The organism is Pseudomonas sp. A6, assembly GCF_052367875.1.
In the GTDB taxonomy this organism is placed as follows: Bacteria; Pseudomonadota; Gammaproteobacteria; order Pseudomonadales; family Pseudomonadaceae; genus Pseudomonas; species Pseudomonas citronellolis.
On sequence record NZ_CP198970.1, the window covers coordinates 6,971,429 to 7,026,624 of the forward strand.

Annotated in this window: 53 protein-coding genes and 2 pseudogenes (2 of these 55 running past the window's edge); 29 read left to right on the plus strand and 26 right to left on the minus strand. The window is 66.7% G+C overall.

Annotated elements, in window-relative coordinates; all coding sequences use genetic code 11:
* The 7 genes from ACTWJ5_RS30630 to ACTWJ5_RS30660 form a co-directional block, all read left to right on the plus strand.
* Positions 1 to 748, plus strand: partial view of a putative bifunctional diguanylate cyclase/phosphodiesterase gene (locus tag ACTWJ5_RS30630; RefSeq protein ID WP_444437139.1) — the 3' end only. Its footprint begins 1,529 nt before the window's first position; 748 of the gene's 2,277 nt are visible here — the last part of the coding sequence; the start codon falls outside the window, past its left edge; it ends in the stop codon at positions 746 to 748.
* A gap of 129 nt (positions 749 to 877) precedes the next feature.
* Positions 878 to 1,060 (plus strand): sulfur starvation response protein OscA, encoded by a 183-nt coding sequence (gene oscA / locus ACTWJ5_RS30635; protein ID WP_009614015.1) that lies wholly within the window; start codon positions 878 to 880, stop codon positions 1,058 to 1,060.
* 88 nt (positions 1,061 to 1,148) lie between these two features.
* Positions 1,149 to 2,147: a sulfate ABC transporter substrate-binding protein gene (locus ACTWJ5_RS30640; RefSeq protein WP_074983137.1), complete on the plus strand. Its 999-nt coding sequence runs from the start codon at positions 1,149 to 1,151 to the stop codon at positions 2,145 to 2,147.
* A gap of 89 nt (positions 2,148 to 2,236) precedes the next feature.
* The gene (gene cysT / locus ACTWJ5_RS30645) at positions 2,237 to 3,055 is read left to right on the plus strand and encodes a sulfate ABC transporter permease subunit CysT (protein WP_074983139.1); all 819 of its coding nucleotides are present in this window, start codon (positions 2,237 to 2,239) and stop codon (positions 3,053 to 3,055) included.
* A gap of 10 nt (positions 3,056 to 3,065) precedes the next feature.
* Positions 3,066 to 3,938: a sulfate ABC transporter permease subunit CysW gene (gene cysW / locus ACTWJ5_RS30650; protein WP_058070856.1), complete on the plus strand. Its 873-nt coding sequence runs from the start codon at positions 3,066 to 3,068 to the stop codon at positions 3,936 to 3,938.
* Positions 3,939 to 3,941: 3 nt separating this feature from the next.
* Positions 3,942 to 4,931 carry a sulfate/molybdate ABC transporter ATP-binding protein gene (locus ACTWJ5_RS30655; RefSeq protein ID WP_116425155.1) on the plus strand — a complete coding sequence of 330 codons (990 nt, stop codon included), beginning with the start codon at positions 3,942 to 3,944 and terminating at the stop codon, positions 4,929 to 4,931.
* Positions 4,932 to 5,022: 91 nt separating this feature from the next.
* Positions 5,023 to 5,772: a sulfite exporter TauE/SafE family protein gene (locus tag ACTWJ5_RS30660; RefSeq protein WP_444437140.1), complete on the plus strand. Its 750-nt coding sequence runs from the start codon at positions 5,023 to 5,025 to the stop codon at positions 5,770 to 5,772.
* 433 nt (positions 5,773 to 6,205) lie between these two features.
* Here ACTWJ5_RS30660 and ACTWJ5_RS30665 read toward each other — a convergent pair whose 3' ends face one another.
* Positions 6,206 to 6,778, minus strand: a complete 573-nt coding sequence (locus ACTWJ5_RS30665; RefSeq protein WP_444437141.1) for a TetR/AcrR family transcriptional regulator — start codon at positions 6,776 to 6,778, stop codon at positions 6,206 to 6,208.
* A 97-nt stretch (positions 6,779 to 6,875) separates the two neighbouring features.
* On the opposite strand from ACTWJ5_RS30665, the gene ACTWJ5_RS30670 reads away from it, so the two are divergent.
* Complete coding sequence (locus ACTWJ5_RS30670; protein WP_444437142.1) at positions 6,876 to 7,619, plus strand: SDR family oxidoreductase; 744 nt, start codon at positions 6,876 to 6,878, stop codon at positions 7,617 to 7,619.
* A gap of 29 nt (positions 7,620 to 7,648) precedes the next feature.
* Positions 7,649 to 8,239, plus strand: coding sequence for a 2-hydroxychromene-2-carboxylate isomerase (locus ACTWJ5_RS30675; protein WP_444437143.1), 591 nt, complete (start codon positions 7,649 to 7,651; stop codon positions 8,237 to 8,239).
* A gap of 36 nt (positions 8,240 to 8,275) precedes the next feature.
* On the opposite strand, the gene ACTWJ5_RS30680 is transcribed toward ACTWJ5_RS30675, so the two are convergent.
* The gene (locus tag ACTWJ5_RS30680) at positions 8,276 to 8,680 is read right to left on the minus strand and encodes a hypothetical protein (protein ID WP_444437144.1); all 405 of its coding nucleotides are present in this window, start codon (positions 8,678 to 8,680) and stop codon (positions 8,276 to 8,278) included.
* A 129-nt stretch (positions 8,681 to 8,809) separates the two neighbouring features.
* Here ACTWJ5_RS30680 and ACTWJ5_RS30685 point away from each other — a divergent pair, with 129 nt between their 5' ends.
* Positions 8,810 to 9,598, plus strand: coding sequence for an MmyB family transcriptional regulator (locus tag ACTWJ5_RS30685; RefSeq protein WP_301501526.1), 789 nt, complete (start codon positions 8,810 to 8,812; stop codon positions 9,596 to 9,598).
* 6 nt (positions 9,599 to 9,604) lie between these two features.
* Here ACTWJ5_RS30685 and ACTWJ5_RS30690 read toward each other — a convergent pair whose 3' ends face one another.
* A complete protein-coding gene (locus ACTWJ5_RS30690; RefSeq protein ID WP_074983154.1) occupies positions 9,605 to 10,129 on the minus strand; it encodes an Mpo1 family 2-hydroxy fatty acid dioxygenase in 525 nt (174 codons plus the stop codon).
* 79 nt (positions 10,130 to 10,208) lie between these two features.
* Here ACTWJ5_RS30690 and ACTWJ5_RS30695 point away from each other — a divergent pair, with 79 nt between their 5' ends.
* Both ACTWJ5_RS30695 and ACTWJ5_RS30700 read left to right on the plus strand, forming a co-directional pair.
* Entirely contained in the window at positions 10,209 to 10,904 is a 696-nt protein-coding gene (locus ACTWJ5_RS30695) for a Crp/Fnr family transcriptional regulator (protein ID WP_043315039.1), read from the plus strand.
* Positions 10,905 to 11,128: 224 nt separating this feature from the next.
* Positions 11,129 to 11,893, plus strand: coding sequence for a hypothetical protein (locus tag ACTWJ5_RS30700; protein ID WP_043315038.1), 765 nt, complete (start codon positions 11,129 to 11,131; stop codon positions 11,891 to 11,893).
* Here the strand turns inward: ACTWJ5_RS30700 and ppk2 are convergent.
* Positions 11,868 to 12,799: pseudogene (ppk2, locus tag ACTWJ5_RS30705) on the minus strand (polyphosphate kinase 2). The gene ACTWJ5_RS30700 and the pseudogene ppk2 sit on opposite strands and share 26 nt — an antisense overlap.
* A 226-nt stretch (positions 12,800 to 13,025) precedes the next feature.
* Positions 13,026 to 14,012, minus strand: a complete 987-nt coding sequence (locus tag ACTWJ5_RS30710) for a magnesium transporter CorA family protein (RefSeq protein WP_444437145.1) — start codon at positions 14,010 to 14,012, stop codon at positions 13,026 to 13,028.
* An 89-nt stretch (positions 14,013 to 14,101) separates the two neighbouring features.
* Here ACTWJ5_RS30710 and ACTWJ5_RS30715 point away from each other — a divergent pair, with 89 nt between their 5' ends.
* The 3 genes from ACTWJ5_RS30715 to ACTWJ5_RS30725 all read left to right on the plus strand — a co-directional run bounded on the left by ACTWJ5_RS30715 (position 14,102) and on the right by ACTWJ5_RS30725 (position 17,645).
* Complete coding sequence (locus ACTWJ5_RS30715) at positions 14,102 to 14,374, plus strand: hypothetical protein (RefSeq protein WP_444437146.1); 273 nt, start codon at positions 14,102 to 14,104, stop codon at positions 14,372 to 14,374.
* 61 nt (positions 14,375 to 14,435) lie between these two features.
* Positions 14,436 to 14,669, plus strand: a complete 234-nt coding sequence (locus tag ACTWJ5_RS30720) for a TIGR02647 family protein (RefSeq protein WP_249918425.1) — start codon at positions 14,436 to 14,438, stop codon at positions 14,667 to 14,669.
* Between the two features lie 132 nt (positions 14,670 to 14,801).
* On the plus strand, positions 14,802 to 17,645 hold the full coding sequence (locus ACTWJ5_RS30725; protein ID WP_444437147.1) for a class I adenylate cyclase: 2,844 nt from the start codon (positions 14,802 to 14,804) through the stop codon (positions 17,643 to 17,645).
* A 39-nt stretch (positions 17,646 to 17,684) separates the two neighbouring features.
* Here ACTWJ5_RS30725 and rnk read toward each other — a convergent pair whose 3' ends face one another.
* From rnk to ACTWJ5_RS30745, 4 genes are all read right to left on the minus strand, one after another.
* The gene (rnk, locus tag ACTWJ5_RS30730) at positions 17,685 to 18,092 is read right to left on the minus strand and encodes a nucleoside diphosphate kinase regulator (RefSeq protein WP_444437148.1); all 408 of its coding nucleotides are present in this window, start codon (positions 18,090 to 18,092) and stop codon (positions 17,685 to 17,687) included.
* 108 nt (positions 18,093 to 18,200) lie between these two features.
* Entirely contained in the window at positions 18,201 to 18,401 is a 201-nt protein-coding gene (locus ACTWJ5_RS30735; RefSeq protein ID WP_249918423.1) for a DUF1289 domain-containing protein, read from the minus strand.
* Complete coding sequence (cyaY, locus tag ACTWJ5_RS30740; protein WP_064584849.1) at positions 18,379 to 18,714, minus strand: iron donor protein CyaY; 336 nt, start codon at positions 18,712 to 18,714, stop codon at positions 18,379 to 18,381. Before cyaY ends, ACTWJ5_RS30735 begins: the two co-directional genes overlap by 23 nt.
* A gap of 9 nt (positions 18,715 to 18,723) precedes the next feature.
* Positions 18,724 to 19,773, minus strand: coding sequence for an AraC family transcriptional regulator (locus tag ACTWJ5_RS30745; RefSeq protein WP_009614050.1), 1,050 nt, complete (start codon positions 19,771 to 19,773; stop codon positions 18,724 to 18,726).
* A 374-nt stretch (positions 19,774 to 20,147) separates the two neighbouring features.
* Between ACTWJ5_RS30745 and lptM the strand changes: the two genes are divergently transcribed.
* From lptM to ACTWJ5_RS30775, 6 genes are all read left to right on the plus strand, one after another.
* Positions 20,148 to 20,288: an LPS translocon maturation chaperone LptM gene (gene lptM / locus ACTWJ5_RS30750; RefSeq protein WP_009614052.1), complete on the plus strand. Its 141-nt coding sequence runs from the start codon at positions 20,148 to 20,150 to the stop codon at positions 20,286 to 20,288.
* A gap of 11 nt (positions 20,289 to 20,299) precedes the next feature.
* On the plus strand, positions 20,300 to 21,547 hold the full coding sequence (gene lysA, locus ACTWJ5_RS30755) for a diaminopimelate decarboxylase (RefSeq protein ID WP_249918422.1): 1,248 nt from the start codon (positions 20,300 to 20,302) through the stop codon (positions 21,545 to 21,547).
* Between the two features lie 10 nt (positions 21,548 to 21,557).
* The gene (gene dapF / locus ACTWJ5_RS30760) at positions 21,558 to 22,388 is read left to right on the plus strand and encodes a diaminopimelate epimerase (RefSeq protein ID WP_074983172.1); all 831 of its coding nucleotides are present in this window, start codon (positions 21,558 to 21,560) and stop codon (positions 22,386 to 22,388) included.
* 25 nt (positions 22,389 to 22,413) lie between these two features.
* Entirely contained in the window at positions 22,414 to 23,115 is a 702-nt protein-coding gene (locus tag ACTWJ5_RS30765) for a DUF484 family protein (protein WP_074983174.1), read from the plus strand.
* 82 nt (positions 23,116 to 23,197) lie between these two features.
* Positions 23,198 to 24,118: a tyrosine recombinase XerC gene (gene xerC / locus ACTWJ5_RS30770; RefSeq protein ID WP_074983176.1), complete on the plus strand. Its 921-nt coding sequence runs from the start codon at positions 23,198 to 23,200 to the stop codon at positions 24,116 to 24,118.
* Positions 24,115 to 24,807 carry an HAD family hydrolase gene (locus tag ACTWJ5_RS30775; protein ID WP_261747362.1) on the plus strand — a complete coding sequence of 231 codons (693 nt, stop codon included), beginning with the start codon at positions 24,115 to 24,117 and terminating at the stop codon, positions 24,805 to 24,807. Before xerC ends, ACTWJ5_RS30775 begins: the two co-directional genes overlap by 4 nt.
* A gap of 905 nt (positions 24,808 to 25,712) precedes the next feature.
* Here the strand turns inward: ACTWJ5_RS30775 and sutA are convergent.
* From sutA to glnK, 4 genes are all read right to left on the minus strand, one after another.
* On the minus strand, positions 25,713 to 26,036 hold the full coding sequence (sutA, locus tag ACTWJ5_RS30780; RefSeq protein WP_116425168.1) for a transcriptional regulator SutA: 324 nt from the start codon (positions 26,034 to 26,036) through the stop codon (positions 25,713 to 25,715).
* A 77-nt stretch (positions 26,037 to 26,113) separates the two neighbouring features.
* Positions 26,114 to 26,539, minus strand: coding sequence for a secondary thiamine-phosphate synthase enzyme YjbQ (locus ACTWJ5_RS30785; protein WP_253392411.1), 426 nt, complete (start codon positions 26,537 to 26,539; stop codon positions 26,114 to 26,116).
* Positions 26,540 to 26,640: 101 nt separating this feature from the next.
* Complete coding sequence (locus ACTWJ5_RS30790) at positions 26,641 to 27,975, minus strand: ammonium transporter (RefSeq protein WP_074983180.1); 1,335 nt, start codon at positions 27,973 to 27,975, stop codon at positions 26,641 to 26,643.
* Between the two features lie 35 nt (positions 27,976 to 28,010).
* A complete protein-coding gene (glnK, locus tag ACTWJ5_RS30795) occupies positions 28,011 to 28,349 on the minus strand; it encodes a P-II family nitrogen regulator (protein ID WP_003457590.1) in 339 nt (112 codons plus the stop codon).
* Between the two features lie 544 nt (positions 28,350 to 28,893).
* Between glnK and ACTWJ5_RS30800 the strand changes: the two genes are divergently transcribed.
* The 3 genes from ACTWJ5_RS30800 to ACTWJ5_RS30810 all read left to right on the plus strand — a co-directional run bounded on the left by ACTWJ5_RS30800 (position 28,894) and on the right by ACTWJ5_RS30810 (position 32,930).
* A complete protein-coding gene (locus ACTWJ5_RS30800) occupies positions 28,894 to 30,924 on the plus strand; it encodes an acyltransferase family protein (RefSeq protein ID WP_444437149.1) in 2,031 nt (676 codons plus the stop codon).
* Positions 30,925 to 31,016: 92 nt separating this feature from the next.
* Positions 31,017 to 31,283, plus strand: coding sequence for an accessory factor UbiK family protein (locus tag ACTWJ5_RS30805; RefSeq protein ID WP_074983184.1), 267 nt, complete (start codon positions 31,017 to 31,019; stop codon positions 31,281 to 31,283).
* Between the two features lie 186 nt (positions 31,284 to 31,469).
* Positions 31,470 to 32,930, plus strand: coding sequence for a YifB family Mg chelatase-like AAA ATPase (locus tag ACTWJ5_RS30810; RefSeq protein WP_444437150.1), 1,461 nt, complete (start codon positions 31,470 to 31,472; stop codon positions 32,928 to 32,930).
* A 3-nt stretch (positions 32,931 to 32,933) separates the two neighbouring features.
* On the opposite strand, the gene ACTWJ5_RS30815 is transcribed toward ACTWJ5_RS30810, so the two are convergent.
* Positions 32,934 to 33,164, minus strand: coding sequence for a DUF1127 domain-containing protein (locus ACTWJ5_RS30815; RefSeq protein ID WP_058488049.1), 231 nt, complete (start codon positions 33,162 to 33,164; stop codon positions 32,934 to 32,936).
* A gap of 174 nt (positions 33,165 to 33,338) precedes the next feature.
* Between ACTWJ5_RS30815 and ACTWJ5_RS30820 the strand changes: the two genes are divergently transcribed.
* Together ACTWJ5_RS30820 and ACTWJ5_RS30825 are read left to right on the plus strand one after the other, a co-directional pair.
* Positions 33,339 to 34,790, plus strand: coding sequence for an aminotransferase-like domain-containing protein (locus ACTWJ5_RS30820; protein WP_444437151.1), 1,452 nt, complete (start codon positions 33,339 to 33,341; stop codon positions 34,788 to 34,790).
* 335 nt (positions 34,791 to 35,125) lie between these two features.
* A complete protein-coding gene (locus ACTWJ5_RS30825; RefSeq protein WP_444437152.1) occupies positions 35,126 to 35,938 on the plus strand; it encodes a prolipoprotein diacylglyceryl transferase family protein in 813 nt (270 codons plus the stop codon).
* Positions 35,939 to 35,963: 25 nt separating this feature from the next.
* Here ACTWJ5_RS30825 and ACTWJ5_RS30830 read toward each other — a convergent pair whose 3' ends face one another.
* The 7 genes from ACTWJ5_RS30830 to ACTWJ5_RS30860 form a co-directional block, all read right to left on the minus strand.
* Positions 35,964 to 37,139, minus strand: coding sequence for an acyltransferase family protein (locus ACTWJ5_RS30830; RefSeq protein WP_444437153.1), 1,176 nt, complete (start codon positions 37,137 to 37,139; stop codon positions 35,964 to 35,966).
* 183 nt (positions 37,140 to 37,322) lie between these two features.
* On the minus strand, positions 37,323 to 37,625 hold the full coding sequence (locus ACTWJ5_RS30835) for a hypothetical protein (RefSeq protein WP_253392437.1): 303 nt from the start codon (positions 37,623 to 37,625) through the stop codon (positions 37,323 to 37,325).
* A 595-nt stretch (positions 37,626 to 38,220) separates the two neighbouring features.
* Positions 38,221 to 39,171: an RHS repeat domain-containing protein gene (locus ACTWJ5_RS30840; RefSeq protein WP_444437154.1), complete on the minus strand. Its 951-nt coding sequence runs from the start codon at positions 39,169 to 39,171 to the stop codon at positions 38,221 to 38,223.
* 22 nt (positions 39,172 to 39,193) lie between these two features.
* Positions 39,194 to 40,660: a hypothetical protein gene (locus ACTWJ5_RS30845; RefSeq protein ID WP_253392440.1), complete on the minus strand. Its 1,467-nt coding sequence runs from the start codon at positions 40,658 to 40,660 to the stop codon at positions 39,194 to 39,196.
* 174 nt (positions 40,661 to 40,834) lie between these two features.
* Entirely contained in the window at positions 40,835 to 41,887 is a 1,053-nt protein-coding gene (locus ACTWJ5_RS30850; protein ID WP_058488046.1) for a hypothetical protein, read from the minus strand.
* Positions 41,888 to 42,094: 207 nt separating this feature from the next.
* The gene (locus ACTWJ5_RS30855) at positions 42,095 to 43,147 is read right to left on the minus strand and encodes a haloacid dehalogenase-like hydrolase (RefSeq protein WP_444437155.1); all 1,053 of its coding nucleotides are present in this window, start codon (positions 43,145 to 43,147) and stop codon (positions 42,095 to 42,097) included.
* Between the two features lie 179 nt (positions 43,148 to 43,326).
* The gene (locus tag ACTWJ5_RS30860; RefSeq protein WP_253392449.1) at positions 43,327 to 44,247 is read right to left on the minus strand and encodes a LysR substrate-binding domain-containing protein; all 921 of its coding nucleotides are present in this window, start codon (positions 44,245 to 44,247) and stop codon (positions 43,327 to 43,329) included.
* 137 nt (positions 44,248 to 44,384) lie between these two features.
* Here ACTWJ5_RS30860 and ACTWJ5_RS30865 point away from each other — a divergent pair.
* Positions 44,385 to 45,853: pseudogene (locus ACTWJ5_RS30865) on the plus strand (NorM family multidrug efflux MATE transporter).
* Here the strand turns inward: ACTWJ5_RS30865 and ACTWJ5_RS30870 are convergent.
* Complete coding sequence (locus ACTWJ5_RS30870) at positions 45,754 to 47,475, minus strand: putative bifunctional diguanylate cyclase/phosphodiesterase (protein ID WP_444437156.1); 1,722 nt, start codon at positions 47,473 to 47,475, stop codon at positions 45,754 to 45,756. The pseudogene ACTWJ5_RS30865 and the gene ACTWJ5_RS30870 overlap by 100 nt on opposite strands.
* Positions 47,476 to 47,707: 232 nt before the next feature.
* On the opposite strand from ACTWJ5_RS30870, the gene rep reads away from it, so the two are divergent.
* Together rep and ACTWJ5_RS30880 are read left to right on the plus strand one after the other, a co-directional pair.
* A complete protein-coding gene (gene rep, locus ACTWJ5_RS30875) occupies positions 47,708 to 49,717 on the plus strand; it encodes a DNA helicase Rep (protein WP_444437157.1) in 2,010 nt (669 codons plus the stop codon).
* Positions 49,718 to 50,034: 317 nt separating this feature from the next.
* Positions 50,035 to 50,607 carry a xanthine phosphoribosyltransferase gene (locus ACTWJ5_RS30880; protein ID WP_249918408.1) on the plus strand — a complete coding sequence of 191 codons (573 nt, stop codon included), beginning with the start codon at positions 50,035 to 50,037 and terminating at the stop codon, positions 50,605 to 50,607.
* A gap of 134 nt (positions 50,608 to 50,741) precedes the next feature.
* On the opposite strand, the gene ACTWJ5_RS30885 is transcribed toward ACTWJ5_RS30880, so the two are convergent.
* From ACTWJ5_RS30885 to alr, 4 genes are all read right to left on the minus strand, one after another.
* A complete protein-coding gene (locus tag ACTWJ5_RS30885) occupies positions 50,742 to 52,580 on the minus strand; it encodes an acetyl-CoA hydrolase/transferase C-terminal domain-containing protein (RefSeq protein ID WP_444439690.1) in 1,839 nt (612 codons plus the stop codon).
* Positions 52,581 to 53,712: 1,132 nt separating this feature from the next.
* Positions 53,713 to 54,138: a c-type cytochrome gene (locus ACTWJ5_RS30890; RefSeq protein WP_074983207.1), complete on the minus strand. Its 426-nt coding sequence runs from the start codon at positions 54,136 to 54,138 to the stop codon at positions 53,713 to 53,715.
* 158 nt (positions 54,139 to 54,296) lie between these two features.
* A complete protein-coding gene (locus tag ACTWJ5_RS30895; protein ID WP_009614094.1) occupies positions 54,297 to 54,845 on the minus strand; it encodes a cupin domain-containing protein in 549 nt (182 codons plus the stop codon).
* Between the two features lie 168 nt (positions 54,846 to 55,013).
* Positions 55,014 to 55,196: the final stretch of an alanine racemase gene (alr, locus tag ACTWJ5_RS30900; protein WP_444437158.1), read on the minus strand. The gene runs 897 nt beyond the window's last position; 183 of the gene's 1,080 nt are visible here — the last part of the coding sequence; the start codon falls outside the window, past its right edge — the gene reads right to left on this strand; the stop codon is at positions 55,014 to 55,016.

Consider the following 55,196-nt stretch of genomic DNA (forward strand, 5'->3'; position numbering starts at 1 on the left):
GGCGCTGGAACACGACGAGCTGCGCGTGTACTACCAGCCGGTGCACGACCTGGCCAGCGGCCAGGTGGTCGGGGTGGAGTCGCTGGTGCGCTGGCAGCACCCGCAGCGCGGCCTGGTGCCGCCCTGCGAATTCATCCCGGTGGCCGAGGAATGCGGGCTGATCGCCGCCATCGACGCCTGGGTGCTGGACCAGGCCTGCCGGCAGATGCGCCAGTGGCTGGACGACGGCGTGGCGCTGGATTTCGTCGCGGTGAACCTGTCCAGCCGCCTGTTCGGCCGCGACGGCCTGGAACAGCGCGTGGCCCGCGCCCTGCAGGAAAGCGGCCTGCAGCCGCGGCACCTGGAGCTGGAAGTGACCGAGAGCGCCATCATGCAGAACATCGACCAGTCGGTGGCCCTGCTGCAGCGCCTGCGGGCGCTGGGCGTGCAACTGGCGATCGACGACTTCGGCACCGGCTATTCCTCGCTGATGCGCCTGAAACGCATGCCGGTGCAGAAGCTGAAGATCGACCAGGGCTTCGTCGCCGGCCTGCCCGGCGATGCCGAGGACGCCGCCATCGCCCGCGCCATCATCGCCCTGGCCCGCAGCATGGGCCTGAGCGTGGTGGCCGAGGGCATCGAGCGCCCGGACCAGGCGGCCTTCCTCCTCGACCACGCCTGCGACTTCGGCCAGGGCTACTGGTACGGCCGTCCGCAGCCGGCCGACGAGCTGCCCTGGACCCGGGCGACGGCGACCGAATCGAATTAAAACCTGGTGGAATATAAAAATTCTTAAATAGTATTTTTAAGAATATTCGACTCCTGCCTAAGATGCGCTCACACCGCACGCGCCGCCCATCCGGGACGGCCCGGCGAAGCCCACCAAGGAGCCCAGATCATGAGCGCAACCCTCCGTAGCCTGGAAGGCCAGGACGAAGCCAACATCCTGCGTGAAGTGCAGAGCGCCCTGCGCGGTCTGCGTTTCGGCGCCGTCGAGATCACCGTGCACAACGGCCAGGTGGTGCAGATCGAGCGCAAGGAGAAGTTCCGCCTGCAGCAGCCCGCCAGCCGCCAGAGCTGACCCCGGGGCCCATGCGCCCCACCGCGACGCCCCCGATAAGAACACGCCAACAAGCACAACACTGAAGATTCGTATCCAGGAGCTGCACATGTCCATCCGCCGTTTCGCCCTGGCCGCCCTGGCCAGCGCCTTGATCGCCGGCCCCGCGGCCGCGGCCACCCAACTGCTGAACGTCTCCTACGACCCGACCCGCGAGCTGTACCAGGCCTACAACGCGGCCTTCATCAAGCACTGGAAGGCCCAGGGCGGCGACGACCTGACCGTGCAGCAATCCCACGGCGGCTCCGGCAAGCAGGCCCGCGCGGTCATCGACGGCCTGAAGGCCGACGTGGTGACCCTGGCCCTGGCCGGCGACATCGACGAACTGCACAAGCTCGGCAACCTGCTGCCGGCCGACTGGCAGGCGCGCCTGCCGGACAACAGCACTCCCTACACCTCGACCATCGTGTTCCTGGTGCGCAAGGGTAACCCCAAGGGCATCAAGGACTGGGCCGACCTGACCAAGCCGGGCGTCGAGGTCATCACCCCGAACCCGAAGACCTCCGGCGGCGCCCGCTGGAACTTCCTGGCCGCCTGGGCCTGGGCGAAGAAGCAGTACGGTAGCGACGACAAGGCCCAGGACTACGTCAAGGACCTGTACAAGCACGTGCCCGTGCTGGACACCGGCGCCCGCGGCTCGACCATCACCTTCGTCAACAACAACATCGGCGACGTGCTGCTGGCCTGGGAGAACGAAGCCTTCCTGGCCAAGAAGGAACAGGGCGGCGAGAACTTCGAAATCGTCGTACCCTCGCTGTCCATCCTGGCCGAGCCGCCGGTGGCGGTGGTCGACAAGACCGTCGACAAGAAGGGCACCCGCAAGGTCGCCGAGGAATACCTGAAGTACCTGTACAGCGAGGAAGGCCAGCGCATCGCCGCGCAGAACTTCTACCGCCCGCGCAACGCCAAGGTCGCCGCCGAGTTCGCCAACCAGTTCCCGAAACTGGACCTGGTGACCATCGACAAGGACTTCGGCGGCTGGAAGGTCGCGCAGCCGAAGTTCTTCAACGACGGTGGCATCTTCGACAAGATCTACCAGGCGCAGTGAACCGCGCAGCCACAAGCGGCGAGCCATAAGCTGCAAACAGCTCGCTTGCCGCTTGTGGCTTTCGGCTTGTAGCTAACCGAGAGGTTTCAATGTCACGACGCATCTCCCCGGTCATACCCGGCTTCGGGCTGACTCTGGGCTACACCCTGGTGTATCTCAGCCTGTTGGTGCTGATTCCGCTGGGGGCCCTGTTCCTCAAGACCACCGAGCTCACCTGGGAACAGTTCTGGACCATCATCACCGCCCCGCGCGTGCTCGCCGCGCTCAAGCTGAGCTTCGGCACCGCGCTGATCGCCGCCCTGATCAACGGCGTGATCGGCACCCTGCTGGCCTGGGTGCTGGTGCGCTACCGGTTCCCCGGGCGCAAGATCATCGACGCCATGATCGACCTGCCCTTCGCCCTGCCCACCGCCGTGGCCGGCATCGCCCTGACCGCGCTCTACGCCCCCAACGGCATGATCGGCCGCTTCGCCACCGAGCTGGGCTTCAAGATCGCCTACACCCCGCTGGGCATCACCCTGGCGCTGACCTTCGTGGTCCTGCCCTTCGTGGTGCGCACGGTGCAGCCGGTGCTGGCGGACATCCCCCGCGAGGTCGAGGAAGCCGCCGCCTGCCTGGGCGCCAAGCCGCTGCAGGTGTTCCGCCACGTGCTGCTGCCGGCGCTGCTGCCGGCCTGGCTGACCGGTTTCGCCCTGGCCTTCGCCCGCGGCGTCGGCGAGTACGGCTCGGTGATCTTCATCGCCGGCAACATGCCGATGAAGACCGAGATCCTGCCGTTGCTGATCATGGTCAAGCTGGACCAGTACGACTACACCGGCGCCACCGCCATCGGCGTGCTGATGCTGGTGGTGGCCTTCGTCCTGCTGCTGCTGATCAACCTGCTGCAACGCCGCATCGAGACCCCGTAAGGAGCGCGCCATGAGTTCCGCAACGCTTTCCACCGCACAAGCGGCGAACGCCGCCCGGCGTGGCAACCCCTGGGGCCGCCGGGCGCTCATCGGCCTGGCCTGGCTGGCCTTCGCCCTGTTCCTGCTGATGCCGCTGTTCGTGGTCCTGAGCGAGGCGCTGAAGCAGGGCTTCGGCACCTTCCTCGAGGCTATCGTCGAGCCCGACGCCTTGGCCGCGCTGAAACTCACGCTGATTGCCGTGGGCATCTCGGTGCCGCTGAACCTGGTGTTCGGCGTGGCCGCCGCCTGGTGCGTGACCAAGTTCGAGTTCCCCGGCAAGAGCATCCTGGTGACGCTGATCGACCTGCCGTTCTCGGTCTCGCCGGTGATCGCCGGCCTGATCTACGTGCTGCTGTTCGGCGCCCAGGGCTACTTCGGGCCGTGGCTCAGCGACCACGACATCCAGATCGTCTTCGCCGTGCCCGGCATCGTCCTGGCCACCATCTTCGTCACCTTCCCCTTCGTCGCCCGCGAACTGATCCCGCTGATGCAGGAACAGGGCACCCAGGAGGAAGAGGCCGCGCGCCTGCTCGGCGCCAACGGCTGGCAGATGTTCTGGCACGTGACCCTGCCGAACATCAAATGGGGCCTGATCTACGGCGTGGTGCTGTGCACCGCGCGGGCGATGGGCGAGTTCGGCGCGGTGTCGGTGGTTTCCGGGCACATCCGCGGCGTCACCAACACCCTGCCGCTGCACGTCGAGATCCTCTACAACGAATACAATCACGTCGCCGCTTTCAGCGTCGCCACCCTGCTGCTGCTGATGGCCCTGGTCATCCTGCTGCTCAAGCAGTGGAGCGAGTCGCGCCTGTCCCGATTGAAAGTCAAAGCTGACGAGGAATAAGCCATGAGTATCGAAATCCGTAACGTCAGCAAGAACTTCAACGCCTTCAAGGCGCTCGACGACATCAACCTGGACATCCACAGCGGCGAGCTGGTGGCCCTGCTCGGCCCCTCCGGCTGCGGCAAGACCACCCTGCTGCGGATCATCGCCGGCCTGGAGACGCCGGACGCCGGCAACATCGTGTTCCACGGCGAGGACGTCTCGCAGCACGACGTGCGCGACCGCAACGTCGGCTTCGTGTTCCAGCACTACGCGCTGTTCCGCCACATGACGGTGTTCGACAACGTCGCCTTCGGCCTGCGCATGAAGGCCAAGAAGGAACGCCCGAGCGAGGCGCGCATCGCCGAGAAGGTCCACGAACTGCTGAACATGGTGCAGTTGGACTGGCTCGCCGACCGCTACCCGGAACAGCTCTCCGGCGGCCAGCGCCAGCGCATCGCCCTGGCCCGCGCGCTGGCGGTGGAGCCGAAGATCCTGCTGCTGGACGAACCCTTCGGCGCCCTCGACGCCAAGGTGCGCAAGGAGCTGCGCCGCTGGCTGGCGCGCCTGCACGAGGAGATCAACCTCACCAGCGTGTTCGTCACCCACGACCAGGAAGAGGCGATGGAAGTCGCCGACCGCATCGTGGTGATGAACAAGGGCGTGATCGAGCAGATCGGCTCGCCGGGCGAGGTCTACGAGAACCCGGCCAGCGACTTCGTCTACCACTTCCTCGGCGACTCCAACCGCCTGCACCTGGGCAACGACGAGCACGTGCTGTTCCGCCCGCACGAGGTCTCGCTGTCGCGCCAGGCGGTGGAAGCGCACCGCGCGGCGGAAGTCCGCGACATCCGCCCGCTGGGCGCGATCACCCGGGTGACGCTGAAGGTGGACGGCCAGGACGAGCTGATCGAGGCCGAGGTGGTCAAGGACCACGACAGCCTGGTCGGCCTGGCCCGCGGCGAGACGTTGTACTTCAAGCCCAAGGCCTACCAGCAGGTGGCCAATATCTGAGCCGCCACCCGTCGAAGAAGAACCCCGCCGCGGCGGGGTTTTTCGTTTGCGGGTATCCTGCCCAGCTCCACCGCCTAGGCAAGGCCCGCCCATGTTCGACTCGTTGCCCGCGCACCTGGACCTGATCGTCCTCACCTTCCTCCTCGCCGGCCTGGTCAAGGGCGTGGTCGGCCTCGGCCTGCCGACGGTGGCGGTCGGCCTGCTCGGGTTGGTGATGCCGCCGATGCAGGCGGCGGCCATCCTGGTGGTGCCCTCCACCGTCACCAACGTCTGGCAACTGGCCGCCGGGCCGCGTTTCCTCGGGCTGCTCAGGCGGATGTGGGGCATGCTCGCCGGCATCGTCGCCGGCACCCTGGCGGTAGGTTGGTGGCTGGGCGGCGAGCACTGGCCGGCGGCCACGCCGCTGCTGGGCGTGGCGCTGGTCCTCTACGCGCTGCTCGGGCTGTCGGCGAAGCGCTTCCAGGTGGCGCCGGCACACGAGCCCTGGCTGTCGCCGCTGATCGGCCTGGCCACCGGCGCCGTCACCGCGGTCACCGGCGTCTTCGTGATCCCCGCGGTGCCCTACCTGCAGGCCCTGGGCCTGGAGAAGGACGACCTGGTGCAGGCCCTCGGGCTGTCCTTCACCGTCTCCACCCTGGCCCTGGCGCTCACCCTCGGGCAGCAGGGCTCGCTGTTGCATGCATCGGTGCTGGGAGTGTCGTTGCTGGCGCTGCTGCCGGCGTTGGCAGGGATGTACCTGGGGCAGTGGCTGCGCAACCGCATCAGCCCGACGGCCTTCCGCCGGTGCTTCTTCGGGGGGTTGTTGTTGCTTGGTGCGGACCTGGCCCTGCGCGGGCTCTGAGGCCCTGAGGCCCTGGGGGCTTTTCGTAGGAGCGAGCTTGCTCGCGAACGGTGTTTCCCTCTGGCTACGGTGCTTTGGATTGACTCCGCTCCCTCTCCCCAGCCCTCTCCCTGAAGGGAGAGGGGGCTAGTCCGTGCCGGCGCAAAGGCCGTGCCTCATGGAGGTATCAGGCTTTATGCGTAGCATCAGGAAGAGCCGAAACATCAGCACACACCAAACAACCCCTCTTGCAGGGAGAGAGAACTAGTCCGTGCCGGCGCGAAGGCCGTGCCTCATGGAGGTATCAGGCTTTATGCGTAGCATCAGGGAGAGCCGAAACATCAGCACACGCCGAACGGCCCCCTCTCCCTTCAGGGAGAGGGCTGGGGAGAGGGGCGGTGTTCCGGTTGGTACCGATGTTTCCGGGAGGCACCGTTCGCGAGCAAGCTCGCTCCTACGAAGACACCCCCTCTTCCAACCGCCGCAGCAGGAACCCCCTGCTCGACTCGATGATCACCCGCTGCGTCTCCTCACTCGCCGTCATCCGCGCCAGCAACAACGCCCCGACGCACTGTGCAAGCATCGCCCACGCATCCTCCGCATTCCCCAACTCCTCCGCCCAGGCCTGCTGCAGCCCGAGCATCGCCGCCTCCACCGTGCCGCGCACCTGCTCGTCGGCGCGGGCGATGTCCGCGCCCAGGGCGGGAATGGCGCAGCCGCCGTCGACGTTCTGCACGTGGGCCAGCGTCAGGTAACGCTGCAGGCAGCGCTCCAGGCGCTCGCGGCCGTGGCTGTCGCCGGCCTTGCCCAGGCGCTCGGCGCTGCGCGTCAGTTCGCGTTCGACGATGGCGGCGAACAGCGCATCCTTGGACGGAAAGTGGTTGTAGAAGGCCCCGCCGCTCAGCCCCACCGCCTTCATCAGCGCGTCCACGCCGACGCTGGCGAAGCCCTCGCGCTTGGCGATGGCGCCGCTGCTCTCCAGCAGGCGCTGGCGGGTTTCTTCCTTGTGACTGGCTGAGTAGCGCATGGCGTGGCTCCGGAAACGGCTTGACGGCTGCCGGAAGCATAACATAACGTTCGTTTACCAAACGATCGTTTACCCATAACGAACAGAGGAAACGAACATGAGCGCTGCCTCCCCCAACGAGAAGAAAGTGGTGCTGGTGATCGGCGCCGGGGACGCCACCGGCGGCGCCATCGCCCGCCGCTTCGCCCGCGAGGGCTACGTCGCCTGCGTCACCCGCCGCTCGGCGGACAAGCTGCAACCGCTGGTCGACGCCATCCGCGCCGAGGGCGGCGAGGCCCATGGCTTCGCCTCGGACGCGCGCAAGGAGGAGCAGGTGGCGGAACTGGTGGAGACCATCGAGCGCGACATCGGCCCCATCGAGGCCTTCGTCTTCAACATCGGCGCCAACGTGCCCTGCAGCATCCTCGACGAGACCGCGCGCAAGTACTTCAAGATCTGGGAAATGGCCTGCTTCTCCGGCTTCCTCACCGGCCAGGCGGTGGCCCGGCGCATGGTCGCGCGCCAGCGGGGCACCCTCCTCTTCACCGGCGCCACCGCCGGCCTGCGCGGCGCCGCTGGGTTCGCCGCCTTCGCCGGAGCCAAGCACGGCATCCGCGCCCTGGCCCAGAGCATGGCCCGCGAGCTGGGGCCCATGGGCCTGCACGTGGCCCACGTGGTGGTGGACGGCGCCATCGACACCGAGTTCATCCGCGACAACTTCCCGGAGAAGTACGCGCAGAAAGACCAGGGCGGCATCCTCGATCCCGAGCACATCGCCGACAACTACTGGTACCTGCACAGCCAGCCGCGCGACGCCTGGACCTTCGAGCTGGACCTGCGGCCCTGGATGGAGCGCTGGTAATCCACAACGACAACAAAGAGGGATCACCCATGAGCAAAAGCGTCGAGTTCTACTTCGACTTCGGCAGCCCCACCTCCTACCTGGCCTACACCCAGCTGCCGAGCATCTGCGCCGAAGCCGGCGCCGAGCTGGTCTACCGCCCGGTGCTGCTGGGCGGGGTGTTCCAGGCCACCGGCAACGTCTCGCCCATCGCCGTCCCGGCCAAGGGCCGCTACACCCTGACCGACATGCAGCGCTTCGCCCGCCGCTACGGTGTGCCGCTGAAGATGAATCCGCACTTCCCGATCAACACCCTGCTGCTGATGCGCGCCGCCACCGGCGTGCAGCTGCGCCAGCCGGAACGCTTCGCGGCGCTGCTGGCCTGCGTGTTCAAGGGCATGTGGGTGGACGCCCTGAACCTGGGCGACGCGGCGGTGCTGGGCCCGCTGCTGGCCGAGGCCGGCTTCGACCCGCAGGCGCTGCTGGCGCTGGCGGCGGACCAGGAAGTGAAGGACGCGCTCAAGGCCAACACCGAGGCGGCCATCAAGCGCGGCATGTTCGGCGCGCCGACCATGTTCGTCGGCGACGAGATGTTCTTCGGCCAGGACCGCCTGGACTTCGTCCGCGAGGCGCTGGCCTGAAGCGAAGGGCGGCCCCGCAAGGCCGCCCCTCGCGCCTCACAGGCCATGGAGCACGGCGGAGCGGCGCAGGCCGAAGAACTCCAGTTCCGCCAGCACCCCGACCACCAGCGCCTGGCCGATGACGAAGGCGCAGCCCAGCACGGTCGGCTGCACCCAGCCGCTGAGCAGCAGGAACAGGCTTTCCAGCACCCACAGCAGGTTGGCGGCGATCACCGCCCAGACGCCGGTGCGCGACAGCAGTTCGCTATTGGCCATCCAGGCCAGCACCAGGGCGAAGGGCAGCAGCACGATGCCGGCCACCATCAGCAGTACGGCGGGCAGGCCGAACAGTTCGCTCAGCGGGTTGGCGGCCAGCGCCAGCAGCAGGCCGGTGGCGCCGCCGGCGAGGGCGTCCAGTTGCAGGGAACGGCGGAGCAGCGGGGACGGTTGCAGCAGAGTCATGGCGAATCCTCCTGAACGAAGCGCCGCCGGTCCGCGGCGCCTGGCCGAAGAATCCGCCGCGGCGGGCACAGCGTCGATTACCTGCCAGGTAATGGCCGGGCCCCGGACGGAGGTCTATCGTTCGTTCCCATGGACAGCCAAACCCTCCCCGTCGGCGCCCTGCTGCGCCAATGGCGCCAGCGCCGCCGCCTCAGCCAGCTCGACCTGGCCTGCGACGCGGACATCTCCACGCGCCACCTGAGCTTCGTCGAGACCGGCCGCGCCCTGCCCAGCCGCGAGATGCTCCTGCACCTGGCCGAACAGCTGGACATCCCGCTGCGCGAGCGCAACCGCCTGCTCGGCGCCGCCGGCTACGCGCCGGTGTATTCCGAGCGGGCGCTGGACGACCCGGCGCTGACCGTGGCGCGGCAGGCCATCGACCAGTTGCTCAAGGCCCACGAGCCGAACCCGGCGATGGTGGTGGACCGCCACTGGAACCTGCTGGCCTCCAACCACGCGGTGAGCGTCTTCCTCATCGGCGTGGCCCCCGAGCTGCTCGCCGCGCCCTGCAACGTGCTGCGCATGAGCCTGCACCCGCGCGGCCTGGCACCGAGCATCCTCAACCTGGGACCGTGGAAGGCGCATGTGATGGCGCGCCTGCAGCGGGACATCGACGCCAGCGGCGACCCGCAGTTGCAGGCCCTGCGCGACGAACTGGCGCTCTACCCGGCGCCGCCCCACGAAGAGCAAGCCAGCGGCGACATGGTGCTGATACCGGTGCAACTGAACACCGAGCTGGGCGTGCTCAGCCTGATCGGCACCATCACGGTGTTCGGCACGCCGGTGGATGTGACGCTCTCGGAGTTGGCGCTGGAAACCTTCTTCCCCGCCGATGCGCGCAGCGCGGAAATCCTGCGCCGGCTCACCGGCGCGGGCTAGGGAAGATCAGACAGCCGCCTTGCGCTCGCGGATGCAGGTCGGCCCGGCGCGCTCTTCCACGGCGCGGCGCACCTCGTCGCGCAGGCCGAGCAGGAAGGCCGCCTCGGCGGCGACGAACAGCGGGCCGACCACCAGCCCCATCAGGTCGTCGACGAAGGCCGGCTTGCGCCCCTCGTACCAGTGGCCGACGAACTGGATGAACCAGCCCACCACGAACAGGCCGATGCCCCAGGCCAGCCAGCTGGCGGTGGAACCCGCGGCCAGCACCGCGCCGGCCCACAGCGACAGCGCCAGGAGCACGCCCATGAGCACGCCGAAGCGCAGGTCCAGGCGCAGGTAGAACGCCAGCGCGGCCAGCGCCAGCAGGGTCGCCGGGGCCAGCAGCAGGCCGCCGGCCTCAAGACCCGGGCGCGACAGCAGCACGGCGATGGACAGGACGATCATCGGGATGCCGATGAAGTGGCTGAGGATGTTGCGCCGGTCGCGGTGGTAGGCCGCGTACTGCGCCAGGTGGTCGACGAGTGTTTTCATTGTTCTGTCGTTCTCGGGCAAGGTACTGGCATCATGGCTTGGACTGCCGTACCACTCTGTCAACTAGCCGACAAAGCCCATGCCCGACACCGCCGACTGCCTGCAACGCATCGCCTCCGGCCGCTGGTTCCAGCACCTGCCCGCCGAACTGCGCGAAGCCCTCGGCCAGGCCGCCATCGTCCGCCGCCTGCCCGCCGGGCAGCGCCTGTTCGCCCGCGGCGACGCCCCCTGCGGGCTGTATTGCGTGGTCGAAGGCAGGATGCGCGTCGGCGCGGTGGGCGCCAGCGGCAAGGAAGCGCTGCTGGCCCTGGTGGAGGCGCCCAACTGGTTCGGCGAGATCTGCCTGTTCGACGGCCAGCCGCGCACCCACGACGCCTACGCCGAAGGCCCCACCACCCTGCTGCAGGTGCCGCTGCCGGCGCTGCACGCGCTGCTCGCCGAAAAGCCGCAGTACTGGCGCGACTTCGCCCTGCTGATGAGCCACAAGCTGCGCCTGGCCTTCACCGTGCTGGAGGAACAGGCCCTGCTGCCGGCCGCCCAGCGCCTGGCCCGGCGCCTGCTGATGCTGGCCGCCAGCTACGGCGAGGCGCAGGCCAGCCAGCGCGAGCTGCACCTGCCCCAGGAACAGCTGGCGGCCATGCTCGGGCTGTCGCGGCAGACCACCAACCACCTGCTCAAGGAGCTGGAAGCCCGCGGCGTGCTGCGCCTGAGCTACGCCGGCATCGAGATTCTCGACGCCCACGGCCTGCGTCTGGCCGCGGGAGAGGAAGCATGACGCCGTCGGCGAATCACTCTTTCGATCGGTTGCAACGGCCGGCGCAGGCGCTAGCCTTTGCTGGCCCGGAGCATCGGGCGGGGCGCCAGGGGGAGCGCGCCCCGGTACGGTGACCCCTCGCAGGTAACCGGCCGGCCAGGCAAGGCCGGCGCTGTTCGCGAAACCACCCACGCCCGCCAAGGCGTGGCCAGGCGGCCAACAAGAACAACAGGGAAACTCCCGCCATGAACCGCAAATACCTCCTGCAGTACCTGTTCGTCTGTATTCTCACCCTCCTCGCCCTGCCCGCCCGGGCCAACCTGCCCAGCGACGAGCAACAGCTGCAGGCCATGCAGGTCGACGCCTGCCGGGCCCTGGGCAGCCTGATGCTGTTGCGCGGCGAAGGCTTCCAGGAGAACCACGCCAACCAGCTGAAGGCCGACCTGGCCGCCCTGGACGCGGCGGTCAAAAGCTACGCCAAGGCCGACGACGGCCTGCGCAAGGCCCACCAGGCGCTGCTCGCGCAGATCCAGGCCGGCACCACCTACGGCCCCAAGGAAGAGGACCTGCCCTGGACCTACCTGCCGGACCTGAGCCGCGCCCTGCGCGACTTCCTCGGCCAGGTCGAGCGCTTCGTGCCGCCGTCCGCGGCCGACGAGCTGCCGCTGTGGCAGGTGCCGGTGCGCATCGAATACCTTTCCGTGCAGTACCTGGCGCGTTCCTACCTGGGCGTGCTGGAGATCGCCCGCGAGGCGCCGCAGAGCTACCTCGGCCAGGACGAGAAGACGCTGCTGCCGCTGATCAGCCGCAGCCTCTCGCGCCTGCCGCCGGGCGCGGCGAGCGGCAAGCTGCAGATGCGCTGGAACTACCTGGAAACCGCCCTGGGCGACATGAACAGCAAGAGCAACGCCCTGGTCAGCGCCTCCGGCCGGCCCTGGGCGCCGATCATCGTCGAACGCCACGCCCGCGAGCTGGCCGGCCAGCTCATGCAGCTGAGCCAGGCGCAGTGAGGCAGGCCCGGCGGCCCCTCAGGCCGCCGGGGCGCTCTCGCTGGCCTCGACCTGGCGCGGCAGCGGCGGCGTGGCATGCGGGCGCGCCAGCTCGTCGCGGTCCAGCTGGGCCGCACGCCCCACCAGCAGCGGGTCGGGGGCGTGGGCGATGGCCAGGTCCTTGCCGGGGTAGTCCAGCGTGTGCAGGAAGTGGCGCAGGCAGTTCAGCCGCGCACGCTTCTTGTCGTCGGACTTGACCACCACCCAGGGCGCGTCGGCGGTGTCGGTGTGGAAGAACATCGCCTCCTTGGCCTGGGTGTAGTCGTCCCAGCGGTCCAGCGACTGGATGTCGATGGGCGACAGCTTCCAGTGCTTGAGCGGGTCGTCGCGGCGCGACACGAAGCGCCGCAGCTGCTCCTCGCGGCTGACCGAGAACCAGTACTTGAACAGCTGGATGCCGTTGCGCACCAGCATGCGCTCCAGTTCCGGCGTCTGCTGCATGAACTCCAGGTACTGGCGCGGCGTGCAGAAGCCCATCACCCGCTCGACGCCGGCGCGGTTGTACCAGGAGCGGTCGAAGAAGACCATTTCGCCCGCGGTGGGCAGGTGCTGGACGTAGCGCTGGAAGTACCACTGGCCGCTTTCCGCGTCGCTGGGCTTTTCCAGGGCGACCACCCGCGCGCCACGCGGGTTCAGGTGCTCCATGAAGCGCTTGATGGTGCCGCCCTTGCCGGCGGCGTCGCGGCCCTCGAAGAGCACCACGATGCGCTGCCCGGTCTCCTTCACCCAGCTCTGCACCTTCAGCAGTTCCACCTGCAGCTGCGCCTTGAGCGCCTCGTATTCCTTGCGCTGCAGGCGTTTGCGGTAGGGGTAGGACGAGGGCAGGCCGGCGGAGCCGGAATCCTCGTTGCTGCCGCGCGGCGCCATGGCCACGGTCAGGGCGACCGGGCCGTGGCTCTGGGCACGGATTTCCTCGCCGCCGCGGGTCGGCGTCGGGGCCTCCAGGGCAGCGAGGACGGGCGGGTTCTTGGCATCGGGCTGCGGCATGGTCTCCTCCTGTGAGACATGGGGCTCGGGCGAGCAATCCCCCCACTCTGCTAGCTGCCGGGTACGGCGATCTTGATCGATATCAAGGCCGCGCGCCCCGGCGACGCTACAGCCAGCCGCGGAACTTGAACCAGAGGTACGGGATGATCGCCGAGACCACCATGGCCACCAGCGCCAGCGGGTAGCCGCTGGCCCAGGCCAGTTCCGGCATGTGCTGGAAGTTCATGCCGTACACGGTGCCCACCAGGGTCGGCGGCAGGAACAGCACGGCGGCGATGGAGAACACCTTGATGATGCTGTTCTGCTCGATGTTGATCAGGCCCAGGGTGGCGTCGAGCAGGAAGGTGATCTCGCCGGACATCTTCGACTGGTACTCGCCCAGCGAACGCACGTCGCGCTCCACCGACTTCATGCCCAGGCGCGCTTCCTCGCTGATCCAGGCGTTGCCATTGCCGCTCTGGCGGAAATAGGCCAGCGGCCGGCTGACGCTGAGCAGGCTCTCGTTGAGCTTGGACAGCAGCGAGTTGGTGCGCCCCAACTGCTTGACGATCTGCTGCAGGTCGGTCTTGGGCACGCGGGAGCGGGGCAGCTCGCCATGGTCGGTGAAGATGTCCCGCGACAGCGTGTCCAACTGGCCCTGCACCGACTCCAGCACGTCGGCGATGCGGTCGACCACCGCGTCCATCAGGCTGACGAACAGCAGGTCGCTGCTGCCCTTGCAGCCGCTGCGCTGTACCCGCGTCTCGAAGGTGCGGAACGACAGCACGTCGGCGTAGCGCACCGTCACCAGCCACTGCGGGGTGAGCACGCAGGTGACCTCGGCGGTGCTCGGCCGGTGCTCGCGGATGCCGCTGACCACCGCGGTGGTCATGTACAACGCGCCCTTGCTCTCGTAGAAGCGCGAGGAATCCTCGATCTCGGCCATTTCCTCGCGGGTCGGCACGTCCACCTCGATGAAGGACTCCAGCAGGCGCTCCTCCTCTTCCGTGGGGTGCAGCAGGTCGATCCACAGCGTGCCCGCCGGCATGGCCGCGCCGACCTCGCCGGTGTGGCGCTGCAGACGGTCGCCGTCGAGGGTGTAATAGGTGATCATGTCGCATCCGCGTCCTTCTGCGGCCATCCAGGTCAGCGCAGGTTGGACAACTTCCCCCGGCTGCACAAGCCCGCACGGAGCCACCCGGCATGAGCGACATCGACGACAGCGAAGAATCCTTCGCGGCAGAGACCCTGATCCAGGCCATCGAGAACCAGATCGAAGGCGGCGAGCCGGCGGCAGCCCGCGCGGTGTTCAACAAGCTGACCCTGGTCGGCTACGAGCGCGAGGAAGCCCTGGAAATGATGGCCATGGTGCTGGCCCACGAGATCCAGGCGATGCTCGCTGAGGACCGCGCCTTCGATGGCGCCTGGTACGAGCAGGCCCTGCGCGCATTGCCGCAGCTGCCCGGCGAGGAATGAGCTTGCCGAGCGCGGGGTGGCTGTGGCTAAACTGGCGCAACATCGCCACCAAGGAGTCGCCATGGCCTTCACCCAAGAGCTGGTAGCGGAACTGGAATTGCTTGCCCTGTTCGATCTCGAGAACACCCAGGCAGGCCTGAAGATCCACCATGACGCGGCCCCGACGGCCATCTCTGCGGCCGGGCGATTGCACGCCAAGGGCCTGATCGACCAGCCCGACGGCGGCTACCTGACCAGCCTGGGGCTGGACGCCGCCGAACACGCCCAGGTGCTGCTGAACATCCTCAAGCCCTGAACCCCGCGGCCGCCATCCATCGGCGGCCCGCCCCATTTCCTTAAGGACAGCCCCGCCGCGGTCGATATACAGTGCAGATCATGCGGTAATGGCACTCAGCCATAACCGCCCGATAGCTGACCGCGGCAGGCCATGACCTTCACCCACGAGATTCGTCCGGACATCGACGACGGCATCGACCGCAAGGTCCTGGCGCGCCTGCGCAAGCGCTTCCTGGCGATCAACCAGGGGCGCCTGGAGCGCGCCACGGCCGCGCTGTCGAGCCGCCAGCAACTGGTGCTGCGCCTGCTGCCGCTGCTGCTGGACGTCAACCACCCGCTGCTGCCCGGCTACGTCTCCGGCGCCACCCCGGCGGGGCTGTGCGGCTTCGTCCCCGACGACGAGCTGCTGGCCGAAGCCCAGCGCCTGACCCGCTCGTTCAGCTACAAGCCGCGCCGCGGCGAGGTCGACCTGCCGATCCACGGGCTGTTCCTGATGGGCAGCCTGGGCACGGTGGCCCAGGAGGAGCGGAGCGACCTCGACCTGTGGGTCTGCCACGCCCCGGGGCTCGCGCCCGGCGCGGTGGCCGAGCTGCAGCGCAAGTGCGAGCTGCTGGAGCGCTGGGCCGCGGGCCAGGGCGCCGAGGTGCACTGCTTCCTCATCGACCCGCGCGGCTTCGTCAGCGGCGCGCGCAACGCCCGGCTGACCTCCGACGACTGCGGCACCAGCCAGCACTACCTGCTGCTCGACGAGTTCTACCGCACCGCCATTTGGCTCGGCGGGCGCACGCCGCTGTGGTGGCTGGTGCCGGAATACGAGGAAGGGCGCTATCGCGACTACGTCGAGCAACTGCTGAGCAAGCGCTTCATCCGCCACGAGGAAGTCCTCGACCTCGGCCACCTGGCGCACATCCCGCCCGGCGAGTTCGTCGGCTCGGGCATGTGGCAGCTGTTCAAGGGCATCACCTCGCCCTACAAGGCGGTGCTCAAGCTGCTGCTCAGCGAGGTCTACGCCAGCGAGCACCCGCAGGTCGCCTGCCTGGCCCTGCGCTTCAAGGCCGAGGTCTACGCCGGGCGCCTGGAACTGGACGAGCTGGACCCGTACATCCTGCTCTACCGGCGCCTGGAGGAATACCTCCTCGCGCGCGGCGAGCAGGAGCGCCTGGAGCTGGTGCGCCGCTGCCTGTACCTGAAGGTAGGCAAGAAACTCAGCCGCCGCCCGCAGCAGGGCCGCAAGAGCTGGCAGCGCCTGCTGATGGAGCGCCTGACCGGCGCCTGGGGCTGGGACGGGCGCGTGCTCGGCCTGCTCGACTCACGCAGCCAGTGGAAGGTGCGCCAGGTCACCCTGGAGCGCCGCGCCCTGGTCAACGAGCTGACCTACAGCTACCGCTTCCTCTCGCGCTTCGCCCGCCAGCAGCAGGCCGCCAGCGGCATCGACCCGCGCGACCTGGGCGTGCTCGGCCGGCGCCTGTACGCCGCCTTCGAACGCAAGGCCGGCAAGGTCGAGCACATCAACCCGGGCATCGCCCCGGACCTGGGCGAAGACCTCCTCACCCTCGCCCGCCTGCCCGCCGGCAACGCCGCCGAGGGCGGTTCCTGGGCGCTGTTCCCGGGCAACCTGACGGGCGCCGAGCTGGCCGACTACGCGCCGCTCAAGCGCGCCCGCGAGCTGATCGAGCTGCTGGCCTGGAGCCACCGCAACGGCGTGATCGATGGCGGCACCCGGCTGTCGCTGCAGCCCGGCGACAGCGACCTGAGCGAACACGAACTGGGCAACCTGCTGCTCGGCCTGCAGCAGGCCATGCCCATGCCCCTGGAAGAAGTGGCCGAAAGCGCCCTGCTGCGCCCCAGCGCCCCGGCCAGCGTGCTGATCCTGGTGAACGTCGGCCTCGACCCGCTGCGCCAGCACAGCCAGGCCAACCTGCACATGACCAGCGGGCGCACCGACTCGCTGGGCTACTCCGGCATGCGCGACAACCTGGTGCTGACCCTCGACCAGGTCACCCTGAACAGCTGGAACGAACTGCTGGTCAGCCGCTACGCCGGCCCCGGCGCGCTGCTCGACTGCCTGCGCGACTACCTCAACGCCCTGCCCGCCGACACCGCGCCGCCGCGCCTGCTGGTGCGCTGCTTCTGCCGCAACCGCGCGGCGGCCATCGCCCAGCGCGTCGAGGAACTGTTCCAGGACGCCTACGCCCAGCTGGCCAGCGGCAACGGCGGGCGCTACCTGCTGCAGATCCGCCAGCAGTACCACCTGCTGCGCCTGCAGCCGGGCCAGGTCAGCCACCAGAGCCTGGCCGACCTGCCGGCCCTGCTCGAACACCTGGGCGAACGCCAGGGCGCCTATAGCCCGCTGCACCTGGACCGCCACGCCCTGGAAGGCGAGGACCTGGCGCTGCTGCTGCCGCTCGGCCGCCCCGGCTGCCTGCAGGTGTTCTACCGCCTGGACGAGGGCCAGGCCACGCTCTACCTGCTGGACGAACGCAACTCCCTGTGGCACGGCCGCCAGGCCTGCGACGACGAGCAGACGCTGCTGGTGCCGCTGCAGCGTTTCCTCCAGGCCATGCTCTACCGGCGCAGCGCGCAACTGCCGCTGGGCGAGGCGCAGCCGGTGCAGGAAATCATTTATTACGAATTGCTACCGGCCGGCCGCGGACGGGCTCGCCTGGTGGAACGCCGCCAGGCGCCGCCCAGCGCGCAGGAGCGGCCCTACTACAACGTCCAGGCGATCGTCGAGCCGGGGGCCGGGCAGCGTTCGCGCATCACCCTGTACTGCAACCACCGCGAGTTTTCCGAACTGGAGTACGGCGCCGGGCTGTTCCAGGCCGTGGCCCGGCACATCCTCGCCCAGCGCCGCGGACAGGAGCGCTACCCCTGCTACATCACCGACCTGGACCTGTCGGCGGTGGCCGCCGAATCGGCGCTGCAGAGCATCCATTACCTGCGCTACAAGCAGCGCCTGGAAAGCGCGCTGAACCAGGCCCTGGCCGAGGCCTGAACCCGGTCCGGGCGGTGCGCAGCAGATCGTGGCGGGCGTTCAGCGGTTGTAGTCGCCGGCGGCTTCTGGCTGATAAGTGATGTCCAGCAGGCTCAGCTTGAGGGTCTTGCCGCCCGGGGCCGGCCAGTCGATGCTCTGGCCGACGGTCAGGCCCAGCAGCGCGGTGCCCACCGGCGCGAGGATGGATACCTTGCCTTCGCCACCGGCGTCTTCCGGGTAGACCAGGGTCAGCAGGTATTCCTTGCCGCTGCCTTCCTCGCGGCAGCGCACGCTGGAATTCATGGTCACCACGCCCGGCGGCACCTCGTCGTGGCCGACCACGTTGGCGCGGGACAGCTCGGCTTCCAGCGCTTCGGCGGCGGGACCGTACTCTTCCAGGCTGTCGAGCAGGCGCTCCAGACGTTGCAGGTCGAGACGGGTAACGGTGATGGACGGTGCGGTGGTCATGATGGCCGGCAGACTCCTTGGCAGTGGATCGAAAAAAGAAAAACCCCGCCCAAGGCGGGGTTTTCAGCGGACACTAACACAGTACCGCGAATAAGCAAGACCACCCGGTCAGGGGCCCGGCCACAGCGGTTTGCGGCGTGCCAGGGCGGCCTCGATTATCTGCCGCCGGCGCATGCCGTCGGCCTCGTTCCATTCGAGAATCTCCGCCAGGCTGCGGCCGCAGCCCAGGCAGACATCGCCCTCGTCCAGGCAACAGCGCCGGCAGCAGGGCGAGGGGACCGGCGCCTCAGAGGCCGGGGAACTCGACATCCGCGCCCGCCTGCTCGAGGGTCGCCCGGTTGAGCAGCGCGCCCAGCGGCTCGCGGGTGCTGTCGCTCAGCCACAGGCTGCCGGACTCGTCGTAGTCGAAGTGGAAACCGCCGGAGCGCGCCGCCACCCACAGCTGGCGCAGCGCCGGCTGGCGGCTGAGGATCAACTGGCTGCCGTTCTCGAAGCGCACGGTGAGCACGCCGCCGGAATTCTCCAGGTCCACGTCCAGGTCACTGTCATCGAAGGCGTCTTCCACCGTGGTCTGCACCTCGTCGACGAGGTCGTGGAAACGGGCTTCGCTCATGCTGCTCATGCATTGTCCTCAGGAATCTGCCAAAGGCTGCAGTGTACGCCGGTATTGCCCGAGACTCTGCCCCGTCCAGCGGCGGAAGGCCCGCGCCAGCGAGCCGGTCTCGCTGAAGCCGACCAGGCTGGCGACATCGGCCAGCTCCAGCGCCGGGTCGCGCAGGTGGTGCAGCACCAGTTGCTGGCGCGTCTCGTCCACCAGGCGGCTGAACGACAGGCCGCTGTCGCGCAGGCGGCGCTGCAGGGTGCGCGGGCTTAGGGCCAGCTCGCCGGCCAGGGCCTCCAGGTCCACGGCCTGCTCCGGCAGGCGCTCGGCCAGGCACTGGCGGGCCCGTTCGAGCACGCCCTCGCCGCGGCGGATGCTTTCCAGCAGGCGCCCGGCGTAGGCGTCGAGGGTGCGCTGGATCTGGCTGTCGGCCTGGCCCAGGGGCAGCGCCAGCAGGCGCCGGGGGAAGACCAGGGCGTTGTCCGCCTGGCCGAACAGCACCGGGCAGCGGAAGATGCGCCGGTGCTCAGTGGTGTCGGCCGGCGCCGGATGGCGGAAGCGCACTTCCACCGGCGCCTGTTCCAAACCGCTGATCCAGTGGCCGAAGCGCAGCCAGCAGGCCAGGGTCTCTTCCGCCAGCTGGCGCTGCTGGCGTGGCAACAAAGGCTCCCAGCTGTGCCGCACCAGCGGCTCGTGGCCGGCGCGCGGCGGCTCGTCGGCCAGCTCGACGCGGCCCAGGCTGCCCACCAGCTCCGCATAGCGCGCCTGGCGGTGCAGGGCGTCGCCGAGGGTCGCGCAGCTCATCAGCAGGTAGCCGAGCACGCCGAAGTGCCCGGGGCGCACGGCCTCGCCCAGGTGCAGGCCGAGGTCGGCGTCGCCGCTCAGCGCCAGGCCCAGCTCCAGCAGGTCGACATAGACGCTGGCGGCGATGCGCGCCTCGCGCTGGTCGAGGATCGACGGCTCGAGCTGGACGCCGGCCAGCAGCCGTTGCGGCGCGACGCCGCGACGCTCGAGGTGGTCCACCAGGCCCTGCACGTAGGCGATGGAAATGGAACCGGCGAGTGGGACGGGGGCTTGCATGGGTCCTCCGTTTTTTCTGTCAGATCCTAGGGGCTGGCGGGGGCTGATCGCAAACCGCGTTGCTGCGAAAAATGTCGTCAGGCTAGGCGCGGGACGCCGGGAATGGTCGCCCCTTGCCAAGTCCCGCAACGACGCATGGCGACATTTTCCGCGCAACCCGAAGGGACGGGACTGTTCCGGCGCGCCGCCGCCCATCCGCGCGACGGGGTCAAGGTAGGTGCCGTACTCGCGCTGGAACAGGCGCCGTCGCGCTGCGAGCAGCCCCCGCCAGCCCCTTTGGAAGGCCCGCCGGGCGGGAGTCCACTCGCATAGGCAAGGCGCCGGGGGGCCGGTATACTCCGGTCCAATTACGCTTTGAATACAAGGATTCCGCCATGAAGCGACTGCTTCTTCCCTTCGTCGCGCTCGCCGTGCTCAGCGCCGCGCTCGCCGGCTGCGGCCAGAAAGGCCCGCTGTACCTGCCGGACGACCAGCAAGCCCAAAGCAAGCACAGCAAGGACCGCTACGGTCTGTAAGGGAGCAGCACATGGAGGCATTCAACGTCCGTGACGGGCAACTGTTCGCGGAAGGCGTGGCGTTGTCGGCGCTAGCCGAGCGCTTCGGCACGCCCACCTACGTCTATTCGCGCGCTCACATCGAGCAGCAGTTCCGTTCCTATACCGACGCCCTGCAGGGCCTGCCGCACCTGGTCTGCTTCGCGGTCAAGGCCAACTCCAACCTGGCCGTGCTGAATGTCCTGGCGCGCCTGGGCTCGGGCTTCGACATCGTCTCGCGCGGCGAGCTGGAACGCGTGCTGGCCGCCGGCGGCGACCCGGCCAAGGTGGTGTTCTCCGGCGTCGGCAAGAGCCGCGACGACATGCACCGCGCCCTGCAAGTGGGCGTGCACTGCTTCAACGTCGAATCCGCCGTGGAGCTGGAGCGCCTGCAGGAAGTGGCCGCGGAACTGGGCGTGAAGGCCCCCGTGTCGCTGCGGGTGAACCCGGACGTGGACGCCCAGACCCACCCCTACATCTCCACCGGGCTGAAAGAGAACAAGTTCGGCGTCGACATCGACGAGGCCGAGGCCATCTACGCCCGCGCCGCCGAGCTGCCGAACCTGGAAGTGAAAGGCGTGGACTGCCACATCGGCTCGCAGCTGACCCAGCTGGAGCCCTTCCTCGACGCCCTCGACCGCCTGCTGGCGCTGGTCGACCGCCTGGCCGCGCGCGGCATCCTGATCCGCCACCTGGACCTGGGCGGCGGCCTGGGCGTGCGCTACCGCGACGAAACCCCGCCGCCGGCCAGCGACTACATCCGCGCCATCCGCGAGCGCCTGGGCAGCCGCGCGCTGACCCTGGTGTTCGAGCCGGGCCGCTACATCGTGGCCAACGCCGGCCTGCTGCTGACCCGCGTGGAGTACCTCAAGCACACCGCGCACAAGGACTTCGCCATCATCGACGCGGCGATGAACGACCTGATCCGCCCGGCGCTGTACCAGGCCTGGATGGACGTCACCGCGGTGCGCGAGCGCAGCGGCGCCAAGCGTACCTACGACCTGGTCGGCCCCATCTGCGAGACCGGCGACTTCCTCGCCAAGGGCCGCGAGCTGGCCCTGGAGGAAGGCGACCTGCTGGCGGTGCGCTCGGCCGGCGCCTATGGTTTCGTCATGAGTTCCAACTACAACACCCGCGGCCGCGCCGCCGAGGTGCTGGTGGATGGCGAGCGGGCCTTCGAGGTGCGCCGCCGCGAGACCGTCCAGGAGCTTTACGCCGGCGAAAGCCTGCTGCCGGAGTGAGGCCGAAACCATGCTACTGCGCTTCACCAAGATGCACGGGCTGGGCAATGACTTCATGGTCCTCGACCTGGTCAGCCAGCACGCCCACGTGCTGCCCCGCCACGTCAAGACCTGGGGCGACCGCAACACCGGCGTCGGCTTCGACCAGCTGCTGATCGTCGAGCCGCCGGGCAGCCCCGAGGTCGACTTCCGCTACCGCATCTTCAACGCCGACGGCAGCGAAGTGGAACAGTGCGGCAACGGCGCGCGCTGCTTCGCCCGCTTCGTGCTGGACAAGCGCCTGACCATGAAGAAGACCATCCGCGTCGAGACCAAGGGCGGCATCATCGAGCTCAGCGTCGCCAACGACGGCCAGGTCACCGTGGACATGGGCGCGCCGCGCCTGGCGCCGGAACAGGTGCCCTTCGTCGCCGACGCCGAAGCCACCAGCTACGCCGTGGAAGTCGACGGGCAGACCGTCGAGCTGGCCGCCGTCTCCATGGGCAACCCCCACGGCGTGCTGCGGGTGGACGACGTCGACAGCGCCCCGGTGCGTACCCTGGGCCCGCAGTTGGAGGTGCACCCGCGTTTCCCGGCCAAGGCCAACATCGGCTTCCTCCAGGTGCTCGACGCCAACCATGCGCGCCTGCGCGTGTGGGAGCGCGGCGTCGGCGAGACCCTGGCCTGCGGCACCGGCGCCTGCGCCGCCGCGGTGGCCGGCATCCGCCAGGGCTGGCTGCGCTCGCCGGTGCAGATCGACCTGCCGGGCGGCCGCCTGAACATCGAGTGGGCAGGCCCCGGCCAGCCGGTTATGATGACCGGGCCCGCCGTGCGGGTGTACGAAGGCCAGGTCCGCCTGTAACCCGAGACGCCAAGCCGAGACGCCCATGACCGAGAACAGCCCGGAACACCGCCCGCCGCTGGATGCCGAACAGGTCGCCGAGTACCTGCGCGAGCATCCTGAATTCTTCGTCGAGCACGACGAGCTGATCCCGGAGATGCGCATCCCCCACGAGAGCGGCAGCGCCGTCTCGCTGGTGGAGCGCCAGGTGCGCCTGCTGCGCGAACGCAACATCGAGATGCGCCATCGCCTGGCGCAACTGATGGACGTGGCCCGCGACAACGACCGGCTGTTCGACAAGACCCGCCGCCTGGTGCTCGACCTGCTCGACGCCACCAGCCTGGAGGAAGTGGTCAGCACCGTGGAAGACAGCCTGCGCCACGAATTCCAGGTGCCCTACGTCAGCTTCATCCTGTTCAGCGACAACAACCTGCCGGTGGGCCGCTCGGTGAGCAGCGCCGAGGCGCACCAGGCCATCGGCGGCCTGCTCTCCGGCGGCAAGACCGTCTGCGGCGTGCTGCGCCCCCACGAGCTGGCCTTCCTGTTCGGCGAAGCCGAGCGCGAGGGCGTCGGCTCGGCGGCGGTGGTCTCGCTGAACTACCAAGGCCTGCACGGCGTGCTGGCCATCGGCAGCCCGGACCCGCAGCACTACAAGAGCTCCCTCGGCACCCTGTTCCTCGGCTACGTGGCCGAGGTCCTGGCCCGCGTCCTGCCGCGCTTCTCCGCGCCGCTGCGGTCGGTACGCTAGCCAGGCAGCGGCAAGCCTCAAGTTTCAAGCCGCAAGCAAGGCAACGCGGTGGAAGCCGGGCTTTTCACTTGGAGCTTGAAGCTTGAAGCTTGTAGCTGACATCGATGCCTTCCTCGAACACCTGCGCAGCGAGCGCCAGGTGTCCGCGCATACCCTCGCCGGCTACCGGCGCGACCTGCTCAAGGTCGTTGCGCTGTGCGAGAAGAACGGCATCGCCGACTGGGCCGACCTGCAGGTGCGCGAGCTGCGCGCGCAGGTCGCCCGCCTGCACGCCCAGGGCCTGGCCAGCCGCAGCCTGGCGCGGCTGCTCTCGGCGGTGCGCGGGCTCTACCAGTACCTGATCCGCGAGGGCCGTTGCCGGCACAACCCCGCCGACGGCCTGGCCGCGCCCAAGGCCGCGCGCAAGCTGCCGCGCACCCTCGACGCCGACCGCGCCGGGCAACTGCTCGACGGCGCCCTGGAGGACGACTTCATCGCCCGCCGCGACCAGGCCATGCTGGAGCTGTTCTATTCCTCCGGCCTGCGCCTGTCCGAGCTGGTCGGCCTGGACCTCGACGGCCTGGACCTGTCCGCCGGGCTGGTGCGGGTACTCGGCAAGGGCAACAAGGTCCGCGAACTGCCGGTGGGGCGCGCCGCGCGCAAGGCCATCGAGGACTGGCTGCCGCTGCGCGAGATGGTCCGCCCGGCCGACCGCGCGCTGTTCGTCGGCCACAGCGGCAAGCGCCTGACGCCGCGCGCCGTGCAGCTGCGGGTGCGCCAGGCCGGCGTGCGCGAGCTGGGCCAGCACCTGCACCCGCACATGCTGCGGCATTCCTTCGCCAGCCATATCCTGGAATCCTCCCAGGACCTGCGCGCGGTGCAGGAACTGCTCGGCCACGCCGACATCGCCACCACGCAGATCTACACCCACCTGGACTTCCAGCACCTGGCCAAGGTCTACGACAACGCCCACCCGCGGGCCAGGCGCGTCAAACGCGATACCGATACAGGAGCCGAGGAATGAGCATCCGGCTGGTCACCTTCGACCTCGACGACACCCTCTGGGACGTCGCCCCGGTGATGAACAGCGCCGAGGCCACCCTGCGCGAATGGCTGGCGGCGAACGCCGCGCAACTGGGCCCGGTGCCCATCGAGCATCTGTGGGAGATCCGCGCGCGGCTGATGCAGCAGGACCCAATGCTCAGGCACCGCCTGAGCGAGCTGCGCCGGCGCATCCTCCTGCACGCCCTGCTCGACGCCGGTTATCCACAGGCGGAAGCGGCGGACCTGGCCGAGGCCGGCTTCCAGGTCTTCCTCCATGCGCGCCACCAGGTCAGCCTGTTCCCCGAGGTGCACCCGACCCTGGAGGCCCTGGCCAACCGCTTCATCCTCGGCGTGCTCACCAATGGCAACGCCGACGTGCGCCGCCTGGGGCTGGCCGACTACTTCCAGTTCGCCCTGTGCGCCGAGGAGCTGGGCATCGGCAAGCCCGACCCGAAGCCCTTCCAGGAAGCGCTCAAGCGCGCTGGCGTTGAGCCGCAGCAGGCGGTGCACATCGGCGACCACCCCAGCGACGATATCGCCGGCGCCCGTCGCGCCGGCCTGCAGGCCATCTGGTTCAACCCGGCGCGCAAGGCCTGGGAGGGCGAGGAAGCGCCCAGCGCGATCATCCACAGCCTCGCGGAACTGCCCGGGGTGCTGGCGCGGCTGTAATCGAAATGCTCCTCGTGGGAGCGCGGTGTCGTTCCCTTAAGAAAAAATACCGTTTCCCTGGCTGGGAGAAACGGCATTTTTTCATTTGGGATGGGGCTAAGGCTTGGTTTGCGAACTTTGGTCTCTTGCACCCAACCCAACCCCGTCATTCCCGCGAACGCGGGACGCGGCTCCATCGCGAACAGCGCTTGCGCTGGCCCGAAGGGGAATAACCCAGAGACTTTTGGGTTGGGCTCGGTGTAGCGCGCCGCTCCGAGTGCGCTGATGTCTCTCGTTTCGCCCCCTCGGGCGAGTCCCTTTTGTCAAACGGTGGAAGGCCACCCCCGCAAAAAGGAACCAAAAAGGCTTGCCCCAACATACGGGCCCGATGGAGCCGGGCTACCCTCACGAATTCCCCCGCCACGGAGGCCCGCCCCGAGGGTACGTCCCTGTAGCCCGCGGGGCTCTCGCGACATCCATGTCGCATGACCTCCTGAGCGGGGGTTTCGCTCGGCCTTCTGAAGGGGCACTCCGGTGCGCGCGGATATTCCTCTGGAAATCCAAGAGCAAACGCGCTTTTGCTTTTGCTTTTGCTTTTGCTTTTCGTAGGAGCGAGCTTGCTCGCGAACCCTGGTTTCCCGCGTCCGCGGGAATGACAGGGTGGGGTTAGGCGTTCCAGGCTGACTCCAAACTCCCCATCCACTCCGAACAGCCCCCTCTCCCTTCAGGGAGAGGGCTGGGGAGAGGGCGCTCTTAACCCCAACACCTACGCCCCCGGCAAACCCCATTCGCGAGCAAGCTCGCTCCTACGAAAAGCCGCACCTGCAGGAACGCCCCCCACCGACCCGCCCCAACAGGCCACCACAAAGAAAAAGCCCGCCGCTCCCCTTCCGGGGAGGGCGAGCCTCTTCACGACGTCGCCGCCCTCAGATGGGCCGGCTGCCGTATTTGCTGTCCGGCTTCTTCGGCGGGTCGGCGACCACGTTGGGCTCGATTTCCTGCACCTTGCCACCGCGAGAGAGGAAGTCCTCCATCGCCTTGGCCAGCGCATCACGCTCCTTCTGCTTGGCCTCCACCGAGGGCAGTTCCTCTTCCTCTACGGCTGCCTTGGCTTTCTTGCCGCCACCAGAGGAAGCCGGGGCCTCGTCGGCTTCGCCTTCGGCGTCGCCATCGTCAGCCGCGGCCAGCTCTTCGCCGTCGTCCTCGTCGCCACTTTCCAGCTCGTCTTGTTCCAGTTCTTCGTCGCTCATTATTCAACCTCGTGGTGCTGCAAAGCAGGTTAGTTATAGCCCAGCCGCGCGCTTTGACGAACGCTGCCGGAAAAAATTCACAGAGCCTCGCCCTGCAGGGTCGCCAGCACCTTGCGCGGCCCGCCGTGATCGCGGTGCTCGCCCAGGTAGACGCCCTGCCAGGTGCCCAGCGCCAGCCTCCCGGCGCTGACCGGCAGGGTCAGCTGGCAGCCCAGCAGGCTGGCCTTGAAGTGCGCGGGCAAGTCGTCCGGCCCTTCGTAATCGTGCTCGTAGCCACCCTCGTCCTGCGGCACCAGGCGATTGAAGAATCGCTCGAAGTCCCGCCGTACCGAGGGGTCGGCATTCTCGTTCAGCGTCAGCGACGCCGAGGTGTGCTGCAACAGCAGGTGCAGCAGGCCGACCCGGCAGCGCGCCAGGTCCGGCAATGCCGCCAGCACCTCGTCGGTGACCAGGTGGAAACCGCGCGACCGCGGGCGCAGGGTGATCAGGGTCTGCTGCCACATGGCGAAGCCTCCGATTGGCTACCGATGCGGGCGCATTCTAGCGAAGCGCAGAAAAAAACAAAGGGCGCCCGTAGGCGCCCTTCGTCGAACTCGCGCGAACCTTACAGGTTGTAGCCGCGCTCGTTGTGCAGGGCCAGGTCCAGGCCCACGGTTTCTTCTTCTTCGGTGACGCGCAGGCCGATGACCAGGTCCAGCACCTTGAGGATCACGAAGCTGACGATCCCGGTGTAGACGATGGTGAAGGCCACGCCCTTGAACTGGATGAACAGTTGGGCGCCAATGTCGGTGACGGTGCCGAAGCCACCCAGGGCCGGCGCTGCGAACACGCCGGTCAGCAGGGCGCCGACGATGCCGCCGACGGCGTGCACGCCGAAGGCGTCCAGGGAGTCGTCGTAGCCGATGGCGCGCTTCAGGCTGGTGGCGGCGAAGAAGCAGATCACGCCGGCAGCCAGGCCGAGGATGATGGCGCCCATCGGGCCGCAGGTGCCGGCGGCCGGGGTGACAGCCACGAGGCCGGCGACCACGCCCGAAGCGATGCCCAGGGCGCTCGGCTTACCGTGGGTGATCCACTCGGCGAACATCCAGCCCAGGGCAGCGGCGGCGGTGGCGATCTGGGTCACCAGCATGGCCATGCCGGCGGTGCCGTTGGCGGCGGCGGCGGAACCGGCGTTGAAGCCGAACCAGCCCACCCACAGCAGGGCCGCGCCGACCAGGGTGTAGCCCAGGTTGTGCGGAGCCATGGCGGCGGTCGGGTAGCCCTTGCGCTTGCCCATCACCAGGCAGGCCACCAGGCCGGCCACACCAGCGTTGATGTGCACCACGGTGCCGCCGGCGAAGTCCAGCACGCCCCAGTCCCACAGCAGGCCGCCGTCGCCGCTCCAGACCATGTGCGCGATGGGGGCGTAGACCAGGGTGAACCACAGGCCGGTGAAGATCAGCAGCGCGGAGAACTTCATGCGCTCGGCGAAGGCGCCGACGATCAGCGCCGGGGTGATGATCGCGAAGGTCATCTGGAACATCACGAAGACGCTTTCCGGGAACAGCGCGGCGGCGGAGGTCAGGCCTTCGCTGGTCAGGCCGCTGAGGAAGGCCTTGTCGAAGCCGCCGACGAAGGAGGCGAAGTTGATCACGCCCTTCTCCATGCCGACGGTGTCGAAGGCCAGGCTGTAGCCGTAGACGACCCACAGGATGCTGATCAGGGCGGTGATGGCGAAGCACTGCATCATGATCGACAGGACGTTCTTGGCGCGCACCATGCCGCCGTAGAACAGGGCCAGGCCGGGGATGGTCATCATCAGCACCAGGGCGCTGGAAATCAGCATCCAGGCGGTGTCACCACTGTTCAGGACCGGGGCCGCAGCTTCGTCCGCCATGGCCAGGCCAGGCATTGCGAGGGACAAAAGGGCTCCTAGCCCTGCGAACTTGCGCAGAGTCATTGTTGTTTCTCCTGGGGCGGTGGGGTTCGGTTGGCTTAGATGGCGTCGGTACCGGTCTCGCCGGTACGGATGCGGATCGCCTGTTCCAGATTCACGACGAAAATCTTGCCGTCGCCGATCTTGCCGGTGTTGGCGGCCTTGGTGATGGCTTCGATGACGCGGTCCAGCTGGTCGTCGGCGATGGCCACGTCGATCTTCACCTTGGGCAGGAAGTCGACGACGTACTCCGCACCACGGTACAGCTCGGTGTGCCCCTTCTGCCGGCCGAAGCCCTTGACTTCGGTCACAGTGATGCCCTGCACGCCGATCTCGGACAGCGACTCGCGCACGTCGTCGAGCTTGAACGGCTTGATGATGGCTGTGACTAGCTTCATGAAACTCTCTCCCGTGTTTTGGTGGACTCGCCCCAGGAAAACGAACCCGGGGACAAGTCTAAGCGCAGTGTCTGGCTTTGTAACGCGCCGGCCGCCCTACCTCAGCACTCCGACCTCTTCCAGCCGCTTCCCGCGAAGCGCTCGTCAGCTCCGCCAGCCGCACCGGACCTGCATCGGTGCACGCTATGCCAGCCCCAAAGCAGGAAGCTTGCCAGCTCGGCGAAAAGCCCGGCGATTCAGCCGCTTAGCGAAAAACACCGCGCGCCGGGCGATGGCCGGGTGCCATGTCGCGCACCAGAACCGGGCAGTCCTGCCGCCATGCCTGCGCAAAAATCGTGCAGCGCCCTGCTTTTTCCGGCCAACGCGGGGGCCGACCAGGGCCATCCGGGCGGCGCCATAGGGAAGAGGCTCGACCAGCGCTGGACCAGGGCCATCTATCCGAAGGGATTTTCCGAAAGCCTGAAGGCAAGTTCCTCAGTATCCGAGCGGGCGTCGCCGCAGGAGTCGAAAGACCTATCTTTCGCCGATTTGCGGACAACCAGCGATGAGCCTTCTCCCCAGCCGCCGCGCCTGGCCCGGCCAGGCAACCCCCACGCCCGCCAACCACTTCAGGCAGGACATCAACGGCCTGCGCGCCCTGGCGGTGGTCGCGGTCATCCTCTATCACTTCGACGTCGGCGGACTGGCCGGCGGATTCGTCGGCGTGGACGTGTTCTTCGTGCTCTCCGGCTACCTCATGGCGGGGATCATCGGCACGGGCCTGCAACGCAACGACTTCTCCGTCCTGGCGTTCTACTGGGCCCGGGCCAGGCGCATCCTTCCGGCGTTGCTGGTGGTCTGCGCGGTCGTGCTGGCCGTCGGCTGGCTGCTGCTGGCACCGAACGACTACAAGACCCTCGGCCGGCACGCCCGACAGTCCCTGGCCTTCCTGTCCAATCACCTGTATCTGAAGGAAGCCGGCTACTTCGACAGCGCCAGCCAGGCGAAATGGCTGCTGCACACCTGGTCGCTGTCCGTCGAATGGCAGTTCTACCTGGCGTTGCCGCTCATCCTCGCCCTCGCCTGGAAGCTGCTGCCCCGGCGCGGCACGCTCGTGAGCGTGCACCTGGCGCTGTTCTCCTGCTCGCTGGCGCTGTGCATCACGCTGACCGCCAGCCATCCGCAAAAGGCTTTCTACCTTCTGCCCGCCCGCGCCTGGGAAATGCTCCTGGGCGGGTTGTGCTTCCTGCTCTGCTCGAACCTCGGGCTCCCGGCGACGGCGCGGCGCCTGCTGGAAGCCGGCGGCCTGGCGCTGATAGGGGCGTCGGTGTTCCTGCTCGACGAGTCCGCCGCCTGGCCCGGCGCACTGGCACTGCTGCCGACATTGGGAACCGCCATGGTGCTGGCGGCCCGGCGGGAAACCTCGCCGTGGTGCACCCATGGCGCCGTCCAGTGGCTGGGCACGCGCTCCTACTCCCTGTACCTGTGGCACTGGCCGCTGGTGGCCTGGCTGTTCCATGCCGGCCACCGGCAAACGCCCCTGTGGATCGCCGCAGCCTTGCTGCTGACGCTATTGCTGGGCGAACTCTCCTACCGGCTGGTGGAACGACCGACGCGACGCTGGCTGAGCACGAGCAGGCGAACGTTCGCCGTGGCCGGCCTGGCCGGGCTGATGATCCTCGCCGGCTACCTGGCGCAGGTGGTGGTCAGGGCGAAAGGCTTCCCGCAACGGATGCCCGCGGACATCCTGGCGATGCGGGAACAGGCTCTGCAGGGCACGCCGCGCAACGGGGAGTGCCTGAGCAAGGGCGCGGGCTGCGTGTATGGCGGGCCGGACATCCAGGCCATGCTCATCGGCGACAGCCACGCCGCCTCCGTGGTCACCGCCGCGCAACTCGCGCTGCCCGACGCCGGCCAGGGCATCTACCTGCGGGCCGCGCCAGCCTGCCTGCCGGTCCCCGGGCTGCACATCCGCGAGCACCCGCGCGACAACCCGGAGGACACCTGCAACCGCCTGCGCCGGCAGCTGCCGGCCGAACTCGGCGACGCGCCCGGCCGGGTGCCACTGATCATCGTTACCCGCACCTCCGTCTACCCACTGGGCTACAACGGCATCGACCAGAACCGCAAGAACCGGCCGCAGGCCTACATCAGCTCGCCCGTGGACGAGCCCAGCAGCGAATGGCTCGAGGCGTTCGCCCGGCTCTACATCGACCACGCCTGCGCCCTGGCGCGGCAGCGCCCGGTCTACCTGGTGCGGCCGATACCGGAAATGCGCGTCGACGTACCGGATGTGATGAGCCGGAAGATGCTCCAGGGGAAGGCGCCGCAAGTCACCCTCAGCCGGGCCGACTACGAGGCGCGCAACGGCTTCGTCTGGAGCGTGCAGGACCGCGCCCGCGAAGCCTGCGGCGTGCAGATTCTCGATCCGCTTCCCTACCTGTGCGACGAAGGGCAATGCTACGGCGGCCGGGAAGGACAGGCCTACTACGCCGACGACAACCACCTGAACGCGGCGGGCAGCCGGCTCCTGGCGCCCATGTTCGCCAAGGTCTTCGCGGACCTGTCCACGGCCCAGGCCGATCCCCCGCGCTAGCGCGGGGCACTCGCGGCGGCTGCCCGGTCCGCGCCAGCGGCACCGGGCAGCGTGATAGACTCCCCACCCAGTCCCAACCGGAAACCCTCGCCATGCTGCCGCCCAAAGCCTTCCTCGACGCCCTCGGCCAACAGGCCAGCCGCCTCTTCGGCGGTGAATCGCCGCTGCCCCGCGCCGAGCTGGAGGCGCAGTTCAAGGTCCTGCTGCAGAGCGCCTTCGGCAAGCTCGACCTGGTCAGCCGCGACGAGTTCGACAGCCAGATGGTGGTGCTCGCCCGCACCCGCGCCCGCCTGGAGGCGCTGGAAGCCAAGGTCGCCGAACTGGAAGCCAGACTCACGCCGCCCGCCGAGACCGAATAAGCCGCAGGGGTTGGGAAAGGAGAGAGCGATTCCTCTCCCGCTTTTCTTCCCGTTCGTGTTCACCAACCCGGGCCAACAAGAAACTTCCCACAGGACATCGGCAGCATTACAGCGGCCTCCAGCATGGTCCCGGCTTCCCTGACCTCCTAGACTGGCGGTTTGTGAGGGAAGAGGCTGCCCCCATCCATGTCCCTGGCCATCGTCCACAGCCGCGCCCAGGTCGGCGTCGAGGCTCCCGGTGTCACCGTCGAGGCGCACCTGGCCAACGGCCTGCCGTCGCTGACCCTGGTCGGCCTGCCGGAAACCGCGGTCAAGGAAAGCAAGGACCGCGTGCGCAGCGCCATCCTCAATTCCGGCTTCGAATTCCCCGCCCGGCGCATCACCCTCAACCTCGCCCCGGCCGACCTGCCCAAGGACGGCGGACGCTTCGACCTGGCCATCGCCCTGGGCCTGCTCGCCGCCAACGGCCAGTTGGCCGGCGCCAGCCTGGACGGCCTCGAATGCCTCGGTGAACTGGCCCTGTCCGGCGCCCTGCGCCCGGTGCAGGGCGTGCTACCGGCCGCCCTGGCGGCACGCGCCGCCGGCCGCGCCCTGGTGGTGCCGAAGGAGAATGCCGAGGAAGCAAGCCTGGCCGGCGGCCTGACCGTCTACGCCGTGGGCCACCTGCTGGAGCTGGCCGCGCACCTGACCGGCCAGACGCCCCTGGCGCCCTACCAGGCCCGCGGCCTGCTGCGGGAAACCCCGCCCTACCCCGATCTCGCCGAGGTCCAGGGCCAGGCCGCGGCCGGGTCGCACAACCTGCTGCTGAGCGGCCCGCCGGGCACCGGCAAGACGCTGCTGGCCAGCCGCCTGCCGGGGCTGCTGCCGCCGCTGAGTGAAGACGAGGCATTGCAGGTGGCGGCCATCCACTCCGTGTCCGGGCGCGGGCCGCTGACGCACTGGCCGCAGCGCCCGTTCCGCCAGCCGCACCACAGCGCCTCGGCTGCCGCGCTGGTAGGCGGCGGCAGCCGGCCGCAACCCGGGGAGATCACCCTGGCCCACGAAGGCGTGCTGTTCCTCGACGAGTTGCCGGAATTCGACCGCAAGGTCCTGGAAGTCCTCCGCGAGCCCCTGGAAGGGGGAGAAATCGTGATCGCCCGGGCCAACGGCCGGGTGCGCTTCCCGGCGCGCTTCCAACTGGTGGCGGCTATGAATCCGTGCCCCTGCGGCTACCTGGGCGACCCCAGCGGCCGCTGCCGTTGCACCCCGGAGCAGATCCAGCGCTACCGCGCCAAGCTCTCCGGCCCGCTGCTGGACCGCATCGACCTGCACCTGACCGTGGGCCGCGAGAGCACGCGCCTGGTGCCCCAGGGCGACAGCCTGGGCAGCGCCGAGGTCGCCGCGCAGGTGGCCAGCGCCCGCGAGCGGCAACTGGCGCGGCAGGGTTGCGCGAACGCCGTCCTCGACCTCAAATCAATGCACCATAATTGTGCGCTGGACGATCAGGACCAGGCCTGGCTGGAAACCGCCGGCGAGCGCCTGGACCTGTCCCTGCGCGCCCTGCACCGCATCCTCAAGGTCGCCCGCACCCTGGCCGACCTGGAAGGCGCCGAACGCATCGCCCGCTCGCACCTGGCCGAGGCACTGCAATACCGCGCCGGGCACTGAGCCTCAGCAGCGCCAGAACGGCCGCAGCGCCTCGATGCGCGCCTGTTCGCGGGAAATGCCGATATCACGCAGCTGCTCGTCGCTGAGCTCCAGCAGTTGCCTGCGCGTGCGCACCCGCCGCCAGAACTGGCGCCAGCGGCTTTCCGCCGGGCCGCGCGGAGCCAGGCTGCCGTCGTCGATGCCGAGCAGTTCGCGCTGGTACAGGGTCAAGCGCACGTCTGTCATGCCGTTCATGTCGTCACTCCTCCTCCAAGCCTGTGGATAGAGTGGCGAAAGGGCAGCCTGCATTACAGATTCAAAGAAATGGAATTTTTTCCATACAGACAGCGGAAAAAACCAACTGAATGGCGTATTTTTGCCCGATCTGTACTGGTCTTTGCCGCCACGATGCGGCACGGGGCATCTGTCATGAAACGCTACGCACAACTGGCCGCCACCCTCGGCGAGCGCATCGAGCAGGGGCTGTACCGCCCCGGCGCCCGCCTGCCCTCGGTGCGCTCACTGAGCGAAGAGCACGGCGTCAGCATCAGCACCGTGCAACAGGCCTACCGGGTGCTGGAGGACGCCGGGCTGGTCGAGCCGCGGCCCAAGTCCGGCTTCTTCGTCCCCGAACGGCGCCCGCAGCCGGCCATGCCGGCGATGACCCGGCCGGCGCAACGGCCGGTGGACGTGTCGCAGTGGGACCAGGTGCTGGAGCAGGTGCGTCACGCCCCCGGCGGCGACTTCGTCCAGCTCGGCCGCGGCACCCCGGACATCGCCAGCCCCTCGCTCAAGCCGCTGCAGCGCGCCATGGCCAACGCCGCGCGGCGCACCGACCTGCAGGCCCTGGGCTACGAAGGCCTGCAAGGCTCGCTGGCGCTGCGCGAACAGATTTCCCGGCTGATGCTGGATTCCGGCTGCCAGGTGCCGCCCAGCGAAACGATCATCACCACCGGCTGCCAGGAGGCCCTGGCCATCACCCTGCGCGCCATCTGCCAGCCGGGCGACATCGTCGCCATCGATTCGCCGAGCTTCCACGGCGCCATGCAGACGCTCAAGGCCCAAGGCCTGAAGGCCCTGGAAATCCCCACCGACCCGACCAACGGGGTGAGCCTGGAGGCCCTGGAACTGGCCATGGAGCAATGGCCGGTGAAGCTGATCCTGCTCACCCCCAACTGCAACAACCCGCTGGGCTACATCATGCCCGACGCGCGCAAGCGCGCCCTGCTCAGCCTGGCCCAGCGCTATGACGTGCCCATCCTGGAAGACGACGTCTACGGCGAGCTGGCCTATGCCTACCCGCGGCCGCGCAGCATCAAGTCCTTCGACAGCGACGACCGCGTGCTGCTGGCCAGCTCCTTCTCCAAGACCGTGGCGCCGGGCCTGCGCACCGGCTGGGTGGTGCCGGGGCGCTACCTGGACCGCATCCTCCACCTCAAGTACATCGCCAGCGGCACCTGCGCACCGCAGCCGCAGATGGCCCTGGCCGAATTCGTCGGCGGCGGCCACTACGAGCCGCACATCCGCCGCATGCGCGCCCAGTACCAGCGCCACCGCGACCTGATGACCGACTGGATCGCCCGCTACTTCCCCGAAGGCACCCGCGCCACCCGGCCACAGGGCGGCTTCATGCTCTGGGTGGAACTGCACCCGCAGTTCGACAGCGTGCGGCTGAACCGCGAACTGCAGGCCGAGCGCGTGCAGGTGGCGGCCGGCAGCATCTTCTCGGCCGCCGGCAAGTACCGCAATTGCCTGCGCATGAACTACTCCAACCGCGACCTGCCACGTATCGAAGAAGCCGTGCGCAAGGTCGGCGCCTGCGCCACGCGGCTGGTGGAGGAACTGCACGCCGAGGCCGGGGAGGATGTCGCTCTGGCGTGAAGGGGCATAGCGCCTGGGCAACGGTGTTGGGGAGGCACGGTCGTAGGAGTGGCTGTCTTGCCGGCTGCACCAAGGTGCTCTTCGTAGGATGGGTTGAGCCTGCGAAACCCATGCTGCCGCGGTGATGGGTATCGCTTCGCTCAACCCATCCTACGACGGTGTTTCTCCGGCGCTTTGTAGGAGCGGGCCCTGCCCGCGATTCGCGCGCAGGGCGCGCTCCTACAGGGAAATACCGTGCCGGGCGACAAGGCACAATCGAAACATTTATCCACAGCACACCTCCCGCCCACCGGCACGGGGCTGCGATACTCGCGGCCTGCCTCCCGGAGACCGTCATGACCAGCCTGATCCTCGGCCCGCTCGCCATTCCCATGCCCCAGGCCCTGCTCTACCTGGGCTTCCTCGCCGCGCTGCTGGGCGGCTGGCTGGCCGGGCGCAGGCGTGGCGGCAACCCCGAGGGGGCGCTGTTCGCCATGCTCCTGGCCGGCCTGCTGGTGGCGCGCCTGGCCTTCGTCGCGCGTTACGCCGGGCAATACGCGGCGGCACCCTGGAGCGTGCTGGACATCCGCGACGGCGGCTTCCTCGCCTGGCCAGGCGTCCTCGCCGCGGCCCTGCTCGGCACCTGGCTGGTCTGGCGCCGCAACAGCCTGCGCCGGCCGCTGGCCATCGCCCTGGTGAGCGGCCTCTGCGTCTGGGGTGGCGGCAAGACGGTGGTCTCCGCCCTGGACCGCGGCCAGCAACTGCCGGCCCTGGCGCTGAGCGACCTGCAGGGCCGCCCGGTGAGCCTCGGCCAACTGGACGGCCGCCCGTTGGTGGTCAACCTCTGGGCCACCTGGTGCCCGCCCTGCCGGCGCGAGATGCCGGTACTGGCAGCCGCCCAGCAGGCGCGTCCGGACGTGCGCTTCGTGCTGGTCAACCAGGGAGAACCGGCCGAAGCCATCACCAGCTTCCTCGCCAGCCAGAACCTGAAGCCCAGGGAAGTCCTGCTCGACCTCGGCAACCAGCTCGGCCAGGCCACCGGCGCCTACGGCATGCCGACCACCTTCTTCTACGCCGCCGACGGCCGCCTGCGCCACAGCCACATGGGCGAGCTGTCCGCCGCCAGCCTGGAGCGCGGCCTGCGGCAGCTGGCCGAGCCCCGGCGCTGAGCTAGGACGTGATGACCGAGCAAACTCATGCCGCACTCGATGCCAAATGACCAGAGCGCATCCTGAATCTCATTACAGGTTTTTCTATTAAGCGATAAGTCATCGCTGAAAAGACAATTACGCAAATCAATGCCAGAAAACTCACGACAGAGTTCTGATATACGTTACCGGACAGGATGTCGAATTTCTCGACGACGGAGAGAACAGGCATATGAAAGAGATAAATTCCATATGACCAATGCCCCAGTGCCTCAAGAGCCCGTCGGAAAAACAAACCAATCCGCGACACACGGATAAGCTGCGGCTTGGCGTAAAGCATCGTAAAACCCAGGAACCAGAGTCCAAGCAATGGCAAGAGAAGGTAGAGAGTGAAGGCATCAACCTTGCCTTTCTGAAACAGAGTATCTCCTACAACTCCAGTTCTCGCGAACATCAGCAGAATCAACGATGCCAGTGAAACCTTGAAAAACAACTGGCTACGCACAATACCTATCCGAGATTGACCATTGACATAAAAGGCCGCAATTCCGCCCAGAAGAAACACTTCAAAATTGTAAATCACATCATGGTGAGCCAGTCGGTTCCATATCACGCGACTCATTACAAAGCCATCGTCATAAGGAATATCCCAGAATACAATTGCGCTGTATATAAAATATACAAGAATAATGAAGAGCAAAGCTCCAAGTACACCAAGGCTCAAGCAGAGCCAACGCATGAAAAGGAACAAGACTGGCGCCAGGACGAAGAAAGCCACCTCGACAGGAAGGCTCCAGTAAACATGATTGAAAATTATGCCACCATCGATCTTATATGCACCAACGAACCCAAACAAAGCCAGAACCTCACCCCAGCGATAGAATGACTCTGGCCAATAGATCAAGACACAGGCGAGAATAGAAAAATAGTACAACGGCAACACTCTCAACGCTCTATTTCTGTAGTACCCCCAAACACTTAAAATAGAACCCGACTCATAACGACCGAGTATAAAATTCTGGGTAATCAGAAACCCACTCAAACAGAAAAAAACAAGGACCGGTATGTAGCCGAAGGGTCTCAACAGCCACTCCAGGCGGGAGGTACCAAGAGCCGTATAGAACTCAAACGGATAATGTCTCAACACCACGGCAAAGGCGCAAACCCCTCGCAGAATTAGCAGATAGTCGAATGACTGGAGAGAGCTATCTCTTTCTACCAAACCGTAAATCCTATTATGCTAGTTCATTTCACACCAGCCAACCAAAAACGCCAAACTCTTTCAGCTATTTAACCGGATCCCGGTCATTGGGTTTTAGCTGATGCTTACCCCTATATTTAGTATGACGCCAAAATATTCAGAAGCAGCCCTAGGAAAACTTCGACTCCGGCTTACTGCAACTAGTTAGTCTTCACGCCGCATAAATACCCATACGCCATCATCACCAATAGTGATTGGCACGTCCAATCTAATGCAATGTACCGAGACCCGATAGCGCTCGTCATAATCGGCCATGACCTCAGACTCGGCACAAGAGGCATGCTCAATATCATCTTCGCTTATAGGGCCATCAAAATAGAGCCTTATATCCAAAGATGATTCAGACATTGAAAATGTTATCGCACGAACTCTTGCTGACACCTCACCCAGAAGGGCTCTTTGAATATTCAAACGGGCCGTCAAAACTGAATTATCAATAGCAATCACGATTCATGGCCTCGCAGGCATGATGTGAATATGGACATCTACTCCAACTTTATCTATAACCTGCACGACGTCCCCCCCCTACGGTACTCGGAATAGATGCTATGGACCGCCAAGCCGGCACCCAGCACATTCAGGAGACATCGAAAAAATCTGGCTATTGCCAAACCGCAAATCTGTAGTCCATTACGTATTGATCAATATACTCTTCTAGAAACAAGCCCCCAGGCACTAGACCATTAGCCACTTGATTAGCCTCTATTGAAGTAATTCTCATATCCACACTCGCCGCAGATGAGAGGTTGCTTCCGCAGAGTTTTATATAGAGCACTCATCCAGTTATGGCGCCACGGGCGCCCACTTTCGATAGCGATTAATCGACTTCTGCAATTTAAACATTTAATCTGAAAAGCCAGGAAAACAAATATCAATCCCGCACACAATAGTGGCCATACAACAAGGCCAGAGCAGTCATTTATCACATCTTCCCAAGCAGGAGAAAACAAATAAACCACCCCTCCCATAAGAACAAGTAGAGAGTTCAAAAAACACGTAAGAGCTGAAAGTAAACACAGCCACAGGATAAATTTACGAGAAATCATTTCCCTTGTTCTCTTGCGAGCTTAGGTCCCGATGGAATTTTCAGCGGAGAGGTCCAATTTTCACTCTTCCCTCCTAATTCACCCAAGGCAGATGCTGTGCCTTCAATAGCAGCTTGAGCCCCCAAGCTCCCTAAAGCAATTGGCTTCGTGTTTTGAGAGAGTTTCGAGCCAATTACTCTAGGTGCTATTTGAGGCCCGAATGTACTTACTCCTTTGGCGCTTAGCCCCCCAACAGCTCCACCTAAAGATGCGCCAACCATAGACGCCCCACTAAAATCGTCAAAGTATTCTCGGCCATCGATTCCATTATTAGCAATTTGACCAACTACATTAGCAGCACCGTTACTTACAACAGTTAATCCCGTACTAGCGACCGCACTTCCTGCTGCATAAGAATGAAGCGGTTGAAATGCTGCTGAAATTACCGCCCCCGCTACAGCTCCTACGGCAGCCCCTTTAATAACTCCGCCCCACCCTTTAGCTGCATATCCAGTGGTAGCCCCACCAAACCCTCCAGCCAACGCACCTCCCGCGATATGTGCCCATTGCCCATCAGGATCAATATATTTATAGGGATTGTTGAGCACATAGGCGTAGCGGTTCAGCCTTCCCGGCTCATCTTCACTGGCCTCCTTCGGATCCACCGACAGGAATCGCCCAATCAACGGGTCGTAATAACGGGCTCCGGCGTAAACCAGGCCGCTGTCCTGGCTCTGCGCATGGCCGGTGAAACCGAGCGTCCCGTAGCCTTGGTAGCCGGGGCGGTCCTGGCGTTCGCCATAGGGCCGGTAATGCTCGCGCCAGAGCAGATTTCCGGTCTCGTCGGTGGCAGCCACCGGCGAGCCCAGATGGTCGTTGTGGTAGTAGGTGACGAAGACCTCGCTGCCGTTGGCCATTCCACAGAGCAGCAGCAGGCAAAGGCTGGCCAGCTTCATCCATTGGTGCATGATCTTTCTCCCTGGCCGGTAGTCAGAAAACGGTGCTCTGGCGACCATTCACCGGGTAGCGCTTTTCCTTGCAGTTGGAGACGCCATTGGCGTTGTCGTCTACGAACTCGCATTGCATGCGGGAGGCGATGCGCTCACCTGCCAGGTAGACGTGCTCGACGAACCCGCCGTCGGCGGGGAAGTCCTCGCGCAGCAGGCGCCCCTCCTGGCCATACAAGGAGAACACCTGGGTGCCGTTGGCGATGGTATTGGTGCCTATGTGTTCATAGGTAATGCACTGCAGTGGCCCCCGCTCGAGGGTCTGGTCGTTCCTGGGAGCGAAGCCCTTGATGTACTGGTACTCCCAGGCCAGGTCACGGGGCTGTACTCCGAGGATATTGGAGAGAATCCGACGCTGTATGACATTGAGCTTTTCCGCAGGATCGACGCCCATCTGCTGAAAGCCGTACTCATAGCCGACACGCAGGCTAAGCGGGCTGGTCATGCCGGTCATCGAGAAACGGCCGGGCACGGTACCCACCAACGAGTTCGCGTTGTTGTAGGCGTACGTCCAACGCGTGCCGTCGGGGTAATTCACGCTGGTCAGGTAGTGGGGCTTGGCCCCGACCTTCCAGTTGGCATCGGCATAGCCATAACCGATGCTGACGCCGTTGGCGGAAACGCCCATCAGCACGGCTCTCGGGCCATTCTCATCGTGATAGCTGAAGTCGACTACGCGCCCATCCGTCGCCGTGATGCGCTTGAGCAGGTGATGCCGGGCCAGCCTGTTGGACTTCGAAACGTTGTAGCTGAAGTCGAGAGCGTTTCCGTCGGCATCTTCGATACGCGTGACGAAGTAGCTGCGCAGTTGCTTGTCAGGCGAGACAGTACCAAGGAGATCGAAGACGTATTTGCGGCCATCGGGAGAGAACACCATCAGGCCACCATCTCCCTTGTTCTGCTTGATGGGAAGGCAGCGACCGATCCAGCGCGCCTTGCTGATGAACGCGTGATCGCTGCCATCGCCATTGGCCAGGACGTGGCGTGAGCCATCGGGTAGTTCGAGTATCGGATTGAGATTGGAGGCCGCCTGCCCGATCTGGCAGCCGCGATTGTTGTCGGCCTGGACAAGGCGATTGTAGGTATCCGAAACCCACAGGCGCCCGAAGTGCAGGTCCCATCCCGTACCGAACGGCGTCCTCTCGATATGGCCGTTGCTGTAGGGCCCCACTGGATTGGTAACGCTCTGGTAGTTGCGCAGCACCTCGACATCCAGGCCGCCGTTGCCTGGAATGAGCAGGTCCCTGGTCACTATCTTCAGCGCCCCGCTGAAGGGGTCGATGCTGTCCACCTGCTCGCCGTCGGCGAACTGCCGGTTGCTGTTGAAGCCGGGCTCCTGATACGAGCCGACTGCCGCTGCGTTGAAATCCTCGCTGGCAGCCAGAGAGCCGATCGGCCCGAGCATGGCGGCCATGGCCAGGGCACGAACGGCTGGTGAACCGGCGAACATGGGCTTTCTCCTGAAGTGCAGACCGGGCGGACGACCCGCCCGGTCTCATTCAGGCGAAGCTACAAGCAGTGCTCCGAAGAAATTCCCACGTTATGGATCGGACAAATCCGCAACAACGAACGGATTACCCTTAGGAACTTCAAGTGCGCACCCGGCAGGCCGGTATCCGGTCGATCACTGGATCTGCTCCGGCGTCACTATCACCCAGTTCTTGTCCGCGGTGACCGGCTGCCCCAGCTTGGCCTGGGCCTCGGCGTTCTTCTTGATCATGCCGTCGAGCTGGTCCATGTACTTGGCCTTGCGGTTTATCCACAGGTGGACGCCGTTCTCGGCGGTGCCGTTGAACAGCATGTAGCCGTCGCTGCTGGGGGTGTCGCCGCCGACCAGGATGGGGCGCTTCCACTGGTCGATGTAGGTGAGGATGGCGGCCTGCTTGCCGGCCATCCAGGTCGCCGGGGTCCACAGGTAGGGGGTGATCTCCAGGTCCATATTGGCCTTGGGATCGTATTTGCCCTCGCCGATCTGCTTGCGCGCGGTGGTCAGCGCGCCGGTCTTGCGGTCCTTGAGCAGGGTGGTGACGCCGATGACGTTCTGCGGCTTCACGTTGTAGCCGTACTTCGGATCGCTGGCGACCATGCGCACCAGTTCCTCGTGGGCGGCGGTCATCACGTAGACCTCGATGCCGTTCTCCATCAGCTTGTTGTACAGCTCCTGCTGGCCGGTGAAGACCTTCGGCGGGTTGATCTCGATGGTCTTGACCGCGTCACCCTCGTAGTAGGTGCTGGGGATCGGCTTGCCATAGGCCATCAGCTCGTCGACGTAGCCCTTGAGTTCCTTGAGGGTGAAGCCGGAGAACACCTGGGCGACCCAGGGGTAGCAGACCAGGTCGTCGACCTCGCAGAGGCGGTAGTAGTAGCTGTTCAGGCTTTCCTTGTGGCCGCCCACGTCCTTGAAGGGGATCAGCTTCAGCGACGGGTCCAGCTTCTCGCGGGTCAGCACGCCTTTCATTTCCAGGAAGGGCAGCAGCGACTCCTCCAGGTCGTAGCGGTAGCTGGTGTTGTCCATGTCGAAGACCGCGAAGGCGCCCTTGTTGGCGTTGGCCGCGATCAGGGCGTCCAACTGCTTGGCGGCCGGTTCCGGCCAGTGCTTGAGTTCGGTGGCGGCGAAGACGCTGCTGGCCAGGCCGCCGAGCAGCAGCGCGGCGAGCAGGGTGCGCATGGGTTTCATCTGGTTTCCCCCGAGGTGGTCTTGTGGGTGGAAGGACCCGGCGCGGGCCGTTCCCTGGACTAGTCCAGCATTCACCCTAGCAAAGCCGTGTTGCAGTCCTGCGATGAACGCGACCTCGGGCGTTGCCTGCGCGCCAGGACTTGGCCAGGAGCGACAGGGCATGCCTGGAAGCGGCGGGCAGCGCAGGGGGCGCCGCCCGCCGCTGGCTCAGAGAATCTCCTCGGGCGTGACCACCAGCCAGTTCTTGTCGACGCGCACCGGCTGGCCGAGCCTGGCCTGAGCCTCGGCGTTCTGCTCAATCATGCCTTCGAGTTGGTCCATGTACTTGGCCTTGCGGTTCACCCACAGGCGCATGCCGTCGTCCGCCGTGCTGTGGAACAGCATGTGGCCGTCATTGCTGGGCGAGTCGCCGCCGACCAGGATGGGCTTCTTCCATGGGTCGATGTAGGTCTGGATGGCCGCCGTCTTGCCGGCCATCCAGGTGCCCGGGGTCCACAGGTAGGGGGTGAACTCCAAGTCCAGGTTGGCCTCGGGATCGTACTTGCCTTCGGTGATCTGCCGGCGCGCGGTGGTCACCGCGCCGGTCTTGCGATCCTTCAACAGGGTGCTGACGCCGATGACGTTCTCCGGCTTGACGTTGTAGCCGTACTTCGGGTCGCTGGCGACCATGCGCACCAGTTCCTCGTGGGAGGCGGTGAGGATGTAGACCTCGATGCCGTGCTCCATCATCCGCTTGAACAGTTCCTGCTGGCCGGTGAACAGCTGCGGCGGCTGCACCTCCACGGTGCTCAGGGTGTCGCCGTCGTAGTAGTCGCTCTTGACCGGCTTGCCGCTCGCCATCATGGCGTCGAGGTGGCCCTTGAGTTCGCGCAGGGTCAGGCCGGAAAGCGCCTGGGCGGCCCAGGGGTAGCAGACGCGGTGATCGAATTCGCAGAGCCGCGTGTAATAGCTGTTGAGGCTTTCCTTCTTGTCCTTGAGGTCCTTGAAGGGAATCAGTTTCAGGGAAGGGTCGAGCTTGTCGCGGGTCAGCACGCCCTCGTTCTCCAGGTACGGCAGCAACGCCTCGGCGACGTCGTAGCGGTAGCTGGTGTTGTCCATGTCGAAGACGGCATAGGCGCCCTTGTTGGCGTTGGCCGCGATCAACGCGTCGAGCCGCTTCGCCGCGGGCTCCGGCCAGTGCTTGAGCTCGGTGGCGGCCACGGCGTCGTTGGCCAGGCCGCCGAGCAGCAGGATGCCGAACAGTAGTCCATAGGTTTTCATCGAATGTTCCCCCGGTTGCGAATGGCGGGGAAGGCCCGGCGACATGGGCTTTGGCCCATCATTGATGGCCGGGCGTTTTCCCCTCCGCCACGACCGTAGCAAGGGGGAAAAGGACCAGACAGGCGGTCGGGCGTCGCATGCGCATTCCGGCCGCAGGGGCCGCTGAAACGCCCTACAAGCTACTCCAGCATTTCAACCTGCGGCAGTCGCATTGCGCTGACTTCGGCCAGAAGAAAATCCCTCAGACGACGCAGGCGCTCCTGCTGTCGCCGCGCCTTGGGCCAGACCAGGTAATAGCTCTCGCCGCTGGCTACCGCGCTGGGCCAGGGCAGGGCCAGGCGGCCGGCGGCGGCATCCTCGGCGACCATCACCAGGTCGCCGATGGACAGGCCGTAGCCGCGGGTGGCCGCGACTATGCCCAGCTCCAGGGTGTCGAACACCTGGCCGCCCTTGAGCGACACCTGCTCCTCCAGGCCCACGCGCTGCAGCCAGCGGCGCCAGTCGCGGCGGTCCGGCGTGGGGTGCAGCAGCTCCGCGGCGGCCAGCCGCTCGACGTCCCAGGGGCCATCGTCCAGCAGTTGCGGGGCGCCGACCGGGATCAGCCACTCGGGGAACAGCAGGCAGCTCTCCCATTCCGCCGGGAAGCGCCCGGCGCTGAGCAGCACCGCGCAGTCGAAGGGCTCGCGGGCGAAGTCCACCTCGTCGACGTCCATCCAGGCGCTGGTCAGTTGCACCTCGATATCGCTGTTGGCCATGCGGAAGATGCTCAGGCGCGGCAGCAGCCAGCGCATGGTCAGGGTCGAGGGCGCCTTCAGGCGCAGCACGTCCTCGTCGCTGTGCAGGCTGGCGCAGGCGCGCTCCAGGGCGTCGAAGCCGTCGCGCAGGCCTGGCAGCAGCAGGCGCGCCGGCTCGGTCAGGCGCAGCTGGCGGCCCTGGCGCTGGAACAGCTGGCAGTCGAAATGCTCCTCCAGGGTGCGCACGTGGCGGCTCACCGCGCTCTGGGTGATGGCCAGCTCCTCGGCGGCGCGGGTGAAGGAGGCGTGCCGGGCGGCCGCCTCGAAGGCGCGCAGGGCATAGAGCGGGGGCAGGCGACGGGGCATGGCGGGCCTTCAGTCATGAGTTTGACTCATGTATTGCATCGCTTTTTTCCTTTTGTGGGAAGGCCCCACGCCCCACCAGAATGGGCGAATCGATCAATCCGGGAGGCGCCAGGCGCCGCCCAAACCAGACTCATGTCATGCCCACGCCCTACCGCACCGAACTGCAGGCCATCCTGCGCCTGGCCGGGCCGCTGATCGCCGCCCAGCTGGCCTATGTCGCCATGGTCTTCACCGACACCCTGATGATGGGCAAGCTCGGCCCCGACGCCCTGGCCGCCGGGGGCCTGGGCGCCTCCACCTATGCGTTCGTCTCCACCGTGTGCAGCGGCGTGGTGGCGGCCACCGGCAACCTGGTGGCGATCCGGCATGGCGCGCGCGACAGCGCCGGCGCGGCCGCCGCCACCCAGGCGGGGCTGTGGGTCGGCCTGGGCCTGGCGCTGCTCGCCGGCGCCCTGCTGTGGAACCTGGAGGCGCTGCTGCTGGCGCTCGGCCAGGCGCCGGCGACGGTGCACGGCACCATGAGTTTTCTGCACAGCATTCTCTTCGCCCTGCCCGGCTACCTGGCCTTCATGGTGCTGCGCGGTTTCACCAGCGCCATCGAGCGGCCCGGCCCGGTGATGGCCATCAGCGTGCTCGGCGCGCTGGCCAACCTGGGCCTGAACTACGCCTTCCTCGACGGCTGGTTCGGCCTGCCGCGCCTGGGCCTGGCCGGCATCGGCCTGGTCACCGCCATCGTCATGAACCTGCTGCCGCTGATCCTCGCGCTGTACCTGCGCTGGCACCCGGCCTATGCCGGCTACCCGCTGCTGCGCGGCCTGGGCCGGCCGCAGCGCCGGGAGATCGCCGAGACGCTGCGCCTGGGCCTGCCGATCGGCGGCACCTACGCGGTGGAATCGGGCATGTTCACCGTGGCCACTCTGTGCATGGGGGCGATCGGCGCCACCGCGCTGGCCGCGCACCAGATCGCCATCCAGTCGGTGTACCTGGCCTTCATGGTGCCGGTGGGGATTTCCTACGCGGTGACCTTCCGCATCGGCCAGCACTACGGCGCCGGGCGCCTGCTCGAGGCGCGCCGCGCCGGGCGGGTGGGCATCGGCTTCGGCGCGCTGTGCATGTTCGCCTTCGCCCTGCTGTTCTGGCTGGCGCCGCGCCAGGTCATCGGCCTGTTCCTCGATCTCGAGCAACCGGCCAACCAGGCGGTGGTGCAACTGGCCGTGAGCCTGCTGGCGATCGCCGCCTGGTTCGAGCTGTTCGACGGCCTGCAGAGCATCGCCATGGGCGCCATCCGCGGCCTCAAGGATGCCCGCATCACCTTCCTGGTGGGCCTGGCCGGCTACTGGCTGGCGGGCGTGCCGCTGGCCTGGCTGCTGGCCTTCCCCTTCGGCTGGGGCCCGCACGGCGTCTGGTGGGGGTTGGCGGCGGGGCTGGCGTGTACCGCGCTGGGCCTGTGCCTGGCCTTCGAGGCACGCACCGCGCGGCTGCTGCAGCCGATGGCGGAACCGGGCTTCAGTTGCCGACCGGGTCCTGCTGCCTGAGCGCGCGTCCGGCGCCGAACACCAGGAAGCGCGCCAGCTCGGGCAACGGCAGCGGGCGGCTGATCCAGTAGCCCTGCACCTGGTCGCAGCCGAACTGGCGCAGCAACTGGCGCTGGTCGGCGCTTTCCACGCCCTCGGCGACCACCTCCAGGTTGAGGTTGTGCGCCAGGTTGATCATGGCCCGCACCAATTGGCGGTTCTCGGCGCGCTCGGACATGCCGCCGACGAAGCTCTTGTCGATCTTCAGCAGGGTGATCGGCAGGCTGTTGAGGTGGACGAAGGAGGAGAAGCCGGTGCCGAAGTCGTCCAGGGAGAAGCGCACGCCCAGTTGCCCCAGCGTCTGCATGGTCTGCAGGACCTGCTCGCTGCGGCGCATCACGGCGGTTTCGGTGAGTTCGAATTCCAGCCAGCGTGCATCCACGCCGCGCTCGGCGATCAGCCGTTGCAGCGTGGGCAGCAGTTGGCTGTCCTGGAACTGGCGGAACGACAGGTTGATGGCCATGTGCAGCGGCGGCAGGCCGCGCCCGAGCAGCCACTGCATGTCGCGCAGGGCGCGGGCGATCACCCAGTAGCCCAGCGGCACGATCAGCCCGCTCTCCTCGGCCAGGGGCACGAAGTCCCCCGGGGTGAGCAGCCCGCGGCTGGGGTGGCGCCAGCGCACCAGGGCCTCGAGGCCGACGATGGTGTCGCTCTCCAGGTCCAGGCGCGGCTGGTAGTGCAGTTCCAGTTCGTCGCGGCGCAGGGCCCGGCGCAGTTCGCTTTCCAGTTCGGCCAGGCTGCGCGCGCCGCGGTTGATGCGCTCGTCGAAGAGGTGGAAGGTGCAGCCCTGGCGCATCTTGGCCTGCTGCATGGCGATGTGCGCGTGCCACATCAGGGCGTCGGCGCTATCGCCGGAGCGGGCATGGGCCAGGCCCAGGCTGCAGCCCAGCAGCAGGCTCTCGCCCTCCACCCAGTAGGGCTCGCCCAGCACTTCGACGATGCGCTCGGCCAGGCGCTCGGCGCGCCGTGGGTCGCGGCGGGTGTCCAGCAGCAGGGCGAACTCGTCGCTGCCCAGGCGCGCCAGGCGGTCGCCGTGCTCCAGGTGCGAGCGCAGGCGCGCCACCACCTGCAGGATCAGGCGGTCGCCGGCCTGGTGGCCGAGAGCGTCGTTGACGTGGCGGAAGTTGTCCAGGTCGAGGTGGCCGAGGGCCAGGCCGCGGCCCTGGAACTCCTCCAGCTGCGCGGCCAGCAGGGTCTGGAAGCCCTGGCGGTTGGCGATGCCGGTCAGCGGGTCCTGCTCGGCCAGGCGCTGCAGGGTGGCTTCCAGGCCGCTGCGCTCGCGGGCGTAGCGCAGGGAACGGCGCAGCACCTCGCTGCTCAGCTGCGGCGTCAGCCAGTCGGCCACGCCGGCGGGCGTCTGCGCGGGCTCGTGCTCCAGCAGCAGGATGATCGGCAGCCGGCAGTTGTCCCGCGACGGCAGCCGGCCCGGGGTAGCCAGCACCAGGCCGACCTCGTCCTCGTCGAACAGGCTGCGGGCGGACTCCCAGGAAGGCGCGGTGATCAGCGAATAAGCGTTGCCCAGCGCGGCGAGATGCTCGCGCAGCAGCTGGGCCCACTGTGGCGTTTCAGCCAGCAGGAGCAGGCGCGTGGACTCGACCGACGCAGCCAAGCGACCCCCATGAAAAGAAAAGGAATGCCCCGGGCGCCATCCCATGCCCCGGCCATCCGGATTGGCGTTCCAGCGCCCGGACGATGCCGTCTGTCGGAGCGGAACCAAGGAAACTCTTCAGAGTTTTCTTCAACTAATGCAGCCACAAGCCTAATACAAGTATGAATTTATCCAAAACGGCGAAGCGCGACGGCGTCACAGATCGCCGTTTTTCCGCAGCCCCGGGCGGGGCTGGTAGAATAGCCGCCCGCTTCGCCATCGATACCCTTCCCGAACCATGTCCCGACTCAACCCCCGGCAGCAAGAGGCCGTGAACTACGTCGGCGGCCCCCTGCTGGTGCTGGCCGGCGCCGGCTCCGGCAAGACCAGCGTGATCACCCGCAAGATCGCCTACCTGGTCCAGCAGTGTGGCATCCGCGCCCAGTACATCGTCGCCGTCACCTTCACCAACAAGGCCGCGCGCGAGATGAAGGAGCGCGTCAGCACCCTGCTGCGCCCCGGCGAAGGCAAGGGCCTGACCGTCTCCACCTTCCACAACCTGGGCCTGAACATCATCCGCAAGGAATACGCCGCCCTGGGCTACAAGCCCGGCTTCTCGATCTTCGACGAGAGCGACGTGAAGGCGCTGATGACGGACATCATGCAGAAGGAGTATTCCGGCGACGACGGCCTGGACGAGATCAAGAACCTGATCGGCGGCTGGAAGAACGACCTGATCCTGCCCGACGAGGCCCTGGCCCAGGCGCGCAACCCCAAGGAAAAGACCGCCGCGATGGTCTACCTGCACTACCAGCGCACCCTGCGCGCGTACAACGCGGTGGACTTCGACGACCTGATCCTGCAGCCGGTGAAGCTGTTCCAGGACAACCCGGACATCCTCGAGAAGTGGCGCAACCGCGTGCGCTACATGCTGGTGGACGAATACCAGGACACCAACGCCAGCCAGTACCTGCTGGTGAAGCTGCTGGTGCAGCAGCGCGCGCACTTCACCGTGGTCGGCGACGACGACCAGTCGATCTACGCCTGGCGCGGCGCGCGTCCGGAAAACCTGATGCAGCTCAAGGACGACTTCCCCTCGCTGAAGGTGGTGATGCTGGAGCAGAACTACCGCTCCACCAGCCGCATCCTCAAGTGCGCCAACGTGCTCATCGCCAACAACCCCCACGTGTTCGAGAAGCAGTTGTGGAGCGAGATGGGCGAAGGCGACCCGATCCGGGTGATCCGCTGCCGCAACGAGGAAGCCGAGGCCGAGCGGGTGGCCATGGAAATCCTCACCATCCACCTGAAGACCCAGCGGCCCTACAGCGAATTCGCCATCCTCTACCGCGGCAACTACCAGGCCAAGCTGATAGAGCTGAAGCTGCAGCACCACCAGATTCCCTATCGCCTGTCCGGCGGCACCAGCTTCTTCGCCCGCCAGGAAGTGAAGGACCTGATGTCCTACTTCCGCCTGCTGGTGAACCCGGACGACGACAACGCCTTCCTGCGGGTGATCAACGTGCCGCGCCGGGAGATCGGCTCGGCGACCCTGGAGAAGCTCGGCAACTACGCCACCGAGCGCGGCTGCTCGATGTTCGCCGCCAGCGGCGAGCTGGGCCTGGCCGAGCACCTGGACGCGCGCTTCGTCGAGCGCCTGCAGCGCTTCAAGCGCTTCATCGACAAGGTCCGCGAGCAGTGCGCGGGCTCCGACCCGATCGGCGCGCTGCGCAGCATGGTAATGGACATCGACTACGAGAACTGGCTGCGGCAGAACGCCTCCAGCGACAAGGTCGCCGACTTCCGCATGGGCAACGTCTGGTTCCTCATCGAGGCGCTGAAGAACACCCTGGAGCGCGACGAGGACGGCGACATGACCATCGAGCAGGCCATCGCCAAGCTGGTGCTGCGCGACATGCTCGAACGCCAGCAGGAGGAAGAGGAAGGCGCCGACGGCGTGCAGATGATGACTCTGCACGCCTCCAAGGGCCTGGAATTCCCCTACGTGTTCATCCTCGGCGTGGAGGAGGAAATCCTCCCCCACCGCTCCAGCATCGAGGCCGACAGCATCGAGGAAGAGCGGCGCCTGGCCTACGTCGGCATCACCCGGGCGAAGAAGAACCTGGCCATGACCTTCGCCGCCAAGCGCAAGCAGTACGGCGAGATCATCGACTGCTCGCCGAGCCGCTTCCTCGACGAGCTGCCGCCGGAAGACCTGGTCTGGGAAGGCCAGGAAGACGCCCCGGTGGAGGTCAAGGCGGCCAAGGGCAACGCGGCCCTGGCGGACATCCGCGCGCTGCTCAAGCGCTGAGCCTGCGCGCCGACGCGCTCTTCGTAGGATGGGTTGAGCTTGCGAAACCCATGCGGTCGTGGCGATGGGTATCGCTTCGCTCAACCCATCCTACGATGCTGGCACGGATGGGAAATTCGCCGCCAACCTGTAGGAGCGGGCCCTGCCCGCGATTCGCGCGCAGGGCGCGCTCCTACAATGGAATGCCACGGCGACGGCCAGCCGAAGCTGTCCATCCGATCAACTTCTTCTTTTGTCGGAAGGTCGCGCAGGCCGGCGCTTACGAGGTAGAATTGCGCGCTTCATCAGCGGCCCCAGCTCCGCCAGGAAGCCCCCAATTGAACACCCTCAAAGACAAAATCCGCAGCGAAGGCATCGTCCTGTCCGACCAGGTCCTCAAGGTAGACGCCTTCCTCAACCACCAGATCGACCCGCTGCTGATGAAGCAGATCGGCCACGAGTTCGCCGAACGCTTCAAGGGCCAGGGCATCACCAAGATCGTCACCATCGAGGCCTCGGGCATCGCCCCGGCGGTCATGGCCGGCCTGGAGCTGGGCATCCCGGTGATCTTCGCCCGCAAGTTCCAGTCGCTGACGCTGAAGAACGACCTGCTGATCTCCAAGGTGTTCTCCTTCACCAAGCAGACCGAGAGCACCATCGCCATCTCCGCGCGGCACCTGACCGCCGCCGACCACGTGCTGGTGATCGACGACTTCCTCGCCAACGGCCACGCCGCCAAGGCGCTGATCGACCTGATCCAGCAGGCCGGGGCGAGCATCGCCGGCCTGGGCATCGTCATCGAGAAGTCCTTCCAGGACGGCCGCAACCTGCTGGAAAGCGAAGGCTACCGCGTCGAATCCCTGGCCCGGGTGAAGTCCCTGGCGGGCGGCGAGGTCGAGTTCCTCGACTGACTCAGGCTGCGCTGTGAAAAAGGCGGGCGCCCGGCAAGGGTTCCCGCCTTTTTCATGCCCTTCATTCTCTTCGTAGGAGCGAGCTTGCTCGCGAACGACCCCGCTGCGGAATCCGTTCGCGAGCAAGCTCGCTCCTACACGAAGCCGTCCCGGGTGGCGTGCAGGCCGGCGAGGATCAAGCGCTGGTAGAGCTCTTCGCGCAGGCCATCCGGCTGTTCCAGGCCCATGCGTTGCAGGTGCGCCGGGAAGGCTTCCGGCTCCGGCGCATCCAGGGTGGCCTTGCCCAGTTCGAGGATCTCGCTGAGCCGAAGCTTGCTCTTCAGCCAGGTCAGCGCCCGCAGCAGGTCGCGCTCCTCCGGGGTGAAGTCGCAGCCCAGCGGGTATTCCGGCAATGCCGCGCGGTGTTGCACACACAACGCCTGCAGGCGTTCGGGAAGGTTGTCGCGTTGGCGCCGCTCCAGCTCGAAATCCGCCGGCAGCTTGCCCGCCGCCTTGGCCTCGGCGATGAGGCCGTCCTGGAAGCGCGAATCGGCGATGGCCAGCAGCGCTTCGATCACCTCGGCGTCGTTCTTCCCGCGCAGGTCGGCGATGCCGTACTCGGTGACCACGATGTCGCGCAGGTGCCGCGGGATGGTGGTGTGGCCGTAGCTCCAGACGATGTTCGAGCTGACCTCGCCGCCGCTCTCGCGCCAGCTACGCAGCAGCAGGATGGAGCGTCCGCCGTGCAGCTCGTGGGCCTGGGCGACGAAGTTGTACTGGCCGCCGACGCCACTGACCACGCGGCCGTCCTCCAACTGGTCGGCCACCCCGGCGCCGAGCAGGGTGACGGTGAAGGCGCTGTTGATGAAGCGTGCGTCGCGGCGCTGCAGGCGCTTGAGTTCCTCGTCGCGGTAGAGGTTGTTGACGAAGCCGATACCGGTCATGCCGATGCCGGCCAGGCGCTCGGCCGGCAGTTCGCGCAGGCGCTGGTAGAAAGCCTGCGGGCCGAGGAAGAAACCAGCGTGCAACCAGATACCGCCGGCGTCCGCGCGCGGCTGTTCCACCTGTGGGTAAACCTGCCGCTTGAGTACGCCGGCCTCGGCCAGGTCCAGCAGGCCCGGCACGAACATCTCGCTGCAACCGTAGAGGCCCTGAGTGAAGGTGCCCAAGCCGCCTTCGCGGTCGATCAGCCCCGCGTGGCGCTCGGCGATCTCCAGTTCGGCGAGCAGCGCGCGGTATGCGGTGTTGTCACGCTGGCGCAGCAGCAGCGCCGAGGTCACCGCATCGCCCATGGCACCGATGCCCACCTGCAAGGTGCCGCCGTCGAGCACCAAAGCGCTGGCGTGCAGGCCGATGCAGTGGTCCTGCCAGCCCACCGGCATGTAGGGCGTGGAGAACAGCGTGCTGGCGTCCTCCGGCTGTTCCACCAGCAGGTCGAAGATATCTTCGTCGATCTCAGCGTCGCCCGGCATGTACGGCAGGTCACGGTGCACCACGCCGATGCAGAGGATGCGCTCACCGGCCGCGCGGCGGCGGCGTAGCATGGGCAGCAGGTCGAGGGTGATGTCCGGGTTGCACGCCAGGCTCAGCCTGCCGGGCCGCGCCGGGTCGCGGGCGACCAGCTGGGCCACGGCGTTGATGCCCTTGGCGTCGAGGTCGCGGGCAACGTGGCTGTAGTTGCAGCTGATGTAGTTCTGCTGCGCCGGCGCGCTGTCCAGCAGGCTGCCCGGCTGCAGGTAGAACTCCTCGACGCGCACGTTCGGCGGCAGGCTGCCCTGGCGCAGGTCGCGCAGGTAGTCGAGCTCCGGGTAGTCGCCGTACAGGCGTTCGACGAAGGGTTCGAGGAAGCGCCGCTGCAGCTCGCTGCCGGCCTGGGGGCGGCCCAGCGACAGTGCGGTGTAGAGCGTCAGCTGGCGCGCCGGCTGTTCGCCCAGGCGTCGGTAGAGACGGTTGACCAGATGGTTGGGCTTGCCCAGGCCCAGCGGCAGGCCCAGGCGGATCGGGCCATCGAGTCCGGCCAGCAGATGGTCGACGGCTTCGTCGAGGGTGCAGCGGTGCGCCAAGGTGCGATCCTCCGTGGTTGCCTGTCCAAGTTTGGACCGGAAACTGGCGGGGAGGCTCCGGCGTCTTTTCATTTAAGTGGTGCGGTGGGACAGAGAAGGTGGCCAAGCCTGGCTCCGCTCCCTCACCCCAGCCCTCTCCCGTAGGGAGAGGGGGCCGTTTGGAGTGGGTGGGGAATTTGGAGTCATCCTGAAACTCCTACACCTCCTCGTCATTTCCGCGAATGCGGGAATCCAGTGTTTTGCATATGGATTCAGGGAGCTTCGTGATTCCGCTTCACGCCGAACGGTCCCCTCTCCCGCTTGCGGGGGAGGGTTAGGGAGGGGGAGCGGAGTCAGGGTTGGCAGAGGTGGGTGGGTGGGAGTTCGTCACCCTCTCCCCAGCCCTCGGCTGCGCGCCCCGCCCTGAAGGGAGAGGGGGCTGTCCTGAGTGGCGTTGGAGTCGGGCACTATCCTTCAACCCCGTCATTCCCGCGAACGCGGGAACCCAGTGACTGCGGGGTTCGCGAGCAAGCTCGCTCCTACGAAAAGCAAAAGCGCGTTCGCTCTTGCTCTGGCTTTTGGATTTCCAGAGAAACATCCGCGCGCACCGAAACGCCCCTTCAGAAGGCCGAGCGAAACCCGCGCTCAGGAGGTCATGCGACATGGATGTCGCGAGAGCCCCGCGGGCTACAGGGATGTACCCTCGGGGCGGGCCTCCGTGGCGGGGGAGTTCGCGAGGGTAGCCCGGCTCTGTCGGGCCCGTATGCGGGGCAAGCCTTTTTGGTTCCTTTTGTGGCGTTTGACAAAAGGGACTCGCCCGAGGGGGCGAAACAAGAAGGCAGGGCAAACTCGGAGCGGCGCAAAAACACCCAAGCCAAGGCAACTGGGTTCCCGCGTTCGCGGGAATGACGGGGTGGAGATCGGAGCGCAGGACCAAAGTTCGCAAACCAAGCCTTCGCAAGCCAATCCCTATCCCTATCCCCACCCCCATACGAAAAATGCCGTTTCCCCAACCAGAGAAACGGCATTCTTTCTTAAGCCGACAGCATCAGCCCGTAAGCGGCTTTTCCCGCCAGCCCGTGGCTCAGAGACCGGACATATGCTTGATGGCCGCCTTCAGCTCATCGTCCGAACAGTCAGCGCAGGTGCCTTTCGGCGGCATGGCATTGATGCCGGAAATAGCCTTGGCCAGCAGACCATCGAGGCCCCCCTGGTCCTTGGCGCGCTTGTCCCAATCGCCCTTGTCGCCGACCTTGGGCGCACCCAGCAGGCCAGTGCCGTGGCAGTTGGTGCAGACCTTGCCGACGATCTCTTCGCCCGAACGCGGCGCACCGCCACCTCCGGCGGAAGCGACAGCGCCGACGCCTTCGCACTCCTTGCCCTGGACGCAGACCTTGCCCACCGGTTCCAGGCGCTTGGCGATGTCGTCATTGGTCGTGGCTTGGGCGCCAGCGGCCATCAGGGCCAGTACGGCGGCCTGGGCCACCAGGATTTTCTTTATCAGGTTCACCCTTTTACCCTCATCGTGGCTTGTACGCCCGGGCACGGTTTCCATCGCAGTCTAGCTAGCGCGGGCGGCCGCAAGTATAACGGAAGAGCGCGCGTCTGAAACAATTGCAGGGCCCGCGGGGGCCTTGCGTCATACGGTCGCAGGCGGCTCAGCCGCCTCTAAAAATTTGCCGGAGTCGTCGCGCTTATGAGCCTCGCCGGCGCATCGAAGGGGTTGCGGAAGCGATGCGGGCGGGTGCTGTCGAAATAGTAGCTGTCGCCGCTTTCGAGGACGTAGACCTCGTCGCCGACGGTCAGCTCCAGGCGGCCTTCGACCAGCACGCCGGTCTCCTCGCCTTCGTGGGAGTACATGTCGTCGCCGGTGTCGGCGCCTGGCGGGTAGGTCTCGTCGAGCAGCGTGATGGCGCGGCTGGGGTAGGCCTTGCCGATCAGCTTCATGATGATGTCGCCGTCGGACAGGTCGCTGAGCTCGTCCGCCTTGTAGACCACCTGGGTGTTGCTGTCCTGCTCGATGTCCAGGGAGAAGAATTCCACCAGGGACATGGGAATGCCGCCCAGCACCTTCTTCAGGGAGCTGATCGACGGACTCACGCTGTTCTTCTCGATCATCGAGATGGTGCTGTTGGTGACGCCCGCGCGCTTGGCGAGTTCACGCTGGGACAGCCCTTTGAGTTTACGGATGGCTTGTAGGCGAGCGCCAACGTCCAAGGGTGGGGTCCTCCTTATCTTATTTCTTGTTCTGCCAGGCTCTAACGGGCGGAACCCGCCTGCGCCTTGCGGCGAGCGGGTTCCGAAGTGCCCGTATCATGGCAACACCGTTCAGTATTTACAACAGATCGGCCTCGGATACTGCGCAAACTTTACGCAGTTCGTCGCTCAGTCGCCGCTGTAGACCCGCGGTACGCGCTTGAGGTTGCAGAACAATTGATAGGGGATGCTGCCGCACAGGCTGGCGAGTTGGCTGGCCGGGACGTTCGGCCCCCACAGCTCGACGCGGCTGCCCAGGCCGGCGCCGGGCAGGTCGGTGAGGTCGACGGTGAGCATGTCCATGGACACCCG

Bases quoted from the DNA above. Each gene is read 5' to 3' on its own strand.
- oscA (WP_009614015.1), top strand. From the start codon at position 878: ATGAGCGCAACCCTCCGTAGCCTGGAAGGCCAGGACGAAGCCAACATC.
- ACTWJ5_RS30640 (WP_074983137.1), top strand. From the start codon at position 1,149: ATGTCCATCCGCCGTTTCGCCCTGGCCGCCCTGGCCAGCGCCTTGATC.
- cysT (WP_074983139.1), top strand. From the start codon at position 2,237: ATGTCACGACGCATCTCCCCGGTCATACCCGGCTTCGGGCTGACTCTG.
- cysW (WP_058070856.1), top strand. From the start codon at position 3,066: ATGAGTTCCGCAACGCTTTCCACCGCACAAGCGGCGAACGCCGCCCGG.
- ACTWJ5_RS30655 (WP_116425155.1), top strand. From the start codon at position 3,942: ATGAGTATCGAAATCCGTAACGTCAGCAAGAACTTCAACGCCTTCAAG.
- ACTWJ5_RS30660 (WP_444437140.1), top strand. From the start codon at position 5,023: ATGTTCGACTCGTTGCCCGCGCACCTGGACCTGATCGTCCTCACCTTC.
- ACTWJ5_RS30665 (WP_444437141.1), bottom strand. From the start codon at position 6,778: ATGCGCTACTCAGCCAGTCACAAGGAAGAAACCCGCCAGCGCCTGCTG.
- ACTWJ5_RS30670 (WP_444437142.1), top strand. From the start codon at position 6,876: ATGAGCGCTGCCTCCCCCAACGAGAAGAAAGTGGTGCTGGTGATCGGC.
- ACTWJ5_RS30675 (WP_444437143.1), top strand. From the start codon at position 7,649: ATGAGCAAAAGCGTCGAGTTCTACTTCGACTTCGGCAGCCCCACCTCC.
- ACTWJ5_RS30680 (WP_444437144.1), bottom strand. From the start codon at position 8,680: ATGACTCTGCTGCAACCGTCCCCGCTGCTCCGCCGTTCCCTGCAACTG.
- ACTWJ5_RS30685 (WP_301501526.1), top strand. From the start codon at position 8,810: ATGGACAGCCAAACCCTCCCCGTCGGCGCCCTGCTGCGCCAATGGCGC.
- ACTWJ5_RS30690 (WP_074983154.1), bottom strand. From the start codon at position 10,129: ATGAAAACACTCGTCGACCACCTGGCGCAGTACGCGGCCTACCACCGC.
- ACTWJ5_RS30695 (WP_043315039.1), top strand. From the start codon at position 10,209: ATGCCCGACACCGCCGACTGCCTGCAACGCATCGCCTCCGGCCGCTGG.
- ACTWJ5_RS30700 (WP_043315038.1), top strand. From the start codon at position 11,129: ATGAACCGCAAATACCTCCTGCAGTACCTGTTCGTCTGTATTCTCACC.
- ACTWJ5_RS30710 (WP_444437145.1), bottom strand. From the start codon at position 14,012: ATGATCACCTATTACACCCTCGACGGCGACCGTCTGCAGCGCCACACC.
- ACTWJ5_RS30715 (WP_444437146.1), top strand. From the start codon at position 14,102: ATGAGCGACATCGACGACAGCGAAGAATCCTTCGCGGCAGAGACCCTG.
- ACTWJ5_RS30720 (WP_249918425.1), top strand. From the start codon at position 14,436: ATGGCCTTCACCCAAGAGCTGGTAGCGGAACTGGAATTGCTTGCCCTG.
- ACTWJ5_RS30725 (WP_444437147.1), top strand. From the start codon at position 14,802: ATGACCTTCACCCACGAGATTCGTCCGGACATCGACGACGGCATCGAC.
- rnk (WP_444437148.1), bottom strand. From the start codon at position 18,092: ATGACCACCGCACCGTCCATCACCGTTACCCGTCTCGACCTGCAACGT.
- ACTWJ5_RS30735 (WP_249918423.1), bottom strand. From the start codon at position 18,401: ATGTCGAGTTCCCCGGCCTCTGAGGCGCCGGTCCCCTCGCCCTGCTGC.
- cyaY (WP_064584849.1), bottom strand. From the start codon at position 18,714: ATGAGCAGCATGAGCGAAGCCCGTTTCCACGACCTCGTCGACGAGGTG.
- ACTWJ5_RS30745 (WP_009614050.1), bottom strand. From the start codon at position 19,773: ATGCAAGCCCCCGTCCCACTCGCCGGTTCCATTTCCATCGCCTACGTG.
- lptM (WP_009614052.1), top strand. From the start codon at position 20,148: ATGAAGCGACTGCTTCTTCCCTTCGTCGCGCTCGCCGTGCTCAGCGCC.
- lysA (WP_249918422.1), top strand. From the start codon at position 20,300: ATGGAGGCATTCAACGTCCGTGACGGGCAACTGTTCGCGGAAGGCGTG.
- dapF (WP_074983172.1), top strand. From the start codon at position 21,558: ATGCTACTGCGCTTCACCAAGATGCACGGGCTGGGCAATGACTTCATG.
- ACTWJ5_RS30765 (WP_074983174.1), top strand. From the start codon at position 22,414: ATGACCGAGAACAGCCCGGAACACCGCCCGCCGCTGGATGCCGAACAG.
- ACTWJ5_RS30775 (WP_261747362.1), top strand. From the start codon at position 24,115: ATGAGCATCCGGCTGGTCACCTTCGACCTCGACGACACCCTCTGGGAC.
- sutA (WP_116425168.1), bottom strand. From the start codon at position 26,036: ATGAGCGACGAAGAACTGGAACAAGACGAGCTGGAAAGTGGCGACGAG.
- ACTWJ5_RS30785 (WP_253392411.1), bottom strand. From the start codon at position 26,539: ATGTGGCAGCAGACCCTGATCACCCTGCGCCCGCGGTCGCGCGGTTTC.
- ACTWJ5_RS30790 (WP_074983180.1), bottom strand. From the start codon at position 27,975: ATGACTCTGCGCAAGTTCGCAGGGCTAGGAGCCCTTTTGTCCCTCGCA.
- glnK (WP_003457590.1), bottom strand. From the start codon at position 28,349: ATGAAGCTAGTCACAGCCATCATCAAGCCGTTCAAGCTCGACGACGTG.
- ACTWJ5_RS30800 (WP_444437149.1), top strand. From the start codon at position 28,894: ATGAGCCTTCTCCCCAGCCGCCGCGCCTGGCCCGGCCAGGCAACCCCC.
- ACTWJ5_RS30805 (WP_074983184.1), top strand. From the start codon at position 31,017: ATGCTGCCGCCCAAAGCCTTCCTCGACGCCCTCGGCCAACAGGCCAGC.
- ACTWJ5_RS30810 (WP_444437150.1), top strand. From the start codon at position 31,470: ATGTCCCTGGCCATCGTCCACAGCCGCGCCCAGGTCGGCGTCGAGGCT.
- ACTWJ5_RS30815 (WP_058488049.1), bottom strand. From the start codon at position 33,164: ATGAACGGCATGACAGACGTGCGCTTGACCCTGTACCAGCGCGAACTG.
- ACTWJ5_RS30820 (WP_444437151.1), top strand. From the start codon at position 33,339: ATGAAACGCTACGCACAACTGGCCGCCACCCTCGGCGAGCGCATCGAG.
- ACTWJ5_RS30825 (WP_444437152.1), top strand. From the start codon at position 35,126: ATGACCAGCCTGATCCTCGGCCCGCTCGCCATTCCCATGCCCCAGGCC.
- ACTWJ5_RS30840 (WP_444437154.1), bottom strand. From the start codon at position 39,171: ATGCACCAATGGATGAAGCTGGCCAGCCTTTGCCTGCTGCTGCTCTGT.
- ACTWJ5_RS30845 (WP_253392440.1), bottom strand. From the start codon at position 40,660: ATGTTCGCCGGTTCACCAGCCGTTCGTGCCCTGGCCATGGCCGCCATG.
- ACTWJ5_RS30850 (WP_058488046.1), bottom strand. From the start codon at position 41,887: ATGAAACCCATGCGCACCCTGCTCGCCGCGCTGCTGCTCGGCGGCCTG.
- ACTWJ5_RS30855 (WP_444437155.1), bottom strand. From the start codon at position 43,147: ATGAAAACCTATGGACTACTGTTCGGCATCCTGCTGCTCGGCGGCCTG.
- ACTWJ5_RS30860 (WP_253392449.1), bottom strand. From the start codon at position 44,247: ATGCCCCGTCGCCTGCCCCCGCTCTATGCCCTGCGCGCCTTCGAGGCG.
- ACTWJ5_RS30870 (WP_444437156.1), bottom strand. From the start codon at position 47,475: ATGGGATGGCGCCCGGGGCATTCCTTTTCTTTTCATGGGGGTCGCTTG.
- rep (WP_444437157.1), top strand. From the start codon at position 47,708: ATGTCCCGACTCAACCCCCGGCAGCAAGAGGCCGTGAACTACGTCGGC.